This window comes from Maribellus luteus, from assembly GCF_003576475.1.
In the GTDB taxonomy this organism is placed as follows: Bacteria; Bacteroidota; Bacteroidia; order Bacteroidales; family Prolixibacteraceae; genus Draconibacterium; species Draconibacterium luteum.
Map to the genome: position 1 here is coordinate 57,672 of NZ_QWGR01000019.1, position 44,762 is coordinate 102,433.

The 44,762-nt window shown below is 43.4% G+C and carries 47 protein-coding genes (1 of these 47 only partly in view); 30 read left to right on the plus strand and 17 right to left on the minus strand.

The window, feature by feature from the left end:
* Window positions 1-422, plus strand: the 3' portion of a protein-coding gene (gene hisS, locus D1614_RS21315) for a histidine--tRNA ligase (RefSeq protein WP_119440021.1). 940 nt of this gene lie to the left of the window's left edge; the window shows 422 of its 1,362 coding nt (coding positions 941-1,362); its start codon lies beyond the left edge, outside the window; its stop codon occupies window positions 420-422.
* 226 nt (window positions 423-648) lie between these two features.
* Here the strand turns inward: hisS and D1614_RS21320 are convergent, their stop codons facing one another.
* Window positions 649-828: a hypothetical protein gene (locus tag D1614_RS21320; protein ID WP_147384338.1), complete on the minus strand. Its 180-nt coding sequence runs from the start codon at window positions 826-828 to the stop codon at window positions 649-651.
* Between the two features lie 339 nt (window positions 829-1,167).
* On the opposite strand from D1614_RS21320, the gene hutH reads away from it, so the two are divergent.
* Complete coding sequence (gene hutH, locus D1614_RS21325) at window positions 1,168-2,679, plus strand: histidine ammonia-lyase (protein ID WP_119440023.1); 1,512 nt, start codon at window positions 1,168-1,170, stop codon at window positions 2,677-2,679.
* A 21-nt stretch (window positions 2,680-2,700) separates the two neighbouring features.
* Here hutH and D1614_RS21330 read toward each other — a convergent pair whose 3' ends face one another.
* Entirely contained in the window at window positions 2,701-3,114 is a 414-nt protein-coding gene (locus tag D1614_RS21330) for a hypothetical protein (RefSeq protein ID WP_119440024.1), read from the minus strand.
* A gap of 45 nt (window positions 3,115-3,159) precedes the next feature.
* On the minus strand, window positions 3,160-3,729 hold the full coding sequence (locus tag D1614_RS21335; RefSeq protein ID WP_119440025.1) for an RNA polymerase sigma factor: 570 nt from the start codon (window positions 3,727-3,729) through the stop codon (window positions 3,160-3,162).
* 149 nt (window positions 3,730-3,878) lie between these two features.
* On the opposite strand from D1614_RS21335, the gene D1614_RS21340 reads away from it, so the two are divergent.
* From D1614_RS21340 to D1614_RS21355, 4 genes are all read left to right on the plus strand, one after another.
* Window positions 3,879-4,481, plus strand: a complete 603-nt coding sequence (locus D1614_RS21340) for a hypothetical protein (protein ID WP_119440026.1) — start codon at window positions 3,879-3,881, stop codon at window positions 4,479-4,481.
* Window positions 4,482-4,567: 86 nt separating this feature from the next.
* Complete coding sequence (locus D1614_RS21345) at window positions 4,568-5,680, plus strand: L,D-transpeptidase family protein (RefSeq protein WP_162304593.1); 1,113 nt, start codon at window positions 4,568-4,570, stop codon at window positions 5,678-5,680.
* Window positions 5,677-6,390: a L,D-transpeptidase gene (locus tag D1614_RS21350; protein WP_206610110.1), complete on the plus strand. Its 714-nt coding sequence runs from the start codon at window positions 5,677-5,679 to the stop codon at window positions 6,388-6,390. Before D1614_RS21345 ends, D1614_RS21350 begins: the two co-directional genes overlap by 4 nt.
* Window position 6,391: 1 nt before the next feature.
* On the plus strand, window positions 6,392-7,183 hold the full coding sequence (locus D1614_RS21355; RefSeq protein WP_119440028.1) for a hypothetical protein: 792 nt from the start codon (window positions 6,392-6,394) through the stop codon (window positions 7,181-7,183).
* A 401-nt stretch (window positions 7,184-7,584) separates the two neighbouring features.
* Here the strand turns inward: D1614_RS21355 and D1614_RS21360 are convergent, their stop codons facing one another.
* The 5 genes from D1614_RS21360 to rfbA all read right to left on the minus strand — a co-directional run bounded on the left by D1614_RS21360 (window position 7,585) and on the right by rfbA (window position 12,495).
* A complete protein-coding gene (locus D1614_RS21360; RefSeq protein ID WP_119440029.1) occupies window positions 7,585-8,340 on the minus strand; it encodes a 3-keto-disaccharide hydrolase in 756 nt (251 codons plus the stop codon).
* Between the two features lie 95 nt (window positions 8,341-8,435).
* Window positions 8,436-10,178, minus strand: coding sequence for a phospho-sugar mutase (locus tag D1614_RS21365; RefSeq protein ID WP_119440030.1), 1,743 nt, complete (start codon window positions 10,176-10,178; stop codon window positions 8,436-8,438).
* Between the two features lie 3 nt (window positions 10,179-10,181).
* Window positions 10,182-11,054, minus strand: coding sequence for a dTDP-4-dehydrorhamnose reductase (gene rfbD, locus D1614_RS21370; RefSeq protein ID WP_119440031.1), 873 nt, complete (start codon window positions 11,052-11,054; stop codon window positions 10,182-10,184).
* Between the two features lies 1 nt (window position 11,055).
* Window positions 11,056-11,610: a dTDP-4-dehydrorhamnose 3,5-epimerase gene (rfbC, locus tag D1614_RS21375; protein ID WP_119440032.1), complete on the minus strand. Its 555-nt coding sequence runs from the start codon at window positions 11,608-11,610 to the stop codon at window positions 11,056-11,058.
* Window positions 11,611-11,613: 3 nt separating this feature from the next.
* Window positions 11,614-12,495, minus strand: a complete 882-nt coding sequence (rfbA, locus tag D1614_RS21380; protein ID WP_119440033.1) for a glucose-1-phosphate thymidylyltransferase RfbA — start codon at window positions 12,493-12,495, stop codon at window positions 11,614-11,616.
* Window positions 12,496-12,799: 304 nt separating this feature from the next.
* Here rfbA and rpsA point away from each other — a divergent pair, with 304 nt between their 5' ends.
* The 3 genes from rpsA to D1614_RS21395 are packed head-to-tail and all read left to right on the plus strand — an operon-like array spanning window position 12,800 to window position 16,034.
* Window positions 12,800-14,722, plus strand: a complete 1,923-nt coding sequence (gene rpsA, locus D1614_RS21385; protein ID WP_119440034.1) for a 30S ribosomal protein S1 — start codon at window positions 12,800-12,802, stop codon at window positions 14,720-14,722.
* Between the two features lie 39 nt (window positions 14,723-14,761).
* Window positions 14,762-15,115, plus strand: coding sequence for an STAS domain-containing protein (locus D1614_RS21390; RefSeq protein ID WP_119440035.1), 354 nt, complete (start codon window positions 14,762-14,764; stop codon window positions 15,113-15,115).
* Window positions 15,116-15,122: 7 nt separating this feature from the next.
* Window positions 15,123-16,034 (plus strand): ribonuclease Z, encoded by a 912-nt coding sequence (locus D1614_RS21395; protein WP_119440036.1) that lies wholly within the window; start codon window positions 15,123-15,125, stop codon window positions 16,032-16,034.
* A 4-nt stretch (window positions 16,035-16,038) separates the two neighbouring features.
* Here the strand turns inward: D1614_RS21395 and D1614_RS21400 are convergent, their stop codons facing one another.
* On the minus strand, window positions 16,039-17,469 hold the full coding sequence (locus D1614_RS21400) for an ATP-dependent DNA helicase (protein ID WP_119440037.1): 1,431 nt from the start codon (window positions 17,467-17,469) through the stop codon (window positions 16,039-16,041).
* A 91-nt stretch (window positions 17,470-17,560) separates the two neighbouring features.
* On the opposite strand from D1614_RS21400, the gene D1614_RS21405 reads away from it, so the two are divergent.
* The 3 genes from D1614_RS21405 to rsmD are packed head-to-tail and all read left to right on the plus strand — an operon-like array spanning window position 17,561 to window position 19,544.
* A complete protein-coding gene (locus D1614_RS21405; protein WP_119440038.1) occupies window positions 17,561-18,193 on the plus strand; it encodes a hypothetical protein in 633 nt (210 codons plus the stop codon).
* Window positions 18,194-18,198: 5 nt separating this feature from the next.
* A complete protein-coding gene (locus D1614_RS21410; RefSeq protein WP_119440039.1) occupies window positions 18,199-19,014 on the plus strand; it encodes a DUF3822 family protein in 816 nt (271 codons plus the stop codon).
* The gene (gene rsmD, locus D1614_RS21415; RefSeq protein WP_119440040.1) at window positions 19,011-19,544 is read left to right on the plus strand and encodes a 16S rRNA (guanine(966)-N(2))-methyltransferase RsmD; all 534 of its coding nucleotides are present in this window, start codon (window positions 19,011-19,013) and stop codon (window positions 19,542-19,544) included. The genes D1614_RS21410 and rsmD overlap by 4 nt, the downstream gene beginning before the upstream one ends.
* A gap of 44 nt (window positions 19,545-19,588) precedes the next feature.
* On the opposite strand, the gene D1614_RS21420 is transcribed toward rsmD, so the two are convergent.
* On the minus strand, window positions 19,589-20,197 hold the full coding sequence (locus tag D1614_RS21420; protein ID WP_162304594.1) for a thioredoxin family protein: 609 nt from the start codon (window positions 20,195-20,197) through the stop codon (window positions 19,589-19,591).
* Window positions 20,198-20,316: 119 nt separating this feature from the next.
* On the opposite strand from D1614_RS21420, the gene pdxH reads away from it, so the two are divergent.
* The gene (gene pdxH / locus D1614_RS21425; RefSeq protein ID WP_119440042.1) at window positions 20,317-20,952 is read left to right on the plus strand and encodes a pyridoxamine 5'-phosphate oxidase; all 636 of its coding nucleotides are present in this window, start codon (window positions 20,317-20,319) and stop codon (window positions 20,950-20,952) included.
* Here the strand turns inward: pdxH and D1614_RS21430 are convergent.
* The 4 genes from D1614_RS21430 to D1614_RS21445 form a co-directional block, all read right to left on the minus strand.
* Window positions 20,949-21,680, minus strand: a complete 732-nt coding sequence (locus D1614_RS21430; RefSeq protein WP_119440043.1) for a DUF8439 domain-containing protein — start codon at window positions 21,678-21,680, stop codon at window positions 20,949-20,951. The two genes, pdxH and D1614_RS21430, sit on opposite strands and share 4 nt — an antisense overlap.
* Window positions 21,587-22,690, minus strand: a complete 1,104-nt coding sequence (locus tag D1614_RS21435) for a DNA polymerase III subunit gamma/tau (protein WP_119440044.1) — start codon at window positions 22,688-22,690, stop codon at window positions 21,587-21,589. The genes D1614_RS21430 and D1614_RS21435 overlap by 94 nt, the downstream gene beginning before the upstream one ends.
* Window positions 22,691-22,839: 149 nt before the next feature.
* A complete protein-coding gene (locus tag D1614_RS21440) occupies window positions 22,840-23,151 on the minus strand; it encodes a hypothetical protein (RefSeq protein ID WP_119440045.1) in 312 nt (103 codons plus the stop codon).
* Between the two features lie 10 nt (window positions 23,152-23,161).
* Entirely contained in the window at window positions 23,162-23,833 is a 672-nt protein-coding gene (locus tag D1614_RS21445; RefSeq protein WP_119440046.1) for a GOLPH3/VPS74 family protein, read from the minus strand.
* Between the two features lie 108 nt (window positions 23,834-23,941).
* On the opposite strand from D1614_RS21445, the gene D1614_RS21450 reads away from it, so the two are divergent.
* The 6 genes from D1614_RS21450 to yajC all read left to right on the plus strand — a co-directional run bounded on the left by D1614_RS21450 (window position 23,942) and on the right by yajC (window position 29,068).
* Entirely contained in the window at window positions 23,942-24,979 is a 1,038-nt protein-coding gene (locus tag D1614_RS21450) for a threonine aldolase family protein (RefSeq protein WP_119440047.1), read from the plus strand.
* A gap of 74 nt (window positions 24,980-25,053) precedes the next feature.
* A complete protein-coding gene (locus D1614_RS21455) occupies window positions 25,054-25,773 on the plus strand; it encodes a rhomboid family intramembrane serine protease (RefSeq protein ID WP_162304595.1) in 720 nt (239 codons plus the stop codon).
* Window positions 25,774-25,869: 96 nt separating this feature from the next.
* On the plus strand, window positions 25,870-27,183 hold the full coding sequence (locus tag D1614_RS21460) for an acyloxyacyl hydrolase (RefSeq protein ID WP_119440049.1): 1,314 nt from the start codon (window positions 25,870-25,872) through the stop codon (window positions 27,181-27,183).
* 171 nt (window positions 27,184-27,354) lie between these two features.
* Window positions 27,355-28,305 (plus strand): transcription antitermination factor NusB, encoded by a 951-nt coding sequence (nusB, locus tag D1614_RS21465; RefSeq protein WP_119440050.1) that lies wholly within the window; start codon window positions 27,355-27,357, stop codon window positions 28,303-28,305.
* Window positions 28,302-28,733 carry a DUF1573 domain-containing protein gene (locus D1614_RS21470; protein WP_119440051.1) on the plus strand — a complete coding sequence of 144 codons (432 nt, stop codon included), beginning with the start codon at window positions 28,302-28,304 and terminating at the stop codon, window positions 28,731-28,733. Before nusB ends, D1614_RS21470 begins: the two co-directional genes overlap by 4 nt.
* A gap of 11 nt (window positions 28,734-28,744) precedes the next feature.
* Window positions 28,745-29,068, plus strand: coding sequence for a preprotein translocase subunit YajC (yajC, locus tag D1614_RS21475; protein WP_119440052.1), 324 nt, complete (start codon window positions 28,745-28,747; stop codon window positions 29,066-29,068).
* A 74-nt stretch (window positions 29,069-29,142) separates the two neighbouring features.
* Here yajC and D1614_RS21480 read toward each other — a convergent pair whose 3' ends face one another.
* Both D1614_RS21480 and ychF read right to left on the minus strand, forming a co-directional pair.
* Entirely contained in the window at window positions 29,143-30,939 is a 1,797-nt protein-coding gene (locus D1614_RS21480; protein ID WP_119440053.1) for a cation:proton antiporter, read from the minus strand.
* A 169-nt stretch (window positions 30,940-31,108) separates the two neighbouring features.
* Window positions 31,109-32,209: a redox-regulated ATPase YchF gene (gene ychF / locus D1614_RS21485; RefSeq protein ID WP_119440054.1), complete on the minus strand. Its 1,101-nt coding sequence runs from the start codon at window positions 32,207-32,209 to the stop codon at window positions 31,109-31,111.
* Window positions 32,210-32,376: 167 nt separating this feature from the next.
* Between ychF and D1614_RS21490 the strand changes: the two genes are divergently transcribed.
* The 6 genes from D1614_RS21490 (at window position 32,377) to D1614_RS21515 (ending at window position 37,404) form a co-directional block, all read left to right on the plus strand.
* Window positions 32,377-33,123, plus strand: coding sequence for an NUDIX hydrolase (locus D1614_RS21490; RefSeq protein ID WP_119440055.1), 747 nt, complete (start codon window positions 32,377-32,379; stop codon window positions 33,121-33,123).
* Between the two features lie 47 nt (window positions 33,124-33,170).
* Complete coding sequence (locus D1614_RS21495; RefSeq protein ID WP_119440056.1) at window positions 33,171-33,719, plus strand: RNA polymerase sigma factor; 549 nt, start codon at window positions 33,171-33,173, stop codon at window positions 33,717-33,719.
* Window positions 33,720-33,771: 52 nt separating this feature from the next.
* A complete protein-coding gene (locus tag D1614_RS21500; RefSeq protein ID WP_119440057.1) occupies window positions 33,772-34,224 on the plus strand; it encodes a hypothetical protein in 453 nt (150 codons plus the stop codon).
* Between the two features lies 1 nt (window position 34,225).
* Entirely contained in the window at window positions 34,226-34,699 is a 474-nt protein-coding gene (locus D1614_RS21505) for a hypothetical protein (RefSeq protein ID WP_119440058.1), read from the plus strand.
* Window positions 34,700-34,888: 189 nt separating this feature from the next.
* Window positions 34,889-36,010 (plus strand): glycosyltransferase, encoded by a 1,122-nt coding sequence (locus tag D1614_RS21510; RefSeq protein WP_119440059.1) that lies wholly within the window; start codon window positions 34,889-34,891, stop codon window positions 36,008-36,010.
* Window positions 36,007-37,404 (plus strand): redoxin domain-containing protein, encoded by a 1,398-nt coding sequence (locus D1614_RS21515; RefSeq protein ID WP_119440060.1) that lies wholly within the window; start codon window positions 36,007-36,009, stop codon window positions 37,402-37,404. Before D1614_RS21510 ends, D1614_RS21515 begins: the two co-directional genes overlap by 4 nt.
* Window positions 37,405-37,453: 49 nt before the next feature.
* On the opposite strand, the gene D1614_RS21520 is transcribed toward D1614_RS21515, so the two are convergent.
* Window positions 37,454-39,634 carry a T9SS type A sorting domain-containing protein gene (locus D1614_RS21520; RefSeq protein WP_162304596.1) on the minus strand — a complete coding sequence of 727 codons (2,181 nt, stop codon included), beginning with the start codon at window positions 39,632-39,634 and terminating at the stop codon, window positions 37,454-37,456.
* 133 nt (window positions 39,635-39,767) lie between these two features.
* Between D1614_RS21520 and D1614_RS21525 the strand changes: the two genes are divergently transcribed.
* From D1614_RS21525 to D1614_RS21555, 5 genes are all read left to right on the plus strand, one after another.
* On the plus strand, window positions 39,768-40,160 hold the full coding sequence (locus D1614_RS21525; protein WP_119440062.1) for a heme-binding domain-containing protein: 393 nt from the start codon (window positions 39,768-39,770) through the stop codon (window positions 40,158-40,160).
* Window position 40,161: 1 nt separating this feature from the next.
* Entirely contained in the window at window positions 40,162-40,635 is a 474-nt protein-coding gene (locus D1614_RS21530; RefSeq protein WP_119440063.1) for a heme-binding domain-containing protein, read from the plus strand.
* 42 nt (window positions 40,636-40,677) lie between these two features.
* On the plus strand, window positions 40,678-41,091 hold the full coding sequence (locus D1614_RS21535) for a threonyl-tRNA synthetase editing domain-containing protein (RefSeq protein WP_119440064.1): 414 nt from the start codon (window positions 40,678-40,680) through the stop codon (window positions 41,089-41,091).
* 82 nt (window positions 41,092-41,173) lie between these two features.
* Window positions 41,174-42,394, plus strand: a complete 1,221-nt coding sequence (locus D1614_RS21540; RefSeq protein WP_119440065.1) for a DEAD/DEAH box helicase — start codon at window positions 41,174-41,176, stop codon at window positions 42,392-42,394.
* Window positions 42,395-43,662: 1,268 nt separating this feature from the next.
* Window positions 43,663-44,685 carry a tetratricopeptide repeat protein gene (locus tag D1614_RS21555; protein WP_162304597.1) on the plus strand — a complete coding sequence of 341 codons (1,023 nt, stop codon included), beginning with the start codon at window positions 43,663-43,665 and terminating at the stop codon, window positions 44,683-44,685.
* Window positions 44,686-44,762 lie beyond the last annotated feature (77 nt).

Below are 44,762 nucleotides of genomic sequence, written 5' to 3' on the forward strand. Positions count from 1 at the left end.
GGAGTATTTGCGGCGGTGGCCGCTACGACGATCTGACCGGTATTTTCGGAATGCCCGATGTTTCCGGCGTGGGTGTTTCTTTTGGTGCCGAACGTATTTACGACGTACTCACCCAACTGAATCTTTTTCCGCACGAATCGATGGAAACAACCAAAGCCTTGTTTATCAACTTTGGAGAAAAAGAAGAAGCCTATTGTTTGCCGGTGCTGGCACAACTGAGAAAAAACAATGTGAATGCTGAGATTTTCCCGGAAAGTGCCAAAATGAAAAAGCAGATGAATTATGCCAACCGGAAAGAGATTCCGTTTGTAATTCTGGCCGGAGAAGAAGAAATGGCTGCCCAAAAATTCACACTGAAAAATATGGAAACCGGCGAACAACAGCTGGTAAGCGCAGAAGAACTGATAAAGGCATTATCCTGATCAACAGAAAGAAGCAGTCCTAAAAATTAATAGAAACAGGTTCTCGCAAAGACAAAAAAGAAGCGCTAAGGTCGCAGACTGGCTGATTATCAGCTTCTGTTTTTGCGTGCTTTTGAGCAAATCTTGGCGTGCTTTGCGTGAGATTTGTTTTTTTGGACTACTTCTTCTCTTTTCTGCAAAGTATATTAAGTTTTAGCCCAAAAAACCCTTAATTAGAAGCAAACAATTAGCTTATTTGTAGTAAGAGAAGTCGTTTTTTTTCCTCTTCCCAGGAATCTCCCTCATTAGGATTTTTCACGACAAAGTCGTACCTCGCATCCAATTCATTGGCAATATTTTCCTCTACGTGCGCTTCTTCCGGGTGCACACTCATAAATTCGTATTCCCTGGATAGCTCCTTTAACATTGAAACGATACTTTTCGCTACAGGATTTGAGTCTTCTATTTTAATGGTATAATGCATCGCGATCTCTTTATCTCTAACAAATATACGATTTAAATCATTGTTGCTATTTTGGTAAAAACTCTATATTAGCAACATTAATTTTGACATTTAGTTAAACTGTATGAATATTCCGGTACCTGATCGGCTTGTAAAAACCCTTGGCGGAGACGTTCGTTTTCCCTGATAACTTTACTGACGGATACTCCCCTGTTGTGCAATGTAATTTGCAGCACATTGTTATCACCTTATTTTAGATGAAGTAATTACTTTTTCACTTTCACCGTTAAACAATTTGTTATCATGGCTAAACGCGTTTTTGAAATATCACCCAATCACCTTACTTACGACATTATTCAGGACATTCTGGAGAACGACACAAAACTGGAGCTTTCCGACATTTCTGTTGAACTCATCCAGAAAAGCAAAAAATACCTCGACCGCAAACTGGAGCGGGCCGAAAAACCTCTGTATGGCATCAATACCGGTTTTGGCGCTTTGTGCGACATCGAAATTTCAAAGGAGGACCTGAGTAAATTGCAGGAAAACCTGGTGGTTTCGCATGCCTGCAACGTGGGTACCGAAGTTCCGGCTGATGTGGTAAAACTGATGTTACTGCTAAAAGCACATGCACTTTCAAAAGGTAACTCTGCGGTGCAGTTGATTACCGTGCAACGCATACTCGATCTTTTCAACAACAACATACTTCCGGTGGTACGCGAACAAGGCTCACTGGGCGCAAGCGGCGACCTGGCACCCTTGGCCATGTTATTCCTTCCCCTGCTGGGTTTGGGTGAAGTAAACTTTGAAGGGAAGCAAGTCAGCTCAGCTGTTGTGCTGGAGAAATTTGGATGGAACCCCATTAAACTGGAAGCCAAAGAAGGGCTGGCGCTTTTGAACGGCACACAGTTTATGAGCGCACACGCGGTTTACACCCTGCTAAAAACGTTCCGGATCATCGATCAGGGCGATATTATCGGGGCACTTTCGCTCGATGCGTTTGATGGTTTGCTGGAACCGTTTTCTGAAAACATTCAACGCATCCGCCCCCACAAAGGGCAGGCAGAAACCGCGCGCAACTTCCGGCATGTACTGGCCGGCAGCGAAATGCAGGCGAAACACAAGACACACATCCAGGATCCCTACTCTTTCCGCTGTATTCCGCAGGTACACGGGGCCGTGAAAGATGCGGTTAAATACGTTTCAAAAGTTATTGAAACCGAGATCAACTCCGTAACCGATAACCCAACGGTGTTTCCTGATGAAGACCTGATTATTTCGGGTGGTAATTTCCATGGCGAACCACTGGCCCTTTCGCTCGATTTTCTGGCCATGGCACTAAGCGAACTCGGAAGCATCTCCGAAAGAAGAACCTATCGTTTGATCTCCGGAGAACGCGGACTACCTGAATTTTTAGTAGCCAACCCGGGGCTGAACTCGGGCTTTATGATTCCGCAATACGCCGCAGCTTCCATTGTAAGCCAGAACAAGCAGTTTTGCACACCTGCATCGGTTGATTCCATCCCCTCGTCGAACGAACAGGAAGACCATGTGAGTATGGGTGGGAACGCAGCTACCAAAGCCTTGAAAGTGGCGCTTAATACCGAGAAAATCCTGGCCATTGAACTGTACAATGCCGCACAGGCAATGGACTTCCGGCGGCCGGTAAAAACCTCTCCTTTCCTTGAAAATTTTCTGAAAGATTACCGCAAAAAAGTAAGTTTTGTAGAAGAAGACACGGTTATGTATGTGGGGATCAATAAAACCATTGATTTCCTGAACCACACCAGAACAAAAAGATTGGCCAGAAAATAAAAATCAACATCCGCTGAGCGGTTAAAAAGACAGTTTTTCCTTTCGCTTTACATTTCCTTCTTCATCGGCAAGAAGAAAATAACGGATAAGCTCTGCGTCGCGAATAATGAGTTCGTATTCCCGTTTGTCGTCACATTCAATCAGGATTGCATTCATTAATTCGCCATGCTCAGCCGCCGTTTCCGTCACCTTTAGCGGAAGCTCCGACAAGGGCAGGTTTATTTTCAGGCAAACAAAAGTCCCGTCTTTCCGGTAACTGGCGATGTTCTCCAGCTCGTTCCGGTAAAAAACAGCTTCAAACAAATCGCCTGTTCGCTGCCACTCAATGTTTATGGTATCTGCAAACTGTTCGGCAAACTGTTCTTTCACCGGTTCCGGCACCTGTATTTCGTTACTCGCGGAAAATATTTTCTGAATAAAATTTCTGATCTCCATGTTTTTCTTTTTTTGACGATAAAACCCTTGAAAGTAACTCCCAGGCTACTCTTTTTTAAATTCGGTCTGAAACAGATAAACAACCCGGGTGCGAGCTCTTTTTAAACGCATTTTTACAGCATCTTCGCTTATTTGAAGTGTTTGTGCAATGTGTTTTCCCGGAAGATTGTCCTGGTATTTCATAAGCAACAAGGCTTTTTCTTCGGGATGGATCATCTCCAGTATCTTCAAAAGATTCTCGTAGCTCAGGCTTTCCAGGTCGGCTTCATCTTCATCCGGAATGTCGGGAATTTCGTTTTCGCTGTTCCAGTTCGGATAGTGCAGTTTCTTTTTGTGCCGCAGATAATCAATCGAATAATTGTAGGTTATGGCGTAAAGCCACGACGAGAAGCGCGCATTCCTCTTAAAACCGGGCAGCTTTTCGTAAGCCTTCGAGAGAATGTCGTTGGCAAAATCTTCTGCCTGGTCGCGGTTTTTAATAAAGCTGTAGCATTTGTCAACCACTTTTAGGTAATAGCGTTTATACAGCTCTTCAAAAAGCGCTGTTTTGTTCTCCGCAATTATTCGCCTCACCAGCTCCTCATCATCAATTCCTGCAAGTTTTTCCTTCACCATAATTCAAGAAAAGAAAAAAAAAATTTGTTACCCGCGTTACTTCAAAATTTACCTCCGTCTAAATGTAAATTTCGCACTTGCGTAAAAGTTAGGCGAAATTACTTTTTCAAACGAATTTGATGATAAAAAAGAAACTTTACGTTTAAAAAATGAGAACAAAATTTTTGACTTTGATCGCAGCCCTGAGTGTGGCTGTATTGTTGAGCAGCTGTGGAAAAGTTCCTCAAGCTGAAATTGATGCTGCTAACGCCGCTATTGAGGCTGCCAAAACTGCCGGAGCCGACGTGTATGTAACCGCCGACTTTACTGCTTTGCAAGACTCGATGAACGCTGTTACCCAGAGCGTGGAAGCTCAGAACGGTAAAATGTTTAAAAACTATAGCAAAGTAACCGAGCAGTTGGCAGTTGTAAACCAACTGGCAGCCGAAGTTACTACCAAAACTGAAGCTCGTAAAGAAGAAGTAAAACTGGAAATTGCTGCCCTGCAAACCGAAGTAACCAACCTGTTAGTTCAAAACAACGAACTGGTTGCGCAGGCTCCGAAAGGAAAAGAAGGTGCGGCTGCACTGGAAGCCATTAAAGGCGACATTGGCGTGGTAGAAGCCAGCATTGCCGATGTTACAACTCAGGTGGCTGCCGACCAGTTATTGCCTGCTCTTGACAAAGCCAAAGCTGCCAAAGAAAAAGCAGCAGCGCTTAACGCCGAGCTTACAGAGGTAATTGCCAAATACAGCAGTAACAGGAAAAAATAAGTGAGTTTAGCCAAGTAAAAAACCTGTAACTTCCCCGGAATATATACATTCCGGGGATTTTTTTCAGGCTTGTTTTTTTGATGAAGGTGAGAAGAAGAACGATTGCAGGAGTTGGAATAATTGTGATGGCCACCGCCGGACTGGGCATCTGGAGCTACAAAGCGCCAAAGCCGCCACTCAATGAAATGAAAATGGCCCTTGAAAGTTTAAGCGAGGCCAAAAAAGCAGAAGCACAGATTTATGCTGCCGATGCCTACAAACAGGCAGAGCAGGCTTACGACTCGGCAATGGTTTGCTGGGCCGAAGAAAACAAACGCTTTTTTCTTTTCAGGAATTATACCGACCTGAACAAATGGATAGCTGTTACCATTGAAAAAGCAGCCGAGGCAGAAGGACTTTCAGGAAAACGATTAAAATCGGCAGGCAGCAAATTGCGGGAGGGAATTGCGCTACTGGAAAGGAAAATTGATACCTACAAACGCTACTACAAACATTTGCCCTTACCTGCCAACGTTTCAAAAACACACCACAAAGGAGTTATAAAACTGTCGGAAGCAAAATTTGCCTGGGAAAACAAGCGATTGGGCGAAGCAGAAAAAAGCTACCAGCAGGCAAAAGAACTGATAAACTCGTCGAACAGCAAAGCAGAAAACCTGTTAAGCTCCTGGTTTAGCGAACACAGTGCCTGGCAAAAACAGGCCCAGGCGGCCATCCAGCAATCAGCAAACGGGAAAAAGGTTATTGTGGTCGACAAACTGGCACACACCTGTACGGTTTATCAAAACAAAAAGGCCATTCGAACTTTTAACGCCGAACTGGGCGTAAACTGGATGGGCGACAAGAAAAAGAAGGGCGACAAAGCCACACCCGAAGGAAACTACCAAATTACCCAAAAGAAAAGCGGGGCATCGACGAAGTTCTACAAAGCCCTGTTAATCAACTACCCGAATGCCGACGACCGGAAACGCTTTCAGCAAAACAAAAAAAGCGGACTAATACCCGCGAAGGCTGATATTGGCAACTTGATTGAAATTCATGGATTGGGCGGAAAAGGGCTCGACTGGACCGATGGCTGTGTTGCCCTGAAAAACGACGACATGGACGCACTTTACAAACTCGTATCTGTTGGAACGCCGGTGGTTATTATCGGATCAATCCGTCCGCTGCAGGAAGTAACCGGCAAAAACGTATCAGAATGAAAACGGACATGCCCACTAAATTCCACCTCAAAGCTATTCAAAAAATACGCTCGCTTTTAAAGGGCTGGCTGGGCTTTACCCTGATCCAGTTGTGTGCAGTGACGGCTTTTATCTTTTTATTGTTTGCAGGAGTTCCGTGGATAAAAAACCAAGCCGCTATTTACCGCTTTCTTCCGGAGCAAGAGGTCAACAATGTGTCGCCTACCGATGTAAAAATGCTTCAGATAGAAACCATCCAGCTACAAAGAAAGATTGACCGGCTCACACCCGGCGGAGTTTACCTGGTGATCAACACCACCGACAACACTTTCTTTTTGTACAAAAACAGGCAATTGATCCGCGAAGGAATCTGTTCTACCGGAAGCTATATAAAACTGGAAACCGAAACCGATAAAAACTGGCTTTTCGAAACTCCCAAAGGGGTGTTCTCGATTAAAGGAAAAACGGTTAACCCGGTTTGGAGAAAACCCGACTGGGCATTTATTGAAGAGGGCCTGCCCATTCCGCGGGCCGGAGATCCCTCGCGTTACGAACACGGAGTATTGGGCGATTACGCGCTTAGTTTGGGAGACGGCTACCTGATACACGGGACACTCTACAAACGCTTCCTCGGGTTGCCCGTCACTCACGGCTGTGTGAGAATGGGCGACGAAGACCTGGAAGCGGTATTTAAAACACTGCCGGTTGGCGCAAAAGTTTTTATTTATTAACATGGAAAATCCGGAATCAGGCTTTCGCAAAAAAACATCGAAAAAAAGGTGGCTGGCTTTTTTGCTGCCCCTCGCACTGCTGTTTATTGTTATCCAGTATGCTGCACTGTCGATCGTTTCGGTACAGGAAAAATTAAAGGGCCTGTCCGAAATCAAGGATGTGGATGTTCCTTTTAACAACGTAAAAGACTCGGCCTGGATCAGTGCTTTTAAGGACCGGAACTGGGTGGAATGCAGACTAAAAACCTCAAAAACCGACTCCATCAGTCTATCGGTTAATCTAAAAGACAGCATCCTGCAACTGGAACTGAAAGGCGTGGTGATAAAAACCTCACCGATTCTCGAATTTAAAACCGATCATTTTTTTGAGGAACTCAACCCCGTGGGCTATCATCATTATTTTGGTGAAGAAACGACCTGTACAAACATGCAGGCTACTATTGAGAAAATTCCGGTGATCGTAAAAAAAGCTCCCAAAGATACGCTTGAATATGCCAGCCAAAGCCATGTGATCGACACTGTAAAAAACGAAGATGTGCACTGGCTTATCGTGCTCGGCAATGGGATCGAAATAAGGGTGGAAGGCACCGACACAAGTACCCATGCCAACCGGTGGCAAAACTGGCTTTGGCTAAAACAGGATTACCTTGAGATAAAGAACAACCTTACGCAAACCATTCAGTTCAGGGTACCCGACTATTACCCGGGCATTAAGCTGGTAATTTCAGAAAACGATGCCAAGGCAATTTACCGGGCCTTGCCGGCGCAGCCAAAAGTATGCATTCGGATGTAAGCAGTGTATCTTTTTATTTTTTAGGGGAAGGTCACATTGCTCGAGTTCAAGAGGTCATTGTTATACTCTGAGCGGTCATTGTTTAACTTCAAGTGGTTATTGCAAAGGTCAAACCTGACATTGTTTCAGTTAAAGAAGTCATTGCACGAATCAAACCTGACATTGTTTCAGATCAAGCACACATTGCAGAGGTTCAAGTGCTTATTGTTTCGATCTGAGCAGGCATTGTTGTAACTCAAGCGGTTATTGTTTGAGTTGAAGAGCTTATTGCAGCCCCCAAAGCAGGCATTGTAACAGGAAAGTGGATGCCGGATTCTGGATACCCAATTCTTTACTCACTCTGAACACTAAACTCGTAACAAAAAGGCCCGGAAGTTATCTCCCAGGCCTTCGGTATTTTATTACAATTCCCGTATCCAAATGTTTCGGTAACTCACCGGGTTTCCGTGGTCCTGAAGAATAATGCTTCCTTTTCCGTGTTTCCGTACTGAATACTCAGGAATACCAATGTATTCTGTTGGTCCGCGCAGTTTCACATGGTTTTGAACCAGCACACCGTTATGAAGCACCGTGACGGTTGGCGGTGTAAAATAGGTGCCATCCTCGTTAAAACGTGGTGCGGTGTAAATGATATCGTATGTTTGCCATTCACCCGGCGCTTTGCAGGCATTTACCAGCGGAGCATGTTGTTTGTACAAACTACCTGCCTGCCCGTTGCGGTAAGTGCGGTTGTTGTAGTTATCGAGCACCTGCACTTCGTAGGTTTCCTGCAGAAATACGCCGCTGTTGCCGCGTCCCTGGCTTTCTCCTTTTACTTCGGAAGGAGAGCGCCACTCGATGTGTAACTGCACATCGCCAAAAACGCGTTTGGTTTTGATAATTCCCGTTCCTGCTTTCACCGTTGCACAGCCGTCTTCCACCAACCAGCCGGGTTCTGCCCCGTCGCCGTTTGTCCACTCGCGGCCCAAATCGGTGCCATCGAACAATACAATTGCATCCGAAGGTGCATCCGAAGGCTTTTCACCAGGGGTAATAACCGATACTTCGGGATCCCAAATTTCGGTCATTTCCGGCTTCATTTGCATCGACTCATCATTCTGAGCCATTGCAAAACCGCCGAAAACCATTAAAATAAAAGTTAAAGAAATGATCTTCATGATTTAGTCGTTTTGGTATTAATAAATCAGTGGCCGGTCAATGTAACCGGCCACCGTAATATGTTTTGCTCAATTCTTCTTCTGACAAAAAAGAATTACAGGCCCAACTCTTCCATAATGGCATCAATTTTTGCATCGGCCTTTTGTTCGGCCGCATCAAAATCCGCCCTGGATTCAAGCTCACCTTTTACTTCAAAATAGAACTTAATTTTTGGCTCTGTTCCCGATGGGCGAACCGAAATTTTGGTTCCTTCCTGGGTGAAGAACTGCAATACATTGGATGTAATTTTCTGATCGATCTTTTTCTCTTCTCCGGTAATCAGGTTTTTCGCCACCAGCGTTGAATAATCTTTCACCCATTCCATTGGCGAACCACCCAGTTCTTTCGGAGGGTCGTTGCGAAATTTGGTCATGATTTGCTGAATCTCTTCGGCGCCGGTTTTCCCCTTCCGAACCACGTATTTCATTTTCTCGCGCGAAAATCCGTATTCGAGGTAAATATCCTGTAAAAGTTCGTACAAACTCTTTCCCTGATCCATTGCCCACGCTGCAATTTCAGCCATTAATGCACAAGCTGAAACGGCATCTTTATCGCGCACAAAATCAGAGGGCATAAAACCAAAGCTTTCTTCGCCACCGCCAATGTATTTTTTGACGCCTTCGTTATCCCGAATTACTTCAGCAATAAACTTAAAACCGGTGTACACATCGTAATATTCGATGTTGTTGCGGCGGGCCACTTCGGCAATCATTTCAGTGGAAACGATGGTTTTCACCACAAACTCGTTGCCTTTCAGTTTTCCCTCTTTCTTCATGTTTACAATAATGTAATAGAAGAAAAGCAGGGCGGTCTGGTTTCCGTTCAGAATAACGTACTCTCCCTTATCATTTTTCACGGCCACACCAATCCGGTCAGAGTCGGGGTCGGAAGCCATCACCACATCGGCATTTATTTCAGCAGCCTTTTTAGTCGCCATTTCCATGGCTGCCGGTTCTTCCGGGTTGGGAGAAACAACCGTTGGAAAATCACCACTCACCACATCCTGCTCCGGAATGTTGATGATGTTGGTAAAGCCAAAAGCTCTCAATGCCGCCGGGATCAGTTTCACTCCCGTTCCGTGGATAGGCGTGTAAATGATCTTCATGTCTTTGTGACGCTCGATCACATCGGGAGAAATGGAAACCTTTTTCACGTTTTCAAGGAATTTGTTGTCCATTTCCTCTCCCAGTATTTCGATCAAGTCATCGGGTCCGTCAAACTTAATGTTTTCGGGTTTGATCCGGGCCACCTCGTTTACGATGTTCTCATCGTGCGGAGCAACAATCTGCGATCCATCGTCCCAATAAGCCTTATAGCCATTGTATTCTTTCGGGTTATGAGAAGCCGTCAGGATAATTCCGCTCTGGCACCCCAGTTCGCGAATGGCAAACGAAAGCTCGGGAGTTGGACGCAGGTCTTCAAACAAATAAGCTTTGATGCCGTTGGCGGCAAATATTTTGGCACTGGTTTCGGCAAACAAACGGCTGTTGTTGCGGCAATCGTGGCCAATCGCCACTTTAATTTCATCAAGCCCAGCAAAATTTACTTTCAGGTAATTGCTCAAGCCCTGAGTGGCAGCACCCACGGTATAAATATTCATCCGGTTGGTGCCAACACCCATAATTCCGCGAAGACCACCGGTTCCGAATTCCAGGTTTTTGTAAAAAGCATCTACCAATTCAGCAGGATCTTCCGCATCAAGCAGAGCCTGCACCTGTGCACGTGTTTGTGCATCGTATGTATCAGAAAGCCATTCTTTTGCTTTCGCTTTTACTTCCAGTAATTCATTCTTCTCCATAACTTATATTTTTTCCAATCTTTGTAAACAAACTTTTAAACTATCCCTCCAGTAGGGTATCCGAACTTCAAAAGTATTCCGAATTTTCGATTTATTCAACACGCTGTAATGCGGCCGTTTGGTAGGTGTTGGAAACTGATCGCTGGTTAGCGGGCTTACCTGGCACTCCACTCCGGCCATCTCAAAAATGGCCACCGCAAAATCGTACCAACTGGCAACTCCTTCGTTTGAAAAATGGTAAATACCTGGGACAAAGTTTTTGGGTTCCTTTTCCGATAAACCAATGACATCAAGGATTGCCAGCGCCAAGTCAGCCGCGTTGGTGGGCGATCCAACCTGGTCGAACACCACTCCCAACTCACCTCTTTCGCGACCTACACGCAACATGGTTTTCACAAAATTATTTCCGTAAACCGAATACAACCAGGCCGTGCGGATAATGACCGATTCAGGATTTTGTGCCTGAACATTTCTTTCACCGTCTAATTTCGTCCGACCGTAAACTCCCTGCGGATTTACGTCATCTTCTTCAGAATAAGGTTCGCAGGCATCGCCTGCAAATACGTAATCGGTAGAAATATGTATGAGTTTGATGCCGTATTTCTTTGTCACTTTGGCCAGAATACCAGGCGCCAGCGCATTTACTATCGTGGCGGTCTCAATGTCTGATTCTGCTTTATCGACGGCAGTATAAGCAGCACAATTAATCAGGAAGTCGATATTTTTACCGGCTATAAACTGATCCACCGCATTTTCATCTGTAATATCGAGATTATCGACATCTGTAAACAGAAAATCCCACTCCGGATATTCTGAACGAAGCGTTTTTATCTCGCTTCCAAGCTGTCCGTATGCTCCGCTAACTAAAATCCGCATGTCAAAAACTGAAATTCATTTGAGCCTCAACAAACAAAGGCGCTTCAAGGTCTTTCTCTGAAACAATGGACTGTTTCTCATCTACTTTCCAGTCGATGTTTAAGTTCCCGTCAAAAGGATGGATCGATCGTTCGGCTTCCTTGTTGTAAAAATTATCGCATTTATAGGTAAAAATAGCTGTTTCGCTCAAAACCGAAAAACCATGTGCAAAACCCCGCGGAATAAATAACTGTTTTTTATTTTCAGCGCTTAGTTCCACACTAAACCATTTTCCAAAAGTAGGAGAACCCGCGCGTAAATCAACTGCCACATCCAACACTGCACCTTGAATTACGCGCACCAGTTTTGCCTGTGCAAATTCGTTTAACTGGTAATGTAATCCTCGCACCACTCCTTTTACCGATTTTGATTCATTGTCCTGAATAAAAGAAGCACTGATTCCCGCTTCCCGGTAACGATCCTCCTGATACGATTCAAAAAAATATCCTCTGCTGTCTTCAAAAACCCGTGGTTCAATAATCAGCAAACCCGGAAACCCGGTCTCAATTACATTCATTGATTAAAAAGAAATAATTTGTTTTTCGGCCAGGCTCAAAAGGTACTGTCCGTATTGATTTTTACTTAAAGGTTTGGCTAATTCTATCAGTTGGTCTTTGTCGATAAATCCTTTTTTGAAAGCGATTTCTTCGATGCACGACACTTTTAACCCCTGACGCTGCTCAATGGTGGCAATAAAATTCGAAGCCTGCAGCAAACTGTCGTGGGTTCCTGTATCAAGCCAGGCAAATCCGCGGCCCAGAAGCTTTACATTCAGCCTTTCTTCCTGAAGATAAAGCCGGTTCAGATCGGTAATTTCCAGCTCTCCCCTTTTTGAAGGCTTTAAACCTTTGGCTTTTTTTACTACATCGTTTGAGTAAAAATACAGGCCCGTTACCGCGTAATTCGACTTGGGCTTTTCCGGCTTTTCTTCAATGCTGATCACCTTCCCGTTTTCATCAAACTCAACCACACCGTAACGTTCAGGGTCGTTTACATAATAACCGAAAACCACCGCGCCATCTTTCAGATCGGCTGCCTCTTCGAGTATCGACCTGAAATTATAGCCGTAGAAAATATTGTCGCCAAGGATCATACAAACATTGTCGTCGCCAATAAATTCTTCACCCAAAATAAAAGCCTGTGCCAGGCCATCAGGCGAAGGCTGAATTACATACGACAATTTTAGCCCCAGTTGCGAACCATCTCCAAAAAGATTTTCATACAAAACAATGTCTGTCGGGGTGGAAATAATCAGAATCTCCCTGATTCCGGCCAGCATAAGTACCGACAAAGGATAGTAAATCATCGGTTTATCGTACACCGGTATAATTTGTTTTGAAATGGAACGGGTGATCGGATACAGACGTGTTCCGGAGCCTCCTGCTAGAATTATTCCTTTCATATCTTTCAAATTGTTTTGTTCAAAAGTTATAATCTGTGTTTTAAAGTTTTCGCGGTGTATTGAAACTCCTAAGAGCTTAAACCGTTACCTAAGTATGCGAGCAAATGTACCATTTTTGAACCATTTGGCATTAAAAGTATTTGAAAGTATCTGAACTTATCTCAAATTCAGTGCACGGAAAGCTATTTTTTGAACTCAAAACCAACAAAATACGCGAAAACTTTTGCAGGGTATGAATTAAGTTATAATTTTGCGCGCGATTTTATCAATATAATGTCTAACTCATTAGTTTATTTAGAATTACATGACAGAAGAAAAGAAAGTAAATCTTGAGGAGGAAGTAAAAGAAACTCCTGTTCAGGAAGAAGCGGCAGCAGCCGTGAAAGAAGAAGTTGTTGCAGAAGCAGCGACAGAGGCAAAACCTGCTAAAGCAGCCAAAGCCAAAACAGAAAACAAGACTGAAGAATTTGACTGGGCAAGCCTGGAAGTCGGCAGAGATGCTTATTCTCAAAAAGAAAGAGGCGACCTGGAAGACCTTTACAACAACACGCTGAACACCGTTTCAGAAAAAGAAGTTCTGGAAGGAACTGTAATCTCGCTGAACAAAAGAGAAGTAGTTGTTGACATAGGTTACAAATCAGACGGTATCGTTAGCTTGAACGAATTCCGTTACAATCCGGAGTTGAAAGTAGGCGATTCAGTAGACGTTTACATCGAAAGTCTGGAAGACAAAAAAGGACAGATGATCCTGTCACACAAAAAAGCCCGTGCTACCCGTTCTTGGGAACGTGTTAACGAAGCTTTGGAGAAAGACGAAATCATCAAAGGTTACATCAAGTGCCGCACAAAAGGTGGTATGATCGTGGATGTATTCGGAATCGAAGCATTCTTACCAGGATCGCAAATTGATGTAAAACCTATCCGCGACTACGATATTTTTGTGGGCAAAACAATGGAATTCAAAGTTGTTAAAATTAACCACGAATACCGTAACGTTGTTGTTTCTCATAAAGCGCTTATTGAAGCTGAACTGGAACAACAGAAGAAAGATATTATCGCTAAACTTGAAAAAGGCCAGGTACTGGAAGGAATCGTTAAAAACGTTACTTCGTACGGTGTGTTTATGGACCTTGGTGGTGTTGACGGATTGATCCACATCACTGACCTTTCATGGGGCCGTATCAACCATCCGAGCGAAATCGTTGAACTGGATCAGAAACTGAACGTGGTGATCCTTGATTTCGACGATGACAAAAAACGTATCGCTCTTGGCTTGAAACAACTGACTCCTCACCCATGGGATAACCTGGATGCAGAATTGAAAGTTGGCGACAAAGTAAAAGGTAAAGTAGTTGTTATTGCCGACTACGGTGCATTTGTTGAAATCGCACCTGGTGTTGAAGGTCTGATCCACGTTTCAGAAATGAGCTGGAGCCAGCACCTGCGTAGCGCACAAGACTTCTTAAGCGTTGGCGACGAAGTGGAAGCTGCTATCCTGACACTGGATCGTGAAGAACGCAAAATGTCACTGGGCATCAAACAACTGAAAGAAGATCCATGGGCTAACATTGACACACAATACGGTGTTGGTTCAAAACACACTGCAACGGTTCGCAACTTCACCAACTTTGGTGTATTTGTTGAAATCACAGAAGGAGTTGACGGCTTGATCCACATTTCAGACCTGAGCTGGACGAAGAAGATCAAACATCCATCAGAATTCACTGCGATTGCTGAGCCAATTGAAGTTGTAGTTCTGGACATCGACAAAGAAAACCGTCGTTTGAGCCTTGGCCACAAACAACTGGAAGAAAACCCATGGGATGTATTCGAAACCATCTTCACTCCCGATTCAATTCACGAAGGAACTGTGGTTGAGTTGATGGATAAAGGTGCAGTTATCGCCCTTCCTTACGGTGTTGAAGGTTTTGCTACTCCACGTCACCTTGTAAAAGAAGACGGATCTTCAGTTAAACAAGACGAAAAACTGGATTTCAAAGTAATCGAGTTCAACAAATCGGCAAAACGTATCATTGTTTCGCACTCAAGAATTTTTGAAGATGTAAAACGCGCTGAAGAAACTGAGAGTCGTAAAACTCAGTCACGTTCGAACAAACGTGCGATGAAATCAGTAAGCGACAACATCGAAAAAACAACTCTTGGCGACATTAGCGAGTTGGCTGCTTTGAAAACTCAAATGGAGCAAGAAGAGAAAAAAGACAAGTAAGCAGTTGGTTATTTCAAACTGAATTTCGTAAATTGAAGCATGGCGTTCGATATTCAGAAATGCGGAACGTATACTTTGGTAAAAGTACACGCCGACAGATTAGATACCAACAATGCACCAGACCTTAAATCGGAATTGGTTCTTGTCAATAATGAAGGTGAAAAAAACATTGTTCTCGACTTAAGTAACGTTACTTATTGCGATTCTTCGGGACTGAGAGCAGTTTTGGTAGCCAACAGGCTCTGTGAAGATGCCATAGGAACATTTATTCTATGTGGCCTTCAACCTGATGTGGAAAACCTGGTTAAAATTTCGATGCTGCACACGGTTCTGTTAATTACAGATACCGCGGAAGAAGCCGAAAGATTACTGGAGAAGAAGGATAACCTGTAGAGCAGCAATGTCTTTCGAACTGACCATATTGGGAAGTAATTCAGCATTACCAACTTCGAACAGATATCCAACAGCCCAGGTACTTGAAGTACCTGGGTTTTGTTTTTTGATCGATTGCGGGGAAGGTACGCAAATTCAGCTAAGACGTAACAAGATCAGTTTCAGCAAGATCCGGCATGTTTTCATCTCCCATCTTCACGGGGATCATTACTACGGATTGATTGGGTTAATTTCGACCATGAACCTGATGGGAGTTAAAAGCGACTTGCATATTTATGCCCATTCTGAATTAAAAACCCTGATTCAGCCACAGCTCGATTTTATTCGTGGCGATATGACGGTTAAGCCCATATTTCACCCGCTTAACTTTAAAAAGCCTCAACTCATTTTTGAATCGAAGAAAGTAGAGGTACTTTCATTTCCGGTGAAACACAGTATTCCAACCTGCGGCTTTCTTTTCAGGGAAAAACAAAAACCGGCGAATATCCGGAAAGATATGATCAAGGCCTACAACATTCCCATTGCCGCCATCAAGGATATTAAAGCCGGTGCTGATTTTACAACGGCAGAAGGACAGGTTATTGCCAACGTCGACCTTACCATTCCCGCATCCAAACCAACTTCCTACGCTTTTTGCACCGACACGGCTTTTTACCCTGCTAATGCGAGTATTTTAAACGGAGTTGATTTGCTGTACCACGAAACAACATTCCTGGAGGAACTTAAAGAGCTGGCCCGCAAAACACTTCATTCCACCACAAAAGAAGCCGGTGAAATGGCCACACTTTCCGGTGCAGGAAAACTTTTGATCGGGCATTTTTCGGCCCGTTTTAAAGACATTTCGCGTTTTGTGGAGGAAACCAGGGAGGTGTTCCCCAATACAGAAGCAGCCATTGAAGGACGCAAATACACGATCTGAAACACTACTCCATTTCGTCGAAGAACCCCTTGTCAAAATTTACCAGGTACAGTTTTTCCGTTGGCCGGGTAAAAGCGGTATACAACCAGCGATAGTATTCGGTATCGAGCATATCCTCTACCAGGTATCCATGATCGACAAAAACCGCTTTCCACTGTCCGCCCTGAGCTTTGTGACAGGTAAGCGCATAGGCATATTTCACCTGCAAGGCATTAAAATACGGGTCTTCCTTGATCTTCTTCCAACGTTCCCGCTTGTTTCGTATCTCCATGTAATCTTCCGAAACAGCCTCAAATAAACTCCGGTTTTGTTCGTTCGAAAACGAAGCCGTTTCAATTGTTAATGTATCCAGAAAGATCTTACAGTCAATTTCAACATTTTCGTAGTCAACAAATCGTAAACTAACATTGACAAAACGGAAACCGTACAGTTCTTCGTAACCGTTTATTCCAATAATTTCAGCAATGTCGCCGTTGGCTATAAATTCAATTCCTGAATCAGGCGTTGCCCAGAAATAGTTATTCTTTACCACCATCAGCAGATCGCCTTTCTCTATTTCGTTCTCTTTGTACAAAATAGAACCTCTGATCCCCTTGTTAAAAATATTTGCCCGCTTGTTGGAACGCGTGATTACCGTGGTTTCAAACAAACCGTATTTATCGTAACAGGTAGTAAGCGTTTCAATCAGTTCTGCACCCGATATTCTTGCAACATCATCAAACCCGTCCATTTGTATCGGAAAAAAACCTTCAAAATCGGGAGTATCTCCAATAATGCTTCTTAATTCGGTAGCATTGCTCAATATCCCCGAATCTTCGGCCTGCCTGACTACATCGGTAAGTTCTATTTCCTGTATACCAAAACCATAGTGTTCCAACTCGGCGGCTTCCAGTGCCGGACTAATGCTTAATCCCACAGGAGGCAGCTGAGCCGTATCTCCTACCAATATCAGCCGGCAATTCACTCCCGAATAAACATATTCCAGCAAGTCATCCAGCACCCGCCCACTGCCAAAAAACGAGTTTTCGCCCAACTCGTTAGAGATCATCGAGGCTTCATCCACAATAAAATAGGTGTTCTTAGACAAATTCTTATTCAACACAAACCTTCCCATTCCATCCGAGGATGTTTGTTGCCGGTAGATGGTTTTATGAATTGTGTAGGCAGGTTTGCCTGTGTATCCCGCCATAACTTTGGCGGCCCTGCCGGTTGGGGCCATCAATACCGAACGTATTTTGAGTACATCCAAAACCTGCGTCAACGCATGCATCATGGTTGTTTTTCCGGTACCCGCATAGCCTTTAATCAATAATAACTCATCGGGTTCGTTGGAAGTAATAAAACCAGCCAAAACATCGATTAAAAGCCCTTGGCTTTCCGTAGGTTCAAAAGGCAATTTCGAGGTAAGAAGATTTATCAGGTGATTTTTGATCATACGCCTAAAATAACTTTTTGTAAAGGAAACTAATTTGTTTTTTTTTATAAATTTGCAGGCAAACGAAAAATGAACCTATAAAAAAATAAAAATGAGAACCGTAATTCAGATCTTGCTGGTTGTTGCTGCAGTTGTTATAACATATTTTATTTATCAAAGTGTTCAGCGCCCTATTGAATTTGATAAGGCCAAGGAAGCGCGTTATGCTGTAACTATCCAGAAGCTTAAAGACATTAGAAAAGCCCAAATTGCTTATAAAGATGTGTATGGAAAATTCACAGGAAGTTGGGATACCTTGGTTAACTTTGTTGCACACGACTCAGTACGTAACGTAAGAGCCATCGGAGAATTGACCGACAGTATGATTGAAGCAAAAATTACGGAAAAGAAAGCCATCCAGATGGGGTTGATCATTCGTGATACTGTTAGAGTGAGCGTTATTGAAGCACTTTTTGGAGGCAACTACGACGCCAACAGCTTACGTTATGTTCCGGTTCCGGGTGAGCCAACTGAATTCCATTTGGCACAAACCATTCTTACTACAGGTTCAGGTATCAAAGTTCCGCTTTTCGAAGCAAAGGCACATAACAATGTTATTCTCCGCGGACTTGACGAACAACTGATCATTAACATGAACGACCAGCGTCGTACCAACGATAAATATCCCGGATTAAAAGTGGGTTCACTGGAAGAAGCTAATAACAACGCAGGAAACTGGGAATAAATCACATGTATGACTATTTAAACGAATCTTTTCGTAACGAAGAATCATTACAATACATATTATCCATTCAGGTTAGCCTGAATGGATTTTCTTTTTGTATCCGAAAAGCAAACGACAACAGCCTGCTGGTTTTCAAACATACTGATCTGAAAATAAGCAACGAACAACTCGTCACCAGAAGACTGGAAGACTGGATACACGAAGAAGAACTTTTACAGAAAAAGTACAAAGCACTGGAGCTTATTTGGATGGGGCCCCATTTCACCCTGCTACCGGACAATCTGAATGATGAGCAAATCTTTTCAGATACAATTCGAATGCTATTTCCGGTGCAAACAGAGGAATATGCAGTTTCAGTAGCCGAACAACTGAATGCCCGCTTGCTTTTTCTGCTGCCACCTGAACTGAAACGTTTCCTGAACGACCACTTTGAGTCTTTCCAAATACAGCATGGAGTAGAAAACCTGCTCCGCCCAAACGAGAAAGACGCACAGGAAAAACAAGTTCGCCTCTTGTTTGACGAAAAAGAATTGTACGTTATTTATTTTGATGAAGGACAGTTGAAGCTGTGCAATGCCTTTAGCATAAAACACGCAAACGATGCCGTTTATTACATCTTAACCGCATTGAAACAATTCAAGGTTACGCCCAAAAATATCGCAGCTTACCTCGCCGGCAAATCCGTATTTCTAACGGCTTCCTGCGAGATGCTTGAGAAATATTTCCGCTCAGTGGATTACTTTGCTCCCACAGCCAATGAAACCAGCGGATTGGATCAAAAAACCATTTCAGAATATCCTTGTTTATTTAACGGAAAATGAGAATAGTTGGAGGAAAATACAAAGGAAGGATGTTTCATCCCGGGAAGAAGTTTAAAGCGCGGCCAACCACCGATGTTGCCAAGGAAGGACTGTTCAATATTCTGGAAAACCGTTACGAGTTCTCCACCAAGAATGTGCTCGATCTTTTCTCCGGAACCGGTAGTATGGGCTACGAATTTGTCAGCCGGGGCAGTAAACAGGTAACACTGGTTGAAAGTGACTTTATTCATTACAAGTTTATCCTGCAAGTTCTGGAAACGCTGGAAATTGAAAATGCCCGGGTTTTTAAAGCCGATGTATTCAAATTTCTAAAAAAATCACACGACTCATTCAACATTATTTTTGCTGATCCTCCATTTGATCTGCCCGCATTTGAGAAAATTGTAGATGCCGTACTTTCAGCCGGAATATTGGCCTCCGAAGGTGTTTTTATCCTGGAACACCCAAAAGAATACGACTTTAGCTCACACCCGGATTTTCGGGAAATAAGAAACTACGGAAAGGTTCATTTTAGCTTTTTTGAAAAATAAAAGCCCTCAACCTTTGCTGAGAGCTTTTTCAATTTCCAATCCACTTAATCCAGTTTCCGTTTAATGCTGCAGCCAACGGGTTTGGTTTCCTTGGTGGCTACTTCTCTGCCTTCCGACAAACTGAAGATAGCATCCTTTAAATAGGCCTGTTTAACATCGTCTGCGCTGTCGTAGTTATCATCAATGGCACCTTTGTAGGCCAGTTCAAAATCTTTATTAAAAAGAAAAGCATGAGGCGTTGTCTGCCCTCCGTAAGCATTCGCAATCTGCGACTCTTTATCTACCACATAGTAAAACCGGTAGTCTTGTTCTTTTGCTTTCTTCTTCATGGCCTCCATCGAATCTGCTCCATCCCTGTTTTGGTAATTTGAGTTCAGCACAATCATGCCCACCTTGTTTTTATCGGCCCAGGCTTTCAGATCGTTGTACCTTCCCTCCCATTTCATTACAAACGGACAGGTATTCCCTGAAAACAGAACCAACAAGCCATTTTCCTTTTTCACATCGTTCAGCGAAACCTCTTTCCCGGTAACGTCAACCATTTTTACATCGGTCAGAACAGCCTTATCTCCTATTGAAAGCTTTCCCATTTTGTTCCCTGCGTAGCTTGAAACCCCCACCAGCAGCATTATAAAAACCATTAACTTCTTCATAATCTCTTGCATTAATTAAACACTTAGTTGTCTGTATTTCAAACAAGCAGCTACAAATATTGGTTCATGCGGTAAACAAAAACCGGAGTGAGGGGTTTCTTGGTTGAAAACTGTACGAGATGAAACTGGATTCGATAAGAAGAGACTATAAAAAGGCAGCACTTACCAAAAAAGAGGCAGCGCCTGATCCCATTCACTTTTTTTCGCAATGGATGAATGAAGCACTTGCGTTGGAATTGCCGGATGCCACTTCCATGGCCCTGACAACGGTTGGAGAAGATGGCTTTCCCCAATCGAGAATTGTACTGCTGAAAGATTTTGGCAACGAAGGTTTTACCTTTTTTACCAATTACCACAGCGAAAAAGGAAGGGCCATTGCGCAAAACCCAAAAGTCAGCCTTCATTTCTTTTGGGCGGAACTGGAAAGACAGATCCGAATTACCGGGATGGCAGAAAAAACAGGGGAGGAAGTTTCGGAACAGTATTTTCACTCGCGCCCGCTCGACAGCCAAATTGCAGCAGCTGTTTCGGCACAAAGCACCGAGGTACCTTCACGTGCTTACCTGGAAGAAAAATTTGCTGAAATGAAAAATCGTTTGGACGGCGCCGATCCGAAGCGTCCCGAACACTGGGGTGGTTATTGGGTGCATCCCTTGAAATTTGAATTCTGGCAAGGCCGCGCAAACCGGCTACACGATCGCCTTGTGTACGAAAAGCAAGCCGAGAACTGGATCATCAAACGATTGGCTCCCTAAAAATCGAGGTTCAGCGTTTTCTTCAAAAGTGCCAGGTTTGGATTTTTTTCGGCCATGGCCTGGTATTTTTCAATGTCGGAATAAATAATTTTTTCGCGTTTAATTTCCGTTACAAGAGTTTTCAGGTTGATGTTGGAATTACGAAGCTCCTTTCTGAGGTAAGAAACAAGTTCGGGACGAATTTCGGCCAGCATCTCGTCCTGGATCCGGTTATCAATTTCCAGCAGCAACGAAAAGTCATCCAGAATTTTTGGCAGCACCGATAAAGTAGCTTTTATACTCGGACGGTCTTCAACCCGGGGCAAAAATGCGTCCCACTTTTCTTTTAACTGTTCTTCAGTAAAAGGGTTGGTCTCTCCGGCTTTCGAATAAAGTTCGTGCTGTTCTTTGGCTGAAATTTGCTTTTCATCGTCGAATTCGCCCTTTAAGGCCCGCTTGATAGAGGGGGTACTCAATCCTCCGTTTCTTCGTTTTACAACCCGGGGGGCAGGCTGAGATGAATTAGCCTCTGCTTCCCTGGCAACCGGAGCCGCTACAGGTTTGGAAGCGGGTTTGGATGCCGGTGTTACCGGAGCTTCTTCTTTGACATCTACACCGGTAAAAATAGGTTCCAGAATATCATCCGGACCGTCAGCTATTTTTTTTTTAAGGTTAGCTGTGCTATCCTGATAAGGGCAAGCTCGATAAGAAGGCGTTTGTTCTGGCTCACTTTGTAGCTCATGTCGCACTCGTTGGCAATCTGTAAAGCTTCCAGCAGAAAATCGCTGTTGGCAATCATGGCCTGTGCCTTGTATTTTTCCTTGATGTCTCCGCCCACTTCCAGCAACTGAACCGTAACCGCGTCTTTGCACACCAAAATATCGCGCAGGTGACTGCTTAATCCGGTAATAAAATGATGCCCGTCAAAACCATGATTCAGAATGTCGTTGAAGATCATCAACACTTCCGTTACATTGTTTTTCAGGAATTCATCCACCAGGCGGAAATAGTAATCGTAGTCCAACACATTAAGGTTGGTAATCACATCTTGGTAGGTAATCTTCTTTCCGGAGAAACTAACGATCTGGTCAAAAATAGAAAGTGCATCACGCATGGCACCATCGGCCTTCTGCGCAATAATATTTAAACCGGCACTTTCCACTTCCACACTTTCGCTTTTTGCCACGTATTCAAGGTGAGTGGTTATTTCAGCCACTCCAATACGGTTAAAATCGAAAATCTGGCAACGCGACAAAATCGTTGGAATAATCTTATGTTTCTCGGTGGTAGCCAAAATAAAAATGGCATGCTTGGGTGGTTCTTCCAGTGTTTTCAGAAAAGCGTTAAATGCCGCCGAAGACAACATGTGAACCTCATCGATGATGTAAACGCTGTATTTTCCCATTTGCGGGGGTACCCGCACCTGGTCGGTCAGCGTTCGGATATCATCCACCGAGTTGTTCGAGGCCGCATCCAGTTCATGAATATTAAACGAGCGGCTTGTGTTAAAAGCCTTGCACGATTCGCATTCGTTGCAAGCTTCGGTATCCGGAGTAAGATTGGTACAGTTGATCGTTTTGGCAAAAATACGCGCGCAGGTAGTTTTTCCCACACCACGCGGACCACAAAACAAATAGGCATGAGCCAGCTGTTTGCTCTTAATGGCATTTTTTAGTGTTCCGGTAATGGAAGCCTGTGCCACCACTGTTTCAAATGAGTCTGGTCTGTATTTTCTTGCTGATACGATGAAATTCTCCATAATGTGCACCCTGCTTTGCGGATGACCAAAGATAACCAAATATGCCTTGAAACAGCCGATTTTTTATTAACACTTTCCCGACAACTTCCCAAGCTTCTGAATTCAAAACAATTAGACAACACACCCCGAATATTTCGCAAAGCGTGCCTTTATTTATTGAAAAATTTACCCGGCTTTTCCTCTTCGTGTGGCACTTTTCCGTGAATATTTCCCCCCCGCCATTCAGTCCGCGTATTCTTTCGTTTAAAGTGAAGATTTCTCTTTTTATCGTGTTGAAGTTCCTGTCTGAAATACTCAAGCGAATACAGAGGAATAAATATCAAAAAGAAAATGACCAACCCGCCAACTATGACCGGCTTGGCGTTGTGTTCCGTAAAAAACTGGATAAAGACAGCCACGGCCTTCACCAAAAGGACACCCGGCCCTGTTGTCATTAATACAATCTTTTTCAATTTTGTCATTTCCCTGTTATTATGATGTTGAACCGGCAACTGCCGACGCTGCTGCGGCAGAAGCAGCTACCGCCTGGGCAGCAGAAATTGCATCCTGAACAGCTGAGGAAACCGGGTTACCAACCATCAGCATTTTTAGGCGCTTTTTTGCTTCCCTGCGTTTACTGTTTTCTGAATACAACCGGTACAACAATCCTCCCGGAACCAGGAACGACAGTAAAATCAGCTGCTCTTCTTCACGTGTTCCTTTTATGATCAGATTCCGAATTTCTGTTTCCAGGCTTCTTAATTCCTGCGAATTAAGCACAAAAGGCTTCTTCCATTTAAAGAAAAGAAAGTGTTTGTCCTCCATGCGAATCAACCGCTGATCGAGCAATCCCTTTTGAACTTCTCCCCGGATGTATTTTAATGAAAAATAGAATTTATTGATCCACCGGGATATCTTTCGCGGACTTTTTGTCTCACTCATTCTTAACAGGAGGAAACGGTGCAGTTCATTCTCAGTTTTTGTGTCCAACACCACAATACGCTTGTTTTCGAAGCGTATTTTCTTCTGCACGTAAAGTTCCATAAACAAGGCGCCCAGCACAATGTAATCAAGCGCAGAATAGCAATGTGGGCTAATTCCGCCCTTTTCAGGACGAATAGCTAAAAAATATAGTTTTTGCGCAAGTGGAAGTGACGTTTCCATTTTTAATTGATTTTGATTTTTTCTTACTTTATGCGTATTAAAAACACCAGCAAAAATTACAAATAAACGTGTTTATTTCAAACAAACATTCTTTTTAACACCAGCATCATGACGATTAGAAAAGGATTTGCAAGCGATAATAATTCGGGGATCCACCCCGCTATTTTAAAGGCCATTGAAGCAGCTAACCAGGGCCATGTTACAGGTTACGGAAACGACCCGTATACAGAAAAGGCAGTGGAACTCTTCAAAGAACGATTTGGCGACAACACCGAGGTATTTTTTGTTTTTAACGGAACCGGCGCCAATGTTCTGGGTTTATCAACGGTTACCCAAAGTTATCACTCGATTATTTGTGCCGAAACGGCGCATATCCAGGAAGACGAATGTGGCGCCGTGGAAAAGTTCACGGGATGCAAACTGATTCCGGTGGAGCCTGTACAGGGAAAAGTAACTCCAGAGGCGGTACTCCCCCATTTGAAAGGTTTCGAATTTGAACACCACTCTCAACCCCGTGTCATTTCTATTTCGCAGGTAACAGAAATGGGTACGGTGTACCAACCCAACGAGATTATCGCGCTGGCCGATTTGGCACACAAACACAACATGTTTTTACACATGGACGGCGCACGACTCTCTAATGCAGCTGTAGCGCTGAATCTTGATTTCAGGGCTTTTACCCGCGACTGTGGGGTAGATGTACTCTCGTTTGGCGGCACCAAAAACGGAATGTTGTCGGGAGAAGCTGTACTGTTTTTTAACCCGGAACTGACAAAATACACCAAGTACATTCGCAAACAGAGTATGCAGTTGTATTCTAAAATGCGATTTGTGGGAGCACAGTTCCAGGCCTATTTCAAGGATGATTTGTGGAAGCAAAATGCCAGTCATTCCAACCGAATGGCGCAACTTTTAGAAAGCGAAGTGGCTAAAATTCCGGAAATAAAAATTACCCACCCTGTAGAAGCAAACGGTGTTTTTGCCATCGTCCCTCCAAGGATTGTTGAACCATTAAAGGAACAATTCTATTTTTACATGTGGGACGAAGCACGCAGCGAAGTGCGCTGGATGACTTCGTTTGACACAACCGAAGATGAGATTCATGATTTTGTGAAGCTGATAAAACAATTACTAAAAAACGAGTAGAAGCTTTTTAGCCGATGTTTTCTACAGATGCATCTGCAGAGAAAATTGCGAAAAAAACTAATCCAAAAGTAAAAATGAGTTTGTTCCGATACTATCCAAGCAACCCGACAAAGCTAGACACCGAAGTGGAAAAGAAGATTTTTATTCACAGTCTTCTTTTTCCGGCGGCTTTTGTTTTGTTGATGTGGATCGTAAAACTGGTTGAAGTTACCGCTGGCCTCGATTTCACGCGTTACGGTATTTTCCCCTTGCATACTGACGGATTAAAAGGCATTTTGTTGGGGCCGTTCATTCATGCTGATTTTAGCCACCTGATTTCCAACTCTCTCCCATTTTTCATACTGGGCTTTATGCTGGTTTATTTTTACCGGCGCATTACCTATCAGATTTTCTTTTTGTTGTATGTATTATCGGGGGTAAGCACCTGGCTGATAGGGCGCGAAGCCTGGCACATAGGCGCAAGTGGCGTTGTTTATGCGCTGGCGGCTTTTCATTTTGTAAGCGGAATTATTCGCAGCGATGTACGGTTGCTTACGCTGTCGGTGGTGGTGGTGTTCCTGTATGGCGGACTGGTGTGGGGACTGCTTCCTATTCGTCCCGAAATATCGTGGGAAGGGCATTTGTCGGGAGCCATCTGGGGAGTTGTTCTGGCTTTTTATTACCGAAGGTACACCATCCGGCGCGAAAAATTCGACTGGGAAGAAGAAGAAGAGGAAGAAGATTCATCCGATCCTGACCCGGAAACAGACGAAAGCAAATCAGCCGACAGTAATTCCCTTCATTCTGTTCCTTAACTCAAGAGAATTAAACATTATCGTCAATAAATAAAATGTATATTTGTCGTTCATCGAATTCGGCTCCGGGTTTGGACAGACTGATTAACAAAGAATATGAAGGGCAACAAATATTTTTTAAAACTGGTATTTACCTGGGGGCTTTTGCTTTTCGTATTTCTTTTTTCCAACGCACAGGATTCCGGACTGTTTAGCAGCCCGGCAAACAACCACCACACTTCGGTTTTTCACTCCACTGTTCCCGGCAAGTCCTCATCTGCTCCGGCGCTTGACTCGTCCCTGTTTTCGACTCCCCTATTGCACAGGCTTGAAGTGGAAATCCGCCCCGGTTATATTTTGCCTACCAATCCTTTTCTGAAAGGAGAAAACAATAGCGGAGATCCCATCTGGAGTTCATTTTCACAACACCTGAAATATTCTTTTCGTTTTTATCCGAATACTTATACCGACAAAATTTACGGGGCTGCTTACCAGGGAATTGGATTTGCTCACTATCATTTGGGACAGGCTGAAGAACTGGGTAGTCCGTTTATGTTCTACCTGTTTCAGGGAGCGCGAATCAGCCAAATCAATCCCAAACTGTCGTTAAATTACGAATGGAATTTTGGCTTGTCGTTTGGGTGGAAACCCTACGATTTTGAGTTTAATCCCAACAACACGGTGATCGGGTCAAAATCAAATGCCTACATCAATACCAACTTTTATTTTAGCTGGATGTTGTCGCGCAAACTGGATTTTAACGCCGGTGTTGCGCTCACTCATTTTTCCAACGGAAACACCAAATTCCCGAATGCAGGCCTAAACACTGTGGGAATGAAAGCCGGACTGGTTTACAACTTCAACCGAAAAAATAATTCACATACGCCGTCTTCTCAATTATCGATTCCGGACTTTCCGCGACATATTAGTTACGACCTGGTATTGTTTGGCTCGTGGCGGCGAACCGGCGTAGACTTTATGGATGCCCAGGTGGCATCGCCCGAAGCTTACCCCGTGCTGGGATTTTGCTTTGCTCCCATGTATAATTATGGCTATAAACTCAGACTGGGAATTTCGCTCGACGGGTTTTACGATGGCAGTGCCAATGTTTACACGCAGGATTATATTGCCGGTACCGAGCAACAATTTTTTAAGCCTCCGCTCAACGAGCAGCTGGCATTGGGGCTATCCGGCAGGGTGGAATATGTGATGCCCTATTTTACGGTTGGACTGGGGCTGGGTAAAAATGTGCTTTGCAGCGAAGGCGACATGCAGGCGCTTTACCAGATACTCGCCCTCAAAGTTGAAATCACCCGAAGCTCCTTTGTGCACATCGGTTACAGCCTTCAGGACTTTCACACACCCAACTTTTTGATGTTGGGGCTCGGCTTCAGGCTAAACAACCAATACCCCACGTTTTACAGGAAATAGCCCATTCAATTCACCCTCAACTCTTTCGTTCAAACGGCAAAATTCAGCACGGGAAATTTGGTAACACTTATTTCACAATTCTTTTAAGTTTTACTCAATACAAAAACAAGTTTATTGGTATTCAAAAAAAGGTGTAATTTTGCAGAAAAATATACCACGAAGTTCATTAGAATGATTAGTAGAAGGATTATCCGTACCAAGGTGTTACAAGTGTTGTACGCCTATTACTCGACAGAGGAGAAATCAATCAACACCACAGAAAAAGAACTCTTTTTCTGTATCCACAAGGCCTACGACCTGTATCACTACCTGTTTTACCTGGTAATTGAGATTGCGGATTATGCCGAAAACAGGATCGAAATTAAAAAGAACAAACATCAGCCGACTTACGAGGATCTGCATCCGAACACCAAGTTCATTTCGAACCAGGTAATTGCGCAGTTGCGCAGCAACCGCCAGCTGAACACGTATTTAGATCAGAAAAAACTACACTGGAAAGACAACCCGGAGCTGATCAAGGAATTGTACCTGTTGATGACCGACTCGGAATCGTACAATGGTTACATGAACGACAAAACACGTTCGTACCTCGACGACCGCAAATTCATCGAGAAACTGTTTAACAAGGTAATCCTGGTTTCGGAAGACCTGTACAATGTGCTCGAAGAAAAAAGCATTTACTGGAACGACGACGTTGAGTTTGTTATCTCGATGATTACCAAAACGCTGAAACGTTTCCACGAACTGACGGATGCAGACCAGAAACTGATGCCGCTGTTCAAGGACGAGGAAGACCGCCAGTTTACAAAAGACCTGTTTCGCAAGTCAGTTTTGAACCACAATGAACTACGCGAGCTTATCAAGGAGCACTCGAACAACTGGGACGTTGACCGTATTGCATTCATGGACATCCTGATTATGCAGCTGGCCATTACCGAATTTCTTTATTTCCCGACGATTCCGACCAAAGTGTCGCTGAACGAGTACATTGAATTATCGAAATTCTACAGCACCGAAAAAAGCCGGAATTTCATCAACGGCATCCTGGACAAAACGCTGAAAGACCTGAAACGTACCGAAAAAGTGAACAAAGCCGGCAGAGGATTGATCGGGGAAGAATGAGAAACATCGCAGGCATACTGATACTAATACTCGCTGTTTCGTGTTCGCCGGGAAAGAAACGGCAAGACAAAACCAGTGACCAATCAGTGGCAGATAAACAAACAACGATAGTTTTTGATACAGATGTTTATGATTTCGGAACCTTGAAAGCCGGTGAAATGGTGGTGTGTACCTTTACATTTACCAATACCGGCACCGCTGATTACCGGATCGAAAACATTGAAACAGAGTGCGGATGTATTGAGGTACAATTTCCGCAGGAGGCCGTAAAACCGGGGCAAAAAGGGAATGTAGAGGTTGAATTCGACTCTTCAGGAATGGTTGGCCGCGAATACAAGACAATTGAAATTCATGGAAATAGCAAGGAATTAAAACATTTAGCTATTTTTGCCCAAGTCGAAAACGATTTATTGAAAATTAAATATTAAAAAATTACGACATGTTGAATAGTATTTTGTTAATGATGCAACCCACCGAAGGTGCGGAAGCAAACCCACTGATGAGTTTCCTCCCCCTGTTGCTGATCATTGTAGTATTTTACTTTTTTATGATCCGTCCACAGGTAAAACGCCAGAAAGAAACCCGCAAGTTTCGCGAGTCGCTGGCTAAAGGCGACAAAGTAGTAACTACCGGAGGTATTTACGGCAAGATTGCTGAAGTGAAAGAAACGCATGTAGTTCTTGAAATTGCAAAAGACGTTGAAATCAAAGTGGATAAAGCAGGTATCATTAAAGACATGAGCGACGCTCAACCACAACGCTAGTAGTATTTGAAGCATAAAAAAACAGGGTTGATCAGAAAATGATCAACCCTGTTTTTTTTATCCAGAGAAGCTTCTTACTTAACCTGCTGCAGCATTATTACCTTCTCCCCGGGACTTAGAAGATCATCCGCATGAAACGGCCGCATCATTCCCTCATCGTTTTCGATAAGTACAGGTAAAAAATTGTCGCTTATTCCCGACCTTCTCATCCATTTATCAGCTGCTATTTCATCTTTAATGGCAGCGCTGCTTTCGCTTACCTCGTGGTGCGTGATCTTATGTGCCCAGTCGTCCATCACCACACTGGAAGAAAACAATATTTGTGCATTGGATTTCTGCAACACCTCGTCGCCGATTTTTGACTCCGGCTCTGAAACAGCCACAAAAATTCCGGGTACCAAAAACGATTTATGCAACAATTCTCCGGCACGCAGGTTTACCTGGCCGTTGGCCGTGAGCCCCATAAACAAGGCAATATTTTCAGGAGATGATTCTGCCAGCACATCTTCGTTTAATGCGTTCCCGTGAATACAACTGAACCCTTGTTCCTGCGCCTGAGTTACCAGTTCCAGGTTGTTATCGATCAAAGTAACCGGTTGCTTTTTCGCAAAATATTTGGCCAGCAACAAACTTAAAGGATTCACGCCCAGAATTAACACTCCGTTGCGCTGATCCATGTACACCAGTTCGCCACGTTTGCGCAGCCAATTTGTTGTCCAGCTCAGTAAAACCGGCACTGTTAGCGTGGTAAATATGGCCATAAATACCAGGATCGAGAAAATGGTTTTGTCGATGATTCCCATTCCCAAACCAATCTCGGCAATGATGATCTCAACGGCTCCCCTTCCGTTCATTCCGGTACCAATTGTCAGGCCTTCGCGCCAGCCATTTCTGGAAGGCAGATAAAACAATGCAGTTCCAACAATTTTCCCGACAATTGCCAGGCCGGTAATCAGCAACAATAAACCAAGGTCGGTTCTAAACACCGAAACATCTACAAAGAACCCGGCCGACACAAAAAAGACAGGTGCCATAAACCCGATGGAAACATCGTAAAAGGCTTTGTTGAGTTCTTTGGAAACATTTTTGGGGAAAAGATTCCCTTTCAAAAACAGCCCGGCCATAAAGGCTCCCAGGATGCTGTGCATTCCTGCCAGTTCGGCGAGCTCGCAATACCCAAATGTAACAATCAGAATAAGCGTAAAAAACGTGGTGCTGTTGTTGATCTTCGATTTTGAAATGTAAGTTCCCAGGCGCGGAAGCAAAAACGACCCGACCGCAATGGTCACCCCAAAGAATGCCAGTATTTTCGAACTGATAATCAACAGTTCCTTTATGCTGACCACATTGGTTTCCGCAAAATTTGTGATACCCGAAAATATCACAAGTGCCAGTGTATCCGAAATTAAAGCGCCGGCCATCAATACATAAGCAATACGCGTATTCAGTAACTTTAAATCAATCAGAATGCGGCTTTTGGTGGCCAGCGAAGTAACCCCAATGGCAATGGCCACAAACAACCCGGAAATGGGAGTTCCGCCATAGGCAACAATGGTGAAATACCCCAGCACAAAAGGGACAAAAAATCCACCAATGGCAGCCAGCAATCCGGGCCAGGATGCTTTTTTCAAATCATGAAAATCGATTTCCATGCCAATGTAAACCATCAGCAAAATGATCCCGATCTCCGATAAAACCTTGATTGACTCCGTGTATTCCAGAAAGCCCAGCATACTGGGCCCGAGGATGATCCCAATCAGCAGTTCTCCCAAAATAGCCGGATACCCTATTTTGCGTATCAACAAACCGCCCATGTATGCTGAAAGCAAAACGGCGGCAATATTTAAAATGTTAATGTGAAATTCTTCCATAAATGTTAGACCTTTACTACCCTTCCCACAATATAAGAAAATTCCGCAATTAAGACATGGAGGTACGATTTAAGTTTTACATAATTTTTTCAGAAAAAAGAACAAACAAAAAGGGTTGACCACTGCAAGTAACCAACCCTATTGAATCGTATATTGTAACTTCTGTTTCTTAAACGTTGAACCGGAAGTGCATGATATCTCCGTCCTTCACCACATATTCCTTTCCTTCGATCGACATTTTCCCGGCTTCCTTACAAGCCTGTTCAGAACCTAAAGTAATGAAGTCGTTGTAACCGATTACCTCGGCCCGGATAAATCCTTTTTCAAAATCGGAGTGAATAACCCCGGCAGCCTGCGGTGCTTTGCATCCTCTTTTGAATGTCCAGGCACGCACCTCTTTTACACCGGCCGTAAAGTAAGTCTCCAGCTGAAGTAATTTATAAGCAGCCCGGATAAGTTTGCTAACACCCGACTCTTTCAAACCCAGGTCGTCCAAAAACATCTGACGTTCTTCGTAATCTTCCAGCTCGGCAATATCCGCTTCGGTAGCCGCAGCAATCATCAGCATTTCGGCATTTTCATCTTTAATGGCTTCTTTTACCGTATCCACATGCTTATTTCCTTTCAATACCGAAGCTTCATCCACGTTGCAAACATACAGAATCGGTTTATTGGTCAGCAACTGCAGGCCTTTTACCAGGGCTTCATCTGCCGGATCAACCTCAACCGTTCGCGCCGATTTTCCCTGCATTAAAACATCCTTGTAGGTAGAAAGAATACGATACAGTCGTTTTGCTTCCTGGTCGTTACCCGTTTTGGCCTGTTTTTCCACTTTGGCAATCCGGCTTTCCACCGTTTCCAGGTCTTTTAATTGCAACTCAATATCAATGGTTTCCTTATCGCGCACCGGGTCAATGTTTCCGTCAACATGTGTGATGTTGTCGTTCTCGAAACACCGCAGCACGTGAATAATAGCATCGGTTTCGCGAATGTTTCCCAGGAATTTATTTCCCAAACCTTCGCCTTTACTGGCGCCCTTCACCAATCCGGCAATATCAACAATCTCGACCGTTGTTGGCACCACACGCTGCGGCTTTACCAACGACTCCAATTTTGTTAATCTCTCATCCGGAACCGTAATTACGCCAACATTGGGTTCTATCGTACAAAAAGGAAAATTTGCCGACTGAGCTTTTGCACTCGACAAACAATTAAACAAAGTTGATTTCCCCACGTTTGGCAAACCAACGATTCCACATTTCAAAGCCATTCTACTCGATTAAAAATTTGCGCTGCAAAGGTAATTTTTTTTTGATTTTAAATACCTATTGCTAGAATACCCAAGCAATAAGCTTATTGTTATTAACACAGCATAATTAAAAATTAAAACATTGATAAAACGTAGCGATTCGCTACATTTGCGGAAACATCAGGCCTATGATACTCAAAAACCTTTCGATCGACTGTGTAATCTTTGGATTTAAGGACAATAAATTGAATGTGTTACTGTGGCAGGCTGAACCGGAATTACTGCAGAAATATTTAATATCCAAAGAGGAGTATCAACAGTTAAAAGAGATCTTTGAAAAGAATCCCGCATTAAAATCGGATAAATACTGGGGCCTGATCGGAACCCATTTACCGGTTGAAGAAGACCTGGATGTGTATGCAAAAAAAATACTGGAGGTTGCCACCGGCTTAAAAGGTATTTACCTGAAACAATTCAGAACCTTTGGAGACGCAGGCAGAATTCCGCACATGCGGGTTTTAACCGTTGCCTATTATGCGCTAATCAATCCGGAATACCACAACCTTGAGCTATCTCCCATCGCAAAAGCGGTGAGATGGTTCGACATTGACCAGCTGCCCGAAGTAATCTTCGATGTTAAGGAAATTATACTGAAAGCGCTAAAAACACTTCGAGAAGAAGTTAAATACCACCCGGTTGGCTTCCATATGCTGCCCGATAAATTTACCTTAACAGAATTGCAGACCCTTTACGAGGTAATTCTGGATAAGAAACTGGATACCCGGAATTTCAGAAAAAAAATACAAAACATGGGATTACTGGTCGACACGGGCGAAAAACAAACCAATGTTGCTCACCGTGCCGCCAAACTCTATTCCTTTGATCTGGAAATTTACCACCAGCTTCGGGAGGAAGGACTTAATTTTAGCATTTAAACCATTAAACCTTCCCCTGCAAACCGCGTCATAGTGGAAGTTGTATTATGCCGGATAACGATCAACATATTATTGCCGACCTGAAAGACGAGAACAAGAGAAATCTTGCTTTTCATATGCTGGTAAAAACATACCAGGAGCGCCTGTACTGGCACATCCGGAAAATTGTTTTAAACCATGATGATGCCGACGATGTACTGCAAAATACCTTTATGAAAGTGTGGCGCAACATCGACACATTCCGGGAAGAATCCAGTTTATTTACCTGGCTCTACCGGATCGCCACCAACGAATCGATAACTTTTCTCAATTCAAAAAAAAGGAAAAGCCTTTTACCGCTTAACGACGAAAGTGAGTACCTGCTTGAAAATCTGGCATCTGATCCTTATTTCGAAGGAGATAAAATTCAGTTAAAATTGCAGGAAGCAATTGTACGCCTTCCGGAAAAACAACGATTGGTTTTTAATATGAAATATTTTGATGAAATGAAATACGACGACATGGCCGAAATTCTGGATACCTCGGTTGGTGCGTTAAAAGCATCGTACCACCACGCAGTAAAAAAAGTAGAAGAATTTTTGAAGAATAATGATTAAGTGACCGTGTTAAACCTTTTTAAGAATGGACAGTCAATATAACAAATGAGGGATGATGGATGAAATGAAAAATAACGCGTCAAAATTATCAGAAATAAAAAAGGAGAATCCGTTTGGAACTCCCGAACAGTATTTCGATGATTTTTCTGCCCGTCTTCACACCAGGATGGCAGCAGAAGCACAATCCTCCGCGCCCCAAAAGCCACGAATCTTCCAGTTGCTAAAGCCAGCCTTAGGATTGGCTGCAAGTTTTGCCGTAGTGGTTATGCTGGTATACGTTCCCCTGCGTTTATTTATGCCGAAAGAACTAAACCAGGTTGCGCAGGTTACCGATACAAGCGATGCAGGGTTCCTGAACATTATTGAAAAAATTGATGAAGAATCGTTTGTTGCATTACTGAATGATACCGAATCGGAAGATGATTTTACGAACGATGAACTGGCTCTTTATGTAAGTGCCAATTTCAGTGACTATGAACTTTATGAAAATCTAACAAATAAATAGTATGATAAATAAGACGCTATATATCGTAAGCCTTACCCTCCTGTTTTTTGTTCAGTCGGTTGTGGTGCATGCCCAACACGACAAATCGGACAGGTGGGAAAAATTCAGGGCAGAGAAAGTCTCTTTTTTAACAGACAAACTCGATCTGACACCCGAAGAAGCGCAGAGCTTTTGGCCTGTATACAACAAAATGGAGAAAGAAAGAATGGATGCACAAATGGCTCGCCGCGAACTTGAAAAACAGGTACGCGATGCCGGTGAAACCATGTCAGATAAAGAGATCATAAAACTTACCCGCGAATTTGCCCAGAAAATGGACGAAGAAGGAACGCTTGCGACGAAATACAATGAGCAATTTCTGAAAATTCTTCCTCCGCAAAAAGTATTGAAGATGTACAAAGCCGAGGGCGAATTCAGAATGTACATGTTCAGGAAATACCGCGATCAGCGGGAAGGTGAAACTAAAAAAGATTAATACTCAAAAAAAACAGGGAAACCAACTTAGTTTCCTTTTTGCACTATCTCATAAATATGTTATTAGGTTAAAAAACCGCCGGCCAATACCGGCGGTTTTCTTTTCCGAAAACTTCCGGTTTTAGGATAAAAATCCCCGTTCAGCTTGTATTTTTGGAATACATCTTTGTTTGATTACATTTGTGTCGCGATGGCAGAAATTAGTATCAATATTGTTGCGTTCGATATTCCATATCCGGCTGATTACGGGGGCAGCATCGACATCTTTTACAAGTTAAAAGCGCTTCATGAGAATGGTGCTCAAATCATTCTCCACTGTTTTAAATACAACAAAAGTGAACAACCCGAACTGGACAAGTATTGTCAAAAAGTAATTTACTACAAAAGGCAAAGAGGCGTCCGTTTTATTTTTTCGCGGCTTCCGTATATTGTGATAACCCGAAAAAATAAACAGCTGTTAAAAAACCTGGCTGCCAACAATTATCCGATTTTATTCGAAGGCCTGCATTCGTGCTACTACCTAAACGCACGAAAGCTGAGAGAACGACGTAAAATTGTGCGTATGCACAACATCGAACACGACTATTACAAGGGACTGCACGATGCATCGGTCGATTTCTTCAGGCGAATTTATTACGGAATGGAGAGCCGCAAGCTGAAACGATACGAACGGGTACTGAAACATGCGTCGCAAATCATCAGCATCATATACGACGATCAAAGGTATTTCGAAAATAAATACGGCAAAACACTGTGCATTCCGGCTTTTCACCCGTTTGATAACATCACCGTGGAGCCGGGAAAAGGATCGTACTTTCTGTACCATGGAAACCTGTCGGTAGAAGAAAACCAGAAAGCTGTCCGGTTCCTGTTGTACGAAGTTTTTAACCACCTCGACACCAAACTGATCATTGCCGGTAAGAATCCGGAAAAAGACATTGAAAACAGGGCCAACAAACTCGAAAACGTGGAGTTGATTGCCAACCCATCGGAAGAAAAAATGTACGAACTGCTTAAAAATGCACAGGGCTGTGTACTGCCCACCTTTCAGGATACCGGGCTAAAGCTTAAGCTACTGATATCACTGTTTTCGTCAAGGTTTGTACTGGCCAACAACACGATGGTAAAACACACTGCACTCGCCGATTTGTGTGAGATTGCCTATACCGCCAGTGAATTTAAAAACGCCATAAGAGACCTTGCCAACCAGGAATTCACTGCCGAAATGGTCGAACAACGCGTTCGTAAACTCCAGAAATTCACCAATGAATACAATAGTGCTGAACTGATTAAATCAATCATCAACGAATGAGCAGATATTTAATGACCTTACTGCTTCTCGTTCCTGTAAATATTTTACTGGCGCAGCAATACAGGATTGAAATTGAATTACCCAACCAGGCCGGGAAGCAAATCAGGCTGGCTTATCATTATCTCGACAAACTGTACGCTGCCGACACCACCCTGCTTGACAACAAAGGCTACGGCGTATTTGAAGGCGACTCCTTACTAACTCAGGGATTGTATAAAGTACTGATCGACGAACAGCAGCATTTTGATTTTCTGCTGGGAGCCGATCAGCAATTTCATCTGTACAATGCAGGCACCACTTCTGCCGAAATGAAAATAAAAGGCTCGGAGGAAGCAGAAGCCTTTGTGGATTATTTGGTCTTTTTAGAGAGCCTGAAAACCAAAAGCAGCGAGCTGAGCGAGCGTTTTAAAAAGGCAGGCGAAACCGAAAAAAAAGAAATTCAGAACGAATTACAGGGTTTAAACACAGAAATGAAGAACTATTGGGAAAAAATCAACCAACAACTTCCCGGTTCATTTCTGTACAAATTTCTGGTTGCCAACGAGGTTCCCCGGCTCGACACTTCTACTTTGCCGCTTGAAATTCAGCAAAACGATTCCTTGTTGTTACTGGCACAGTTTCGCTACCAATTGGAGCATTACTGGGATAATTTTGATTATACCGACGAACGGATGCTTCTTACTCCGTTTTACAAACCCAAACTCGAAACCTGGTTTACCAAGGCTTTATACCCCAGCTATGATTCGGTAAAACCGTATGTTTATCGTTTTCTGGACCAGGTTGAATCCAATCCGCGCATATTTCAGTACGCAGCTTCGTATTTTCTGAATTCTGCCATCAACAGTAATATTCTTGGTATGGATGCTTTGTTTGTGGATTTGGCCAACGATTACTACCTCAACGGGAAGGCGTTTTGGGCCTCGGAATCTACCATCGAAAAGGTACGGGAAAATGTGTTGTTCCTGAAAAATAACCTGCTTGGGAAAACAGCGCCCGATCTCACCCTCGAAAGTTACGAAGGAGAATACATCAACCTTCACCAGATTGAAGCCAAAATAACTGTTTTAGTGATCTATGAGCCCCATTGCGGCCATTGCAAAGTGTTTGTTCCGCAGTTGTACAACGAGGTTTTTCTGCCCAACAAAGACAAGGGACTGGAAGTGTTTGCCATTTACTCGATGGACAAACGCGAAGAATGGTCCGAATTTTTGGTTGAACACAATATGTTCGACTGGATCAATGTATGGGACGAGCACCACACCTCCCGTTTCAAAGTTTTATACGATGCAAGAAAAACACCCGGAGTGTATATTCTCGATCACGACAAAAAGATTATCGCCAAAAAATTGGACATCGAACAGCTAAAGCAATTAATGGCCGATACCTTGAATTGATCATTTATTGGGCGAACCAATCAACACACTTTACCTGACGGCGCAGGTTCTAAAAAACCGAGAATTTTCGGGTAACAAACGAATCGTTGTAATTAAAACGAATGATATAAGTACCGGGAGTGTTCCCCGACAGATCGATCTGCACATTCTTCTCTCCTACGCTAATTAGCGGCACATTTATTTCCTGGCCCAGCACATTGTAAACGGCCACGGTTTCAATTACTATTTCCTGGTCAGAAACAACATTAAGCACCGAATTTACCGGGTTGGGATACAGCCAAACAACCGCCGGTACTTTTACAATGGGCGTGTCAGTCAACTGGTCAAAATTACACGCCACCAGTTCCATCACGTTCGTAATTGCGCCCTGGTCGTTGCTTTCAAAGTTGTACCAGTCGCCCGTTCGTTTGTAGAAAAAGTTATTCTCCGCGCCTGAATTCCGCAGCGATTGATATACTACAAATGTATCCTGCGCCTGTACATTGCTGATATCAAAGCCAACAAAGAAAGTTCCCACGGGCTCCACATCCGTATCAAAAGGAATGTAATTCATCGCATCTTTTGCCAGGCTCAGAATGTTTACATTCTTACTATAAAGAACATTCTTAGGCGCATCGGTTCCTTCATAGACCTTTACCGTAATACTGCTCGCGGCCCCTGCTTTTTTAACGATTTTACCGACTCCCAGCGAAACTCCTTTTACGGTTTCGTTACCTGAAACCGAGAACTGTTCAACGATTTCGGTGATTCCAACACTGTTGGTTCCCCCCCAGTATCCGGCAAAGCTACCCCCCGAAGTAATTCGAATATTCGCGTGTTCGTCGTTGTCATTCAGGTTGGTAAAAGCCCCGCAAAGATTTTCTCCCGAGTTAAACTGCTTCCCATCCAATGAGGAAGCGTTTGTATTCAGCGGGTCGAGCCAGTATTTCACCTGCTTGCTGCTATCCGAACGATAGTCCCAGTAAACAGCAAAGTTCGCAAAAAAATCATTCATGGGTCTGCTGCATATGGCCTGCCCACCTGTTAAGGTTCCGATAAGCTGGCCTTTTGTGTTAAAAAGACCGCCCCCCGAAGAACCGCTTTCGGTTACTCCTTCCTCCCATTCTGCAATTTTCAAAAAAGCATTCGGAATGTATTGACTGTTAAAACTGGATTTAGTTGGCTTATCATTATCTATCGCAATCTTCTTTACGTCGCCCTGCGGATGATGAATACTCACGCTTGAGTCGGGCAGAATACTGGAATGACTCCACCCGGCATAATAAGGCCGGTAGGTTGGCGGAGGGATCAACGACATTTCAACCAAGGCAAAATCCAGGCTGTCATGTTGCGCCCTCATTTCCGCACCCGAGATCGAATTTCCCGGATCACCGTCGAGCGGCGCACAGTAAGGACTTTCATAGTTAAAAGTATAAACGGCTGTTTCGGCAAACTCCCATTTATCGTAACAGTGGCCCGCCGACAAAATGTAAGGCTTTCCGTCTTCTGCCGTGTTATTGACAAGTGTACCGCTGCAAACTTCCGCACCGTCTTCGGTAGGTACAATCAGCCGGCAAACCGCATTCTTCACTTCCGCAAACCTGTCGGCAACCGAGCAGTTCACATCAATGTTACAACTACCGGCCACCTTTCCGGTAGGGCGACGGTCGGATTTGATGATCCCAAGAAAATCGTGGTTTACGCGTACAAGCTTAAAACTATTGGGCTTCCCAAATTTTTGCGGCACTTCGTATTGAATCGTGACCTCGTCGCCGGCCACCGGAGAAACCGCAAATTTCCGCGATGTTTTATTGTTTCTTGAAGTGTAAGCTCCCAGGTAATGTTCTTCCTTTTCATTGTACAAAAACAACCGGGCTCCATCCGGAAGCTGAAAATTATCAAAAATGAAGAACAACGATTGGGCACCTTCCGATTTAACGGTAAGCTTCCACACATTATAACCCTCATTTGCAGAATACCAGTCGCCGGAGTTGTCAGGACTCAGCTGCACATGAAAACCATAAGCAAACTGCAAGCCCTTTAGCTCTCCTTTATTCGACAAGTTCTCTTCCATTATCGAATCAATAATGCTTTGCTTAACGGCCGGCATTTCCACCGCTCGGGCAACCGCACTTTTGGTTGAAATCACCTGCAAAGGATAGCCGCCTTCAGAAACCTGGGCAGCAGCAAAATGTGTATTGATAAACAGGAAGGTTATTATTCCGGCAAGGAAAATGGAACTTCTCAACATCCGCAAAGATTTAATTTCGCCTGAAAAATACATAAAAAACTCTCGTGGTAGTCCGCTTCGTCTGTTTTTCAACAAAAGCAAGCTAACTTGTGTTATAGTAATCAAACTATAAATTAAACTTAAAATTACATTTATGAGAACAAAAACCAGCCTCTCTCTTTTGTTTGTGGCCCTGTTTAGTCTGTCGCTGTTTGCCGGCGAAACCGAAAAAAATCCGGTTCAACCTTTTGGCCCCATGCCCGACGAAGTAAAAGCAATCGTCGATAAATCCTGCATCGGATGCCACAACACCGATTCCAGAAACGAAGACGCCAAAAAGGAACTCGACTTCAAAAAACTGGACACGCTCAGCAAAGTGAAAATGATCGGCACCTACAAAGAAATATCAGAGACCCTTGAAAAGAACGAAATGCCGCCAAAAAAGTTTTTGGAAAAATACCCCGACAAAGCCTTATCGGACACCGAAAAGAAAGTGCTGCTGAATTGGGCCAAAAAAGAAACAAAAGCCCTGGTAAAAGCAAAATAATATGCGCAAAATACTTCGGATCTTTTTTCTGCTGATTCTGGTGGCATTGGTGGCCGCACAGTTTTTTCAACCGGAAAGAAATACCAGTGAAGCGTCGGAAAACAATATTCTGACGCTTCATTCTGTTCCTGAAAATGTGGCAGAAATTCTCAAAAGCTCTTGTTTCGATTGCCATTCAAACAATAGCACTTATCATTGGTACCACGCTGTTTCACCGGCATCGTGGATGGTGGCCGATCACATTCAGGAAGGAAAAAAAGAATTGAATTTCTCGGAATGGGGAAACATGGATGTTTTTTCGCAGATCACCAAACTGGAGGAAATGTGCCAGGAAAGTGAACACCGGGAAATGCCGCTCAAATCGTATCTTTTGATGCACCCCAAAGCCAAGCTTTCGGACGAACAAATTGCCGTGCTTTGTGACTGGACTACCCGTTTAAGCGAAGAACTGCTGGTCAAAGCCGTGGAAGAATAGCCCGCTTTCTCACATTTCCTTTATCTTTAGCTTAAAAACAGGATGAAGGTACTGGTTATGTATGTCGACCGCTTTTCGTACACGCCCCGGACAAAAAATCTGGAGACAGCCGAAGAAATAACAGATGGAGCAGCATTTACTGACTCCATTCTGGCATTTATACAGGTGGAAGAAGCCGACGAAGAAAAGGACGTGGCAAGCCGCGAGAAAAAGCTGGTGAACCACCTGAAGTGGACCGCCCGCAAAAACAACTGCAAAAGTGTGATCCTTCATTCGTTTGCGCATCTTTCCGAATCAAAGGCATCGATCGAATTTACCAAAGAGTTGTTTGACCTGGCAGAAAAACGCCTTCAAAATGCGGACTTCACAACCGCACAAACTCCCTTTGGGTATTTTCTTGATCTCGACATAAAAGCACCCGGGTTTTCGCTGGCCCGAATTTGGGCTACTTTGTAAAACAATCGCCAAATCGTCAGAATATTGACGGAGCCTTGCGCATGAACAAACGATTCAACTACCTTTGTCGCAAAATCAGATCATGAAGTTCGAGGATTATTCAATAGCACAGCCCATTAAGCAAAACCTGGAAAAGCAGGGATTGCGCCGCCCCACTGACATTCAGTACAAAGCCATTCCGCCTATTTTAAAGGGCGAAGATGTGCTGGCCATTGCACAAACCGGCACCGGGAAAACCGCTGCTTTTGTGATTCCCGTGCTTCACAAACTGCAACAAAGTAAAAACAGGCAGGGAGTAAAATGCCTGGTGATGGCCCCGACCCACGAACTGGCCGAGCAGATTTGTTCTGTTTTTAATGGTTTGGCTGAAAACATGAACATAAAAACCATGGCGCTTATTGGCGGAGTGGAGCAAGATCCGCAAATCAGTCAGATTCAAAAAGGTGTTGATGTGGTGGTAGCCACGCCCGGCCGGCTTTTTGACCTGGTGAGCCAGGGGCATCTGAAATTGCAGGATGTAGAGATCCTGATCCTTGACGAAGCCGATCACATGCTCGATCTGGGCTTTATCAAAGACATCAACGACCTGATCCGCTTTCTGCCCAAAAAACGGCAAACGCTGTTTTTCTCAGCCACCATTAATCCGAAGATTAAAAAGCTGGCCTATTCGCTGGTCAATAACGCCATACGCATACAGATTTCGCCTAAAAACCCGGTAGCCAAAAACATCGACCACAAAGTTGCCTATATTGAAATGGACGATAAACGGGCCTTTCTCGAAAGACTGGTAACTGAAAACCCGGAGGCAAAGATCCTGGTTTTTGTGCGGACCAAAGTGCGCGCCGAAAGAGTGAAAAAGGCGATGGAACGGGTAAAGATCCAATCCGAAACCATCCACAGCGACAAAGAGCAAAAAGAGCGAAATGCCACCATGAGCAACTTTAAGTCGGGTGCTTCGCGTTTGCTGATTGCCACCGATGTGAGTGCGCGGGGCATCGATATTCCGAATGTGGATTTTGTGGTGAATTACGACCTGCCCGAAGTTCCTGAAAATTACGTGCACCGCGTTGGGCGTACCGGACGGGGGAAAAACAAAGGACAGGCGGTTTCGTTTTGCAGCACCGAGGAGAAAGAGATTCTGGAAGAAATCGAAGGCTTTCTGGAAAAAGAAATCACCGTTCTTGAAATCGACAAAGGAGACTACCAGGAAACGCTCGACTTTACCGCCGACACCGATTACAACTGGAAACGGCTGATGCGCGAAGCCAACGCACCTCCACCCAAACGCAGAAAAAAGAAATAAGCAGTTTCTCTTTGGTTCAGCTACCCTTTTACACAACCCGCTCGCGCCGGTTTGCAATCGGTGAGTAGTTTTTGTTGTAGGGCATTATTCAGTCGCAGTTTGCAGTCTCAGTTTGCAGTATTTAGGAAAGGTCAACGACTGACAAATGACCAATGACTCGCAGCTCGCAGCTAATAGCATTCAGCTTATTCATGCATTAAAGCATTTCTGCATTCTCGCATTGTTGTTGAAGGATTGATGGACTGAAGGATTGAATTTCAAATAATCAATAACAAATAATGAATATCCAATGACCAGTGACTCGTGGCTCATAGCTCATAGCTTGCACTGCGGTTTCCGGCAGCCAGTGGTAAATCACCACGTCCTGAAAAAATCGTCAGACAAGGCTTGGTGACTTACCACGGGGCAAAAAATTGATTTTCCTGCCAATGGTGAATCGCCACGCGATGAAAAATTGGTTTTTCGGTGAATGGTAAATCACCACGTGATGAAAAATTGATTTTTCGACCAATGGTGACGCACCACGTGATGAGAAAATGATTTTTTGGCGAATGGTGACTTACCACGTCCTGAAAAACTGATTGGTCAGCTTATTTTCCCGGAAAATGGACTGAAAAAATGATTGGACAAGTCATTTCCACAGAAAACGGGGTGGAAAAATGTTTGGTCGGCTTATTTTCCAGGGAAATGACCTGAAAAATTGATTGGCGGGCTTTTGTCCAGCGACAATGAAGTGAAAAAGTATTTTGGCAACGTTTTGTCCGGGACAATGAAGTGAAAAAATGTTTTGACAACCTTTTGTCCGCGACAATGAAGCAAAAAAGTGTTTTGACAGCCTTTTGTCCGCGACAATGATGTGAAAAAGTATTTTGCCAACCTTTTGTCCGCGACAATGAAGTGAAAAAGTATTTTGCCAACGTTTTGTCCGGGACAATGAAGCGAAAAATTGATTGGCGGGTCTTTGTCCAGCGACAATGAAGCCAAAAATCATTCCGGCAGCTTTTGGTACTTCCTCCCTACCCCAAACTGCGTACTGCCCTCAAAATCTTTTTAATGCTCAGCCAACAAGGATGAGAAATTATGTTTATTTTAGAAAACAAAAACGAATAATTACCCAATACATTGAAAACTCTGCTTGCCAATACAAAACACAAATACGGTTGGCTTTTTAGATGCAAAGCCTCAGATATCAAAGACTTAAACAACCAGGCATTAGTATAGTGTATGTTACAGTGTGGCATACATATACGTTACCGCCAATTTACGAGATGAACGAGCAATATAACATAGAAGAGATAAGACAACTTGAAAAAAACCTTTCTGAAAAACCTGATGACACGGATTTAATGAATAAGTTGGCTATTGGTTATTTGAATTGCAGAGAAGCTGATAGCTTTAATAAAGTAGATGATTTATTAAAAAAGGCATTTGAGATTAAGCCATCTATTAAGACTTCAAATAATTATGCATATCAAATTATAACGGATCGGGATGATTACGAAAAAGGAATTGAAATATTAAAACCATTCGTAGACAAGAAACCAAAATCATTTATGCCATATAATGTGATTGGTTATGCTTACTTAATGAAAGGAAACTATGAGAAGGCTAAGTTTTATTTTGAAAAAGCAATGACTTTATCACAAACGGAAATGGTGGAAATTATTCACAATTTGGCAGTATGTGAAAATCATTTAGGAAATCCTCAAAAAGCCCTCAATTTGTATGATAAATCAATTGCGATAAATGACAAAGATAATGAGTCAAAGTTTAATAAAGCGGTATGTTTATATGAGCTAGGTTCGCATTCTGAAATAGAAGAAATTATTCAAACAATTAGAAAGAGCGCAGCTTATAAAGATTCAACAGCTTGGGTGTCAAGTTCAGAATTAAGTGAACTTTATTATTTGCAAGGTGATTTGCAGAATGCATATGATTTTTTTTTACAGAATCCTTTCACACCTGATTTAATTTCAGATTTGGTATCATCTTTTCTTCTATTTAACTATGATAAACCTAAGTTTCAAAAATTGGTAAACGAACAAGTTGGAGAAAAAAATGAATGGATTAACGAACTCAATGACCCTAAAGATGAAGATTATTATGATTACTCGGATGAAGAAAGGATTGAACAGACTAAGAAGTTAGAAAATGAAATTCACACCTTGAAAAGTATTGAACTCCATTTGACTAAACCTCCACAATTAAATCCTGCAAAACTATATATGACTACTTTCTGTGGTTGTATGTTATATGATTGTAAGATACACAGGACACAATTTGATGAATAAAGTCGAGTAGGTAAAGGGGAATCACACCCCTAAACCTCTCACAGAACCGTACGTGATAGTCTCCCATCATACGGCTC

What these genes read in the sequence shown, in the direction of transcription:
- D1614_RS21320 (WP_147384338.1), bottom strand. Translation starts at nt 828, where the DNA reads ATGTTAAAGGAGCTATCCAGGGAATACGAATTTATGAGTGTGCACCCG.
- hutH (WP_119440023.1), top strand. Translation starts at nt 1,168, where the DNA reads ATGGCTAAACGCGTTTTTGAAATATCACCCAATCACCTTACTTACGAC.
- D1614_RS21330 (WP_119440024.1), bottom strand. Translation starts at nt 3,114, where the DNA reads ATGGAGATCAGAAATTTTATTCAGAAAATATTTTCCGCGAGTAACGAA.
- D1614_RS21335 (WP_119440025.1), bottom strand. Translation starts at nt 3,729, where the DNA reads ATGGTGAAGGAAAAACTTGCAGGAATTGATGATGAGGAGCTGGTGAGG.
- D1614_RS21340 (WP_119440026.1), top strand. Translation starts at nt 3,879, where the DNA reads ATGAGAACAAAATTTTTGACTTTGATCGCAGCCCTGAGTGTGGCTGTA.
- D1614_RS21350 (WP_206610110.1), top strand. Translation starts at nt 5,677, where the DNA reads ATGAAAACGGACATGCCCACTAAATTCCACCTCAAAGCTATTCAAAAA.
- D1614_RS21355 (WP_119440028.1), top strand. Translation starts at nt 6,392, where the DNA reads ATGGAAAATCCGGAATCAGGCTTTCGCAAAAAAACATCGAAAAAAAGG.
- D1614_RS21360 (WP_119440029.1), bottom strand. Translation starts at nt 8,340, where the DNA reads ATGAAGATCATTTCTTTAACTTTTATTTTAATGGTTTTCGGCGGTTTT.
- D1614_RS21365 (WP_119440030.1), bottom strand. Translation starts at nt 10,178, where the DNA reads ATGGAGAAGAATGAATTACTGGAAGTAAAAGCGAAAGCAAAAGAATGG.
- rfbD (WP_119440031.1), bottom strand. Translation starts at nt 11,054, where the DNA reads ATGCGGATTTTAGTTAGCGGAGCATACGGACAGCTTGGAAGCGAGATA.
- rfbC (WP_119440032.1), bottom strand. Translation starts at nt 11,610, where the DNA reads ATGAATGTAATTGAGACCGGGTTTCCGGGTTTGCTGATTATTGAACCA.
- rfbA (WP_119440033.1), bottom strand. Translation starts at nt 12,495, where the DNA reads ATGAAAGGAATAATTCTAGCAGGAGGCTCCGGAACACGTCTGTATCCG.
- rpsA (WP_119440034.1), top strand. Translation starts at nt 12,800, where the DNA reads ATGACAGAAGAAAAGAAAGTAAATCTTGAGGAGGAAGTAAAAGAAACT.
- D1614_RS21390 (WP_119440035.1), top strand. Translation starts at nt 14,762, where the DNA reads ATGGCGTTCGATATTCAGAAATGCGGAACGTATACTTTGGTAAAAGTA.
- D1614_RS21395 (WP_119440036.1), top strand. Translation starts at nt 15,123, where the DNA reads ATGTCTTTCGAACTGACCATATTGGGAAGTAATTCAGCATTACCAACT.
- D1614_RS21400 (WP_119440037.1), bottom strand. Translation starts at nt 17,469, where the DNA reads ATGATCAAAAATCACCTGATAAATCTTCTTACCTCGAAATTGCCTTTT.
- D1614_RS21405 (WP_119440038.1), top strand. Translation starts at nt 17,561, where the DNA reads ATGAGAACCGTAATTCAGATCTTGCTGGTTGTTGCTGCAGTTGTTATA.
- D1614_RS21410 (WP_119440039.1), top strand. Translation starts at nt 18,199, where the DNA reads ATGTATGACTATTTAAACGAATCTTTTCGTAACGAAGAATCATTACAA.
- rsmD (WP_119440040.1), top strand. Translation starts at nt 19,011, where the DNA reads ATGAGAATAGTTGGAGGAAAATACAAAGGAAGGATGTTTCATCCCGGG.
- D1614_RS21420 (WP_162304594.1), bottom strand. Translation starts at nt 20,197, where the DNA reads ATGAAGAAGTTAATGGTTTTTATAATGCTGCTGGTGGGGGTTTCAAGC.
- pdxH (WP_119440042.1), top strand. Translation starts at nt 20,317, where the DNA reads ATGAAACTGGATTCGATAAGAAGAGACTATAAAAAGGCAGCACTTACC.
- D1614_RS21435 (WP_119440044.1), bottom strand. Translation starts at nt 22,690, where the DNA reads ATGGAGAATTTCATCGTATCAGCAAGAAAATACAGACCAGACTCATTT.
- D1614_RS21440 (WP_119440045.1), bottom strand. Translation starts at nt 23,151, where the DNA reads ATGACAAAATTGAAAAAGATTGTATTAATGACAACAGGGCCGGGTGTC.
- D1614_RS21445 (WP_119440046.1), bottom strand. Translation starts at nt 23,833, where the DNA reads ATGGAAACGTCACTTCCACTTGCGCAAAAACTATATTTTTTAGCTATT.
- D1614_RS21450 (WP_119440047.1), top strand. Translation starts at nt 23,942, where the DNA reads ATGACGATTAGAAAAGGATTTGCAAGCGATAATAATTCGGGGATCCAC.
- D1614_RS21455 (WP_162304595.1), top strand. Translation starts at nt 25,054, where the DNA reads ATGAGTTTGTTCCGATACTATCCAAGCAACCCGACAAAGCTAGACACC.
- D1614_RS21460 (WP_119440049.1), top strand. Translation starts at nt 25,870, where the DNA reads ATGAAGGGCAACAAATATTTTTTAAAACTGGTATTTACCTGGGGGCTT.
- nusB (WP_119440050.1), top strand. Translation starts at nt 27,355, where the DNA reads ATGATTAGTAGAAGGATTATCCGTACCAAGGTGTTACAAGTGTTGTAC.
- D1614_RS21470 (WP_119440051.1), top strand. Translation starts at nt 28,302, where the DNA reads ATGAGAAACATCGCAGGCATACTGATACTAATACTCGCTGTTTCGTGT.
- yajC (WP_119440052.1), top strand. Translation starts at nt 28,745, where the DNA reads ATGTTGAATAGTATTTTGTTAATGATGCAACCCACCGAAGGTGCGGAA.
- D1614_RS21480 (WP_119440053.1), bottom strand. Translation starts at nt 30,939, where the DNA reads ATGGAAGAATTTCACATTAACATTTTAAATATTGCCGCCGTTTTGCTT.
- ychF (WP_119440054.1), bottom strand. Translation starts at nt 32,209, where the DNA reads ATGGCTTTGAAATGTGGAATCGTTGGTTTGCCAAACGTGGGGAAATCA.
- D1614_RS21490 (WP_119440055.1), top strand. Translation starts at nt 32,377, where the DNA reads ATGATACTCAAAAACCTTTCGATCGACTGTGTAATCTTTGGATTTAAG.
- D1614_RS21495 (WP_119440056.1), top strand. Translation starts at nt 33,171, where the DNA reads ATGCCGGATAACGATCAACATATTATTGCCGACCTGAAAGACGAGAAC.
- D1614_RS21500 (WP_119440057.1), top strand. Translation starts at nt 33,772, where the DNA reads ATGATGGATGAAATGAAAAATAACGCGTCAAAATTATCAGAAATAAAA.
- D1614_RS21505 (WP_119440058.1), top strand. Translation starts at nt 34,226, where the DNA reads ATGATAAATAAGACGCTATATATCGTAAGCCTTACCCTCCTGTTTTTT.
- D1614_RS21510 (WP_119440059.1), top strand. Translation starts at nt 34,889, where the DNA reads ATGGCAGAAATTAGTATCAATATTGTTGCGTTCGATATTCCATATCCG.
- D1614_RS21515 (WP_119440060.1), top strand. Translation starts at nt 36,007, where the DNA reads ATGAGCAGATATTTAATGACCTTACTGCTTCTCGTTCCTGTAAATATT.
- D1614_RS21520 (WP_162304596.1), bottom strand. Translation starts at nt 39,634, where the DNA reads ATGTTGAGAAGTTCCATTTTCCTTGCCGGAATAATAACCTTCCTGTTT.
- D1614_RS21525 (WP_119440062.1), top strand. Translation starts at nt 39,768, where the DNA reads ATGAGAACAAAAACCAGCCTCTCTCTTTTGTTTGTGGCCCTGTTTAGT.
- D1614_RS21530 (WP_119440063.1), top strand. Translation starts at nt 40,162, where the DNA reads ATGCGCAAAATACTTCGGATCTTTTTTCTGCTGATTCTGGTGGCATTG.
- D1614_RS21535 (WP_119440064.1), top strand. Translation starts at nt 40,678, where the DNA reads ATGAAGGTACTGGTTATGTATGTCGACCGCTTTTCGTACACGCCCCGG.
- D1614_RS21540 (WP_119440065.1), top strand. Translation starts at nt 41,174, where the DNA reads ATGAAGTTCGAGGATTATTCAATAGCACAGCCCATTAAGCAAAACCTG.
- D1614_RS21555 (WP_162304597.1), top strand. Translation starts at nt 43,663, where the DNA reads ATGAACGAGCAATATAACATAGAAGAGATAAGACAACTTGAAAAAAAC.